The 55,785-nt window shown below is 65.8% G+C and carries 57 protein-coding genes (1 of these 57 only partly in view); 30 read left to right on the forward strand and 27 right to left on the reverse strand.

Translation table 11 applies throughout. From position 1 onward, the window contains the following. Positions 1–225, reverse strand: a 225-nt coding sequence (locus tag ACPGXI_RS05405; protein ID WP_526650752.1) for a DeoR family transcriptional regulator, incomplete at its 3' end; no start/stop codon positions are given. Positions 226–412: 187 nt separating this feature from the next. On the opposite strand from ACPGXI_RS05405, the gene ptsP reads away from it, so the two are divergent. Further along, on the forward strand, positions 413–2,125 hold the full coding sequence (gene ptsP, locus ACPGXI_RS05410; RefSeq protein ID WP_526650596.1) for a phosphoenolpyruvate--protein phosphotransferase: 1,713 nt from the start codon (positions 413–415) through the stop codon (positions 2,123–2,125). Between the two features lie 15 nt (positions 2,126–2,140). Here ptsP and ACPGXI_RS05415 read toward each other — a convergent pair whose 3' ends face one another. The 3 genes from ACPGXI_RS05415 to ACPGXI_RS05425 are packed head-to-tail and all read right to left on the reverse strand — an operon-like array spanning position 2,141 to position 5,392. Then, positions 2,141–4,291, reverse strand: coding sequence for an FUSC family protein (locus tag ACPGXI_RS05415; protein ID WP_526650598.1), 2,151 nt, complete (start codon positions 4,289–4,291; stop codon positions 2,141–2,143). Continuing rightward, complete coding sequence (locus ACPGXI_RS05420) at positions 4,291–4,836, reverse strand: hypothetical protein (protein WP_526650600.1); 546 nt, start codon at positions 4,834–4,836, stop codon at positions 4,291–4,293. Before ACPGXI_RS05420 ends, ACPGXI_RS05415 begins: the two co-directional genes overlap by 1 nt. Then, the gene (locus ACPGXI_RS05425) at positions 4,826–5,392 is read right to left on the reverse strand and encodes a TetR/AcrR family transcriptional regulator (RefSeq protein ID WP_526650602.1); all 567 of its coding nucleotides are present in this window, start codon (positions 5,390–5,392) and stop codon (positions 4,826–4,828) included. Before ACPGXI_RS05425 ends, ACPGXI_RS05420 begins: the two co-directional genes overlap by 11 nt. Before the next feature lie 361 nt (positions 5,393–5,753). On the opposite strand from ACPGXI_RS05425, the gene ACPGXI_RS05430 reads away from it, so the two are divergent. The 3 genes from ACPGXI_RS05430 (at position 5,754) to ACPGXI_RS05440 (ending at position 8,266) form a co-directional block, all read left to right on the forward strand. Beyond that, positions 5,754–6,683, forward strand: coding sequence for a class I SAM-dependent methyltransferase (locus tag ACPGXI_RS05430; protein WP_526650604.1), 930 nt, complete (start codon positions 5,754–5,756; stop codon positions 6,681–6,683). Between the two features lie 223 nt (positions 6,684–6,906). Beyond that, positions 6,907–7,770 (forward strand): SDR family NAD(P)-dependent oxidoreductase, encoded by an 864-nt coding sequence (locus ACPGXI_RS05435; RefSeq protein ID WP_526650606.1) that lies wholly within the window; start codon positions 6,907–6,909, stop codon positions 7,768–7,770. Between the two features lie 7 nt (positions 7,771–7,777). Then, complete coding sequence (locus tag ACPGXI_RS05440) at positions 7,778–8,266, forward strand: DUF456 family protein (RefSeq protein ID WP_526650608.1); 489 nt, start codon at positions 7,778–7,780, stop codon at positions 8,264–8,266. Here the strand turns inward: ACPGXI_RS05440 and ACPGXI_RS05445 are convergent. Then, positions 8,253–9,107, reverse strand: a complete 855-nt coding sequence (locus ACPGXI_RS05445; protein WP_526650610.1) for a type IV toxin-antitoxin system AbiEi family antitoxin — start codon at positions 9,105–9,107, stop codon at positions 8,253–8,255. The two genes, ACPGXI_RS05440 and ACPGXI_RS05445, sit on opposite strands and share 14 nt — an antisense overlap. Before the next feature lie 212 nt (positions 9,108–9,319). After that, positions 9,320–10,291 (reverse strand): NAD(P)-dependent alcohol dehydrogenase, encoded by a 972-nt coding sequence (locus tag ACPGXI_RS05450; protein ID WP_526650612.1) that lies wholly within the window; start codon positions 10,289–10,291, stop codon positions 9,320–9,322. Between the two features lie 130 nt (positions 10,292–10,421). On the opposite strand from ACPGXI_RS05450, the gene ACPGXI_RS05455 reads away from it, so the two are divergent. Then, complete coding sequence (locus tag ACPGXI_RS05455; protein WP_526650614.1) at positions 10,422–10,802, forward strand: hypothetical protein; 381 nt, start codon at positions 10,422–10,424, stop codon at positions 10,800–10,802. A 104-nt stretch (positions 10,803–10,906) separates the two neighbouring features. On the opposite strand, the gene ACPGXI_RS05460 is transcribed toward ACPGXI_RS05455, so the two are convergent. After that, positions 10,907–11,203 carry a hypothetical protein gene (locus ACPGXI_RS05460; protein ID WP_526650615.1) on the reverse strand — a complete coding sequence of 99 codons (297 nt, stop codon included), beginning with the start codon at positions 11,201–11,203 and terminating at the stop codon, positions 10,907–10,909. A 197-nt stretch (positions 11,204–11,400) separates the two neighbouring features. Here ACPGXI_RS05460 and ACPGXI_RS05465 point away from each other — a divergent pair, with 197 nt between their 5' ends. Both ACPGXI_RS05465 and ACPGXI_RS05470 read left to right on the forward strand, forming a co-directional pair. Next, positions 11,401–12,411 (forward strand): glycoside hydrolase family 6 protein, encoded by a 1,011-nt coding sequence (locus ACPGXI_RS05465; RefSeq protein WP_526650754.1) that lies wholly within the window; start codon positions 11,401–11,403, stop codon positions 12,409–12,411. A 57-nt stretch (positions 12,412–12,468) separates the two neighbouring features. Then, a complete protein-coding gene (locus tag ACPGXI_RS05470) occupies positions 12,469–13,410 on the forward strand; it encodes an extracellular catalytic domain type 1 short-chain-length polyhydroxyalkanoate depolymerase (RefSeq protein WP_526650617.1) in 942 nt (313 codons plus the stop codon). A gap of 196 nt (positions 13,411–13,606) precedes the next feature. Here ACPGXI_RS05470 and ACPGXI_RS05475 read toward each other — a convergent pair whose 3' ends face one another. Next, positions 13,607–15,022 carry a phenylacetate--CoA ligase family protein gene (locus ACPGXI_RS05475; protein WP_526650619.1) on the reverse strand — a complete coding sequence of 472 codons (1,416 nt, stop codon included), beginning with the start codon at positions 15,020–15,022 and terminating at the stop codon, positions 13,607–13,609. 145 nt (positions 15,023–15,167) lie between these two features. On the opposite strand from ACPGXI_RS05475, the gene ACPGXI_RS05480 reads away from it, so the two are divergent. Further along, positions 15,168–16,724: a succinic semialdehyde dehydrogenase gene (locus ACPGXI_RS05480; protein WP_526650621.1), complete on the forward strand. Its 1,557-nt coding sequence runs from the start codon at positions 15,168–15,170 to the stop codon at positions 16,722–16,724. 8 nt (positions 16,725–16,732) lie between these two features. On the opposite strand, the gene ACPGXI_RS05485 is transcribed toward ACPGXI_RS05480, so the two are convergent. Both ACPGXI_RS05485 and ACPGXI_RS05490 read right to left on the reverse strand, forming a co-directional pair. Then, positions 16,733–17,179: an SRPBCC family protein gene (locus ACPGXI_RS05485; RefSeq protein WP_526650623.1), complete on the reverse strand. Its 447-nt coding sequence runs from the start codon at positions 17,177–17,179 to the stop codon at positions 16,733–16,735. Next, positions 17,176–17,772, reverse strand: a complete 597-nt coding sequence (locus tag ACPGXI_RS05490; protein ID WP_526650625.1) for a TetR/AcrR family transcriptional regulator — start codon at positions 17,770–17,772, stop codon at positions 17,176–17,178. The genes ACPGXI_RS05485 and ACPGXI_RS05490 overlap by 4 nt, the downstream gene beginning before the upstream one ends. Before the next feature lie 210 nt (positions 17,773–17,982). On the opposite strand from ACPGXI_RS05490, the gene ACPGXI_RS05495 reads away from it, so the two are divergent. From ACPGXI_RS05495 to ACPGXI_RS05520, 6 genes are all read left to right on the forward strand, one after another. Next, complete coding sequence (locus tag ACPGXI_RS05495; protein ID WP_526650627.1) at positions 17,983–18,429, forward strand: MmpS family transport accessory protein; 447 nt, start codon at positions 17,983–17,985, stop codon at positions 18,427–18,429. Next, positions 18,426–21,308 carry an MMPL/RND family transporter gene (locus ACPGXI_RS05500; RefSeq protein WP_526650629.1) on the forward strand — a complete coding sequence of 961 codons (2,883 nt, stop codon included), beginning with the start codon at positions 18,426–18,428 and terminating at the stop codon, positions 21,306–21,308. Before ACPGXI_RS05495 ends, ACPGXI_RS05500 begins: the two co-directional genes overlap by 4 nt. Then, positions 21,301–21,921 carry a TetR/AcrR family transcriptional regulator gene (locus ACPGXI_RS05505; RefSeq protein WP_526650631.1) on the forward strand — a complete coding sequence of 207 codons (621 nt, stop codon included), beginning with the start codon at positions 21,301–21,303 and terminating at the stop codon, positions 21,919–21,921. The genes ACPGXI_RS05500 and ACPGXI_RS05505 overlap by 8 nt, the downstream gene beginning before the upstream one ends. Continuing rightward, positions 21,918–23,186 carry a sensor domain-containing phosphodiesterase gene (locus tag ACPGXI_RS05510; protein ID WP_526650633.1) on the forward strand — a complete coding sequence of 423 codons (1,269 nt, stop codon included), beginning with the start codon at positions 21,918–21,920 and terminating at the stop codon, positions 23,184–23,186. Before ACPGXI_RS05505 ends, ACPGXI_RS05510 begins: the two co-directional genes overlap by 4 nt. Positions 23,187–23,315: 129 nt before the next feature. After that, on the forward strand, positions 23,316–24,194 hold the full coding sequence (locus ACPGXI_RS05515) for an LLM class F420-dependent oxidoreductase (protein WP_526650635.1): 879 nt from the start codon (positions 23,316–23,318) through the stop codon (positions 24,192–24,194). A 93-nt stretch (positions 24,195–24,287) separates the two neighbouring features. Beyond that, on the forward strand, positions 24,288–25,175 hold the full coding sequence (locus tag ACPGXI_RS05520; RefSeq protein ID WP_526650637.1) for an NmrA family NAD(P)-binding protein: 888 nt from the start codon (positions 24,288–24,290) through the stop codon (positions 25,173–25,175). Between the two features lie 33 nt (positions 25,176–25,208). On the opposite strand, the gene ACPGXI_RS05525 is transcribed toward ACPGXI_RS05520, so the two are convergent. Then, the gene (locus tag ACPGXI_RS05525) at positions 25,209–25,685 is read right to left on the reverse strand and encodes an acyl-CoA thioesterase (RefSeq protein ID WP_526650639.1); all 477 of its coding nucleotides are present in this window, start codon (positions 25,683–25,685) and stop codon (positions 25,209–25,211) included. Beyond that, positions 25,682–26,533 (reverse strand): acyl-CoA thioesterase, encoded by an 852-nt coding sequence (locus ACPGXI_RS05530; RefSeq protein WP_526650641.1) that lies wholly within the window; start codon positions 26,531–26,533, stop codon positions 25,682–25,684. The genes ACPGXI_RS05525 and ACPGXI_RS05530 overlap by 4 nt, the downstream gene beginning before the upstream one ends. Before the next feature lie 142 nt (positions 26,534–26,675). Between ACPGXI_RS05530 and ACPGXI_RS05535 the strand changes: the two genes are divergently transcribed. The 5 genes from ACPGXI_RS05535 (at position 26,676) to ACPGXI_RS05555 (ending at position 31,569) form a co-directional block, all read left to right on the forward strand. Further along, positions 26,676–27,833 carry an Aq_097 family APC-type transporter gene (locus tag ACPGXI_RS05535; protein WP_526650643.1) on the forward strand — a complete coding sequence of 386 codons (1,158 nt, stop codon included), beginning with the start codon at positions 26,676–26,678 and terminating at the stop codon, positions 27,831–27,833. Positions 27,834–27,925: 92 nt separating this feature from the next. After that, positions 27,926–28,573, forward strand: a complete 648-nt coding sequence (locus tag ACPGXI_RS05540; RefSeq protein ID WP_526650645.1) for an ABC transporter permease — start codon at positions 27,926–27,928, stop codon at positions 28,571–28,573. Between the two features lies 1 nt (position 28,574). Further along, positions 28,575–29,765, forward strand: a complete 1,191-nt coding sequence (locus ACPGXI_RS05545) for an ABC transporter ATP-binding protein (protein WP_526650755.1) — start codon at positions 28,575–28,577, stop codon at positions 29,763–29,765. 101 nt (positions 29,766–29,866) lie between these two features. Then, entirely contained in the window at positions 29,867–30,568 is a 702-nt protein-coding gene (locus ACPGXI_RS05550) for an ABC transporter permease (protein ID WP_526650757.1), read from the forward strand. Between the two features lie 59 nt (positions 30,569–30,627). Beyond that, positions 30,628–31,569 (forward strand): glycine betaine ABC transporter substrate-binding protein, encoded by a 942-nt coding sequence (locus tag ACPGXI_RS05555; RefSeq protein ID WP_526650759.1) that lies wholly within the window; start codon positions 30,628–30,630, stop codon positions 31,567–31,569. Positions 31,570–31,575: 6 nt separating this feature from the next. Here ACPGXI_RS05555 and ACPGXI_RS05560 read toward each other — a convergent pair whose 3' ends face one another. From ACPGXI_RS05560 to ACPGXI_RS05570, 3 genes are all read right to left on the reverse strand, one after another. Next, complete coding sequence (locus ACPGXI_RS05560; protein ID WP_526650647.1) at positions 31,576–31,944, reverse strand: STAS/SEC14 domain-containing protein; 369 nt, start codon at positions 31,942–31,944, stop codon at positions 31,576–31,578. A 92-nt stretch (positions 31,945–32,036) separates the two neighbouring features. Next, positions 32,037–34,529 carry a plasma-membrane proton-efflux P-type ATPase gene (locus tag ACPGXI_RS05565; protein ID WP_526650649.1) on the reverse strand — a complete coding sequence of 831 codons (2,493 nt, stop codon included), beginning with the start codon at positions 34,527–34,529 and terminating at the stop codon, positions 32,037–32,039. A gap of 188 nt (positions 34,530–34,717) precedes the next feature. After that, complete coding sequence (locus ACPGXI_RS05570) at positions 34,718–36,919, reverse strand: hypothetical protein (protein ID WP_526650651.1); 2,202 nt, start codon at positions 36,917–36,919, stop codon at positions 34,718–34,720. Positions 36,920–37,069: 150 nt separating this feature from the next. On the opposite strand from ACPGXI_RS05570, the gene ACPGXI_RS05575 reads away from it, so the two are divergent. Continuing rightward, entirely contained in the window at positions 37,070–37,453 is a 384-nt protein-coding gene (locus tag ACPGXI_RS05575) for a DUF202 domain-containing protein (RefSeq protein WP_526650653.1), read from the forward strand. A gap of 1 nt (position 37,454) precedes the next feature. Further along, positions 37,455–37,793, forward strand: coding sequence for a DUF202 domain-containing protein (locus ACPGXI_RS05580; RefSeq protein WP_526650655.1), 339 nt, complete (start codon positions 37,455–37,457; stop codon positions 37,791–37,793). 20 nt (positions 37,794–37,813) lie between these two features. Here ACPGXI_RS05580 and ACPGXI_RS05585 read toward each other — a convergent pair whose 3' ends face one another. The 4 genes from ACPGXI_RS05585 to ACPGXI_RS05600 all read right to left on the reverse strand — a co-directional run bounded on the left by ACPGXI_RS05585 (position 37,814) and on the right by ACPGXI_RS05600 (position 40,080). Then, on the reverse strand, positions 37,814–38,218 hold the full coding sequence (locus ACPGXI_RS05585) for a DUF302 domain-containing protein (protein ID WP_526650657.1): 405 nt from the start codon (positions 38,216–38,218) through the stop codon (positions 37,814–37,816). Between the two features lie 26 nt (positions 38,219–38,244). After that, positions 38,245–38,514, reverse strand: coding sequence for a metal-sensitive transcriptional regulator (locus ACPGXI_RS05590; RefSeq protein ID WP_526650761.1), 270 nt, complete (start codon positions 38,512–38,514; stop codon positions 38,245–38,247). An 81-nt stretch (positions 38,515–38,595) separates the two neighbouring features. Beyond that, on the reverse strand, positions 38,596–39,480 hold the full coding sequence (locus ACPGXI_RS05595; protein ID WP_526650659.1) for a sulfite exporter TauE/SafE family protein: 885 nt from the start codon (positions 39,478–39,480) through the stop codon (positions 38,596–38,598). Between the two features lie 6 nt (positions 39,481–39,486). Beyond that, positions 39,487–40,080 carry a rhodanese-like domain-containing protein gene (locus ACPGXI_RS05600; RefSeq protein ID WP_526650661.1) on the reverse strand — a complete coding sequence of 198 codons (594 nt, stop codon included), beginning with the start codon at positions 40,078–40,080 and terminating at the stop codon, positions 39,487–39,489. Between the two features lie 226 nt (positions 40,081–40,306). Here ACPGXI_RS05600 and ACPGXI_RS05605 point away from each other — a divergent pair, with 226 nt between their 5' ends. The 4 genes from ACPGXI_RS05605 to ACPGXI_RS05620 all read left to right on the forward strand — a co-directional run bounded on the left by ACPGXI_RS05605 (position 40,307) and on the right by ACPGXI_RS05620 (position 43,952). Further along, positions 40,307–41,686, forward strand: coding sequence for an MBL fold metallo-hydrolase (locus tag ACPGXI_RS05605; RefSeq protein ID WP_526650663.1), 1,380 nt, complete (start codon positions 40,307–40,309; stop codon positions 41,684–41,686). Positions 41,687–41,710: 24 nt separating this feature from the next. After that, complete coding sequence (locus ACPGXI_RS05610) at positions 41,711–42,910, forward strand: NAD(P)/FAD-dependent oxidoreductase (RefSeq protein WP_526650763.1); 1,200 nt, start codon at positions 41,711–41,713, stop codon at positions 42,908–42,910. A gap of 92 nt (positions 42,911–43,002) precedes the next feature. Continuing rightward, a complete protein-coding gene (locus tag ACPGXI_RS05615; protein WP_526650765.1) occupies positions 43,003–43,578 on the forward strand; it encodes a protein disulfide oxidoreductase in 576 nt (191 codons plus the stop codon). 44 nt (positions 43,579–43,622) lie between these two features. After that, complete coding sequence (locus ACPGXI_RS05620; RefSeq protein ID WP_526650665.1) at positions 43,623–43,952, forward strand: glutaredoxin domain-containing protein; 330 nt, start codon at positions 43,623–43,625, stop codon at positions 43,950–43,952. Between the two features lie 56 nt (positions 43,953–44,008). On the opposite strand, the gene ACPGXI_RS05625 is transcribed toward ACPGXI_RS05620, so the two are convergent. After that, entirely contained in the window at positions 44,009–44,710 is a 702-nt protein-coding gene (locus ACPGXI_RS05625; RefSeq protein ID WP_526650667.1) for a class I SAM-dependent DNA methyltransferase, read from the reverse strand. Positions 44,711–44,852: 142 nt separating this feature from the next. On the opposite strand from ACPGXI_RS05625, the gene ACPGXI_RS05630 reads away from it, so the two are divergent. Together ACPGXI_RS05630 and ACPGXI_RS05635 are read left to right on the forward strand one after the other, a co-directional pair. Then, entirely contained in the window at positions 44,853–46,292 is a 1,440-nt protein-coding gene (locus ACPGXI_RS05630) for a dihydrolipoyl dehydrogenase family protein (protein WP_526650669.1), read from the forward strand. Positions 46,293–46,410: 118 nt separating this feature from the next. Continuing rightward, the gene (locus ACPGXI_RS05635; protein WP_526650671.1) at positions 46,411–46,686 is read left to right on the forward strand and encodes a hypothetical protein; all 276 of its coding nucleotides are present in this window, start codon (positions 46,411–46,413) and stop codon (positions 46,684–46,686) included. 80 nt (positions 46,687–46,766) lie between these two features. Here the strand turns inward: ACPGXI_RS05635 and ACPGXI_RS05640 are convergent, their stop codons facing one another. From ACPGXI_RS05640 to ACPGXI_RS05650, 3 genes are read right to left on the reverse strand one after another with little or no spacing between them, the layout of a single operon-like run. Continuing rightward, complete coding sequence (locus ACPGXI_RS05640; RefSeq protein WP_526650673.1) at positions 46,767–47,633, reverse strand: metal ABC transporter permease; 867 nt, start codon at positions 47,631–47,633, stop codon at positions 46,767–46,769. Continuing rightward, a complete protein-coding gene (locus tag ACPGXI_RS05645) occupies positions 47,630–48,391 on the reverse strand; it encodes a metal ABC transporter ATP-binding protein (RefSeq protein WP_526650675.1) in 762 nt (253 codons plus the stop codon). The genes ACPGXI_RS05640 and ACPGXI_RS05645 overlap by 4 nt, the downstream gene beginning before the upstream one ends. Then, positions 48,388–49,257: a metal ABC transporter substrate-binding protein gene (locus tag ACPGXI_RS05650; protein ID WP_526650767.1), complete on the reverse strand. Its 870-nt coding sequence runs from the start codon at positions 49,255–49,257 to the stop codon at positions 48,388–48,390. Before ACPGXI_RS05650 ends, ACPGXI_RS05645 begins: the two co-directional genes overlap by 4 nt. Before the next feature lie 396 nt (positions 49,258–49,653). Here ACPGXI_RS05650 and ACPGXI_RS05655 point away from each other — a divergent pair, with 396 nt between their 5' ends. Next, complete coding sequence (locus ACPGXI_RS05655; RefSeq protein ID WP_526650677.1) at positions 49,654–50,415, forward strand: hypothetical protein; 762 nt, start codon at positions 49,654–49,656, stop codon at positions 50,413–50,415. Here the strand turns inward: ACPGXI_RS05655 and ACPGXI_RS05660 are convergent. The 4 genes from ACPGXI_RS05660 to ACPGXI_RS05675 are packed head-to-tail and all read right to left on the reverse strand — an operon-like array spanning position 50,406 to position 54,394. Beyond that, on the reverse strand, positions 50,406–51,476 hold the full coding sequence (locus tag ACPGXI_RS05660; protein WP_526650679.1) for an ABC transporter ATP-binding protein: 1,071 nt from the start codon (positions 51,474–51,476) through the stop codon (positions 50,406–50,408). The two genes, ACPGXI_RS05655 and ACPGXI_RS05660, sit on opposite strands and share 10 nt — an antisense overlap. Further along, positions 51,473–52,267, reverse strand: coding sequence for an ABC transporter permease (locus ACPGXI_RS05665; protein ID WP_526650681.1), 795 nt, complete (start codon positions 52,265–52,267; stop codon positions 51,473–51,475). The genes ACPGXI_RS05660 and ACPGXI_RS05665 overlap by 4 nt, the downstream gene beginning before the upstream one ends. After that, entirely contained in the window at positions 52,264–53,175 is a 912-nt protein-coding gene (locus ACPGXI_RS05670; protein WP_526650683.1) for an ABC transporter permease subunit, read from the reverse strand. Before ACPGXI_RS05670 ends, ACPGXI_RS05665 begins: the two co-directional genes overlap by 4 nt. Further along, positions 53,156–54,394 (reverse strand): ABC transporter substrate-binding protein, encoded by a 1,239-nt coding sequence (locus ACPGXI_RS05675; RefSeq protein ID WP_526650685.1) that lies wholly within the window; start codon positions 54,392–54,394, stop codon positions 53,156–53,158. The genes ACPGXI_RS05670 and ACPGXI_RS05675 overlap by 20 nt, the downstream gene beginning before the upstream one ends. Positions 54,395–54,557: 163 nt before the next feature. On the opposite strand from ACPGXI_RS05675, the gene ACPGXI_RS05680 reads away from it, so the two are divergent. Further along, positions 54,558–55,319 carry a TVP38/TMEM64 family protein gene (locus ACPGXI_RS05680; RefSeq protein WP_526650687.1) on the forward strand — a complete coding sequence of 254 codons (762 nt, stop codon included), beginning with the start codon at positions 54,558–54,560 and terminating at the stop codon, positions 55,317–55,319. Then, positions 55,297–55,785 carry the 5' portion of a CDP-alcohol phosphatidyltransferase family protein gene (locus ACPGXI_RS05685; protein ID WP_526650689.1) on the forward strand. Its footprint extends 141 nt past the window's final position, so only the first 489 of its 630 coding nucleotides appear in the window; the start codon lies at positions 55,297–55,299; its stop codon lies off the right edge, out of view. The genes ACPGXI_RS05680 and ACPGXI_RS05685 overlap by 23 nt, the downstream gene beginning before the upstream one ends.

The raw sequence follows: 55,785 nt of genomic DNA on the forward strand, positions 1-55,785 counted from the left end.
GGCGACCTCTTCCTCGCCCACTTCGGGCTCGACGAGCTGCAGCGCCCGAACTGGAACGGCACCGCCATGAACCCGGCGCACCATGCCCCCTCTGTCCAGCGCTGCGAGGTCGCGCCGCACCGTCTCGGTGGTGACGTCGTACGCCTTCGCCAGCTCGGTGACCGACGCCCGGCCCCGCGTGATGACCAGGGAGGCGATGGCCTGCTGTCGCTCTTCGGGGTACATGGGGCTCCGTCCCATCGAGGCTGCGGGGTTGAGGCTGCGGGGTCGAGGCTGCGGGGTGCGATCAGGGATGTGCGCAGTCCGAGGGCCGGGTTTACCTGTGGATACCGGAGTCCAGCCTAATGTTGGTATCGTTGGTTTTACTTCTGATCATATTGTTTTGTCAACAGCGTCTTGTAATCTGGTTCGCATGGTTGCGCCGCCGTCGCCCACCCCGCCGGCCGCGGATTCGGGTTGGGGCCCGGGCCGGGTGTTGCAGGGCGTTCCCGTGGTCCCCGGAGCCCAGTACGGTCCGGTGATCAGGCCGGGCGAGCTGCCCGATGTCCACCGGGAGGCGACCCGGGATGTTGCCGAGGTGGACCGCCTCGCCGAACGGGAACGTCTCACCGCGGCAGCGGCGGTCGTCGCTGCCCGGTTGCGCGATCGGTCCGCGCACGCGACGGGCGCAGCGTCCGAGGTGCTCGCCGCGACCGCAACCCTGGCCCAGGATCGTGCCTGGCTCGGCGCCGCGGAGAAGCGCATCATGGAGGGCGCTCCCGCAGGCCGCGCGGTGGTCGCCGCGGTAGACCAGTTCGTCGACCTGTTCACTCAACTCGGTGGGCTGATGGCCGAACGTGTGACCGACCTTCGCGACATCGGGAACCGCGTCATCGCCGAGCTTGACGGGCTGGCCGAGCCGGGCATCCCGCCGCCCGAGCAGCCCTCCATCCTGTGCGCCGAGGACTTATCGCCCGCCGACACCGCAGGCCTGGACCCGACGCTCGTCGTCGGCCTGGCCACTACCCTGGGCGGCCCGACCAGCCACAGCGCGATCATCGCGCGCCAGCTCGGCATTCCGTGCGTCGTAGCCGTCAGCGGCCTCGGCGACGTCCCCGCCGGAGCGATGGTTCTCGTCGACGGCACCCGGGGAACCGTCACGGTCACTCCTGACCGGGCGGCCGCCTGCGAAGCCGTGGCCGAGGCCCGCGGCGCGGCAGGGCGAACCGAGAATTGGTCGGGCCCGGGTGCCACTGCCGATGGCCACGCCGTGGCCGTACTCGCCAACGTCCAGGACGGCGCGTCAGCCCGCTCGGCCCGGGAGACACCGGCCGAGGGCATAGGGCTGTTCCGCACCGAGCTGTGCTTCCTCAACAGTGATACCGAACCGAGCGTGGCCGAGCAGGCCGACATCTATACCGAGGTGCTAGCGGCATTCGCCGGGCGCACGGTGGTCGTCCGCACCCTCGACGCCGGTTCGGACAAGCCGCTGAAGTTCGCCGCGCATCCCGATGAGGCCAACCCCGCGCTCGGCGTCCGCGGCATCCGCATCGCCGAAGCTAACCCCGGGCTGCTGAGGCATCAGCTCGAGGCGATCGCCGCCGCCGCGGAGCGCACCGGAAACCAGCCGTGGGTGATGGCGCCGATGATCGCGACCGCCCAGGAGGCGGAAAGCTTTGCGGGCCAAGTACGTTCACACGGGCTCACGCCGGGAGTGATGATCGAGGTGCCCGCGGCGGCGCTGCTGGCCGAACGAATTCTCGAGCATGTCGACTTTCTATCGATCGGGACCAACGACCTGGCCCAGTACACGATGGCCGCTGACCGGATGTCAGCCGACCTCGCGACACTCACCGATCCGTGGCAGCCGGCGGTGCTGTCCCTGGTCGCCATGACGGCCCGCGCCGGCACCGCGGTGGGCAAGCCGGTCGGGGTCTGCGGCGAGGCCGCCGCCGATCCACTGCTGGCCTGCGTGCTGACCGGTCTCGGGGTGACGTCGCTGTCGGCGGCCGCGGCCGCTGTGCAGGGGGTGGGCGCGAAACTGGCGCAGGTCACGCTGCAACAGTGCCGTGAAGCAGCGCAGGCGGTGCGGTCCACGGCCAGCGCTGACGAAGCGCGCGCGGCCGCGTGGGAGGTGCTGGGCTGACCCGCTCGCGATGACTTACGGCACTTTCTGCATCGTGTATATCGTCTCCAGTTCGCCGAGCAACGCAGCGGCGGTCAGCAACGGCAGGGCTGCCGCCACGCCGAGGTCGTTGTCGGGCGCTTCGGAGCGCAGAGCCACCACGAACTCGTCGGCGATCGGCATCCAGGACTGCTCGGGGTGGGATTGCCCCGCCAGATGCTCGCAGATCGCGTCGACGTGGGACTCCACCACCGCGCGCACCGCCGGAAGTGCCGACAGGGGTGGCGGCGTGGGGATGTCGGCGATCAGGTCGGCGGCCGCGCGCAGTCTGATGGCCCGGTGGAACGAGCGCACGGTCGGGGCGCGAAAGTCCGTCTCGCCGCTGCTCTCCGAAAGATAATGGCGCACAGCATCATCGATCACTCGAGAGGCGGCCAGGGCGTCGTGGCTCAGCGTCACGAGTTCGTCGGCGCGCTCCTCGAACTCGCCCCGGGTGATGCGCAATACCGCGACCCGTAGGTACTGCGCGAAGATCGAGCGGGCCGAGTCGATCGCGGACGTCACCGATGCGGTGGCTCCGCGCGGCCACAACAACAGCGACACGACGACACCCACCAGGGCGCCGATTATGACGTCCTGCATGCGGATCAGCCCAACCTCCCAACCGGTTGGCACAACGAGGTTGAACGAAATCAGCACCATCATCGTGAACGCGGCCTGCGCCGCAGTGAACGATGCGATCTCGGGCACGTAGGCCGAACCGAAAACCACGAATGGCATGAGAATCCACAGCACCACGGGATCGACCCCGACCACGGAGATGACCACCACGCCAATCAGAAAACCGATACCCGTCCCGATCACCGCGCGCCACACCCGGGTGCCCGTGGTCAGTGCGCTGCTGCGCAGCACCGAGAGCGCGCCCAGGACGACCCAGAACCCGTTCTCGACCGGGAAGATGTGAGTGACGGCGACCGCAAGCGCGAGGCCGACTCCGGTGCGCAGGCTGTTGCGCAGCGCCACGGCGCGGTTGGCCAGGAAGCCCGAGGTGACCTGGGCGGCCATCGCGGTTGCCGGCAGCACCCGTTCCGAGGCGCCGGTCTCGGGGAGGCGCAGATCCAGTGCGCGGGCCCATACCTGACGTGCGTCGGCAGCCGCCGCGACAGCGATCATGCGACCCGTCGCTCCGATGGTGGCCGCGATCGTTCGCCGGCGCAGCAACTCCCGGCCCAACTCAACAGCCTGGTCGTCGTCGGCGGCGTCGAGGATGGCGGCGAGGTCCTCGCGGTACCTCCCGCGCGAGGCGGTCCTCAACCTACTGAGAGCCGCATCCAAGTCAGCGCGCGCTGCGTCCCGTCTGGCCACGCGCGTGATGCGCAGCACAGCGGCGGCATCGCGGAGCACTTGGACAGCGGGTTCCTTCATATCAGCCAGCGCCGCCCCGGCCTGCTCCCCGGTGTTTTCGGTGACCCACTCCAGATCGTCTACTACCCGTACCAGCGCACGGCTACCGGCCGTCAGCCCCACCGGCCGGAAGTCAGCACCGAGGAAGTTGGCGCGCAACGCGTCCATAGCCGCGGAGGCATCGGCGGCCGACGCGCGTCCGTCCAACCTGTCGGCCAGCACGCGACAGGCCCGCGCGGCGTGGCGTCGGAGTTCGCCGTGGTGGCGCGGCGGGAGCACGACCAGCGCGGCGGGCACGCACACCGCCAGCGCGATGGTCCAGCCCAACAGCCGGTCCTCGATCGGTGCCGGTGGCGTGCATGCCGGCAGCACGAACGTCAGCAACGTAGCGCGTTGGGCCGCGGCGATCGTCTCGCTGAACAAGCCCGAGAACGTCACCACCACCCCGACGACGAACATCGCCAACACGGCCAGCCACGCCTGCGGAGCTACCAGGGTGCCCAGGGTGATCATGATGAAGCCGCTGACACCCAGTCCGGCGTAGGCGACGGCGCGGTTCTGGCCATTGCCGGGGAAATCGGTGAACACCAGCAGCGCGACGGACCCCAAGATGGCGTACAGCGGCGTCTGCGGATTGTCACCGGCGACGGCGAAACATAGCCCCCCGGCAAGCGGCACTACCAGCGCCGCCCGAAGCGCGCGCCGCAGCGCGTCGTGCTCGGGGTCGCGCTGGTGTATGCGCCTTTCGATGCGGTATCGCATGCTGTTGGCGCCGACGCTCATCAGTGGGCGAGAACCTTGATGCCGATGACCAATAGACCGACGCCGGCCAGTGAGACAACCGTCACCAGTTGCTGCCACCAGGGCAGTCCGGTCCGACGAACAGCGGCGAACGCGATAAGGCCGAGTTCGGCGACAAGCACCCACTTCGCGATCCACATCGCTGTGTCGATCTCGAGAAGGCCGAGGCCCGCGGCGGCCAGCGACAGCATGGGCAGCAGGCTGGCCTGCAGGATTTGGCTGGATGCCTGCAACATTCGCCAGGTCTCCAGACTCCGCGGCGCCCGCTCGTGCACGCTCAGGTGAGCCACCCAGTCGGCGAGCAGGCTGGCCGCCCACAGGCCGCCCATTGCGACCGCAACGTCGATCATCCGGTACCACGCGCCGGTCTCCTCGCCGGTGTAATTGGTCAGCACCGCGAGCGTCGCCAGGCAGGAGATCGCGCCGTAGAGGCGCTCCCGCAGTGTGGCGACGACATGTGCGACCGGTGTCGCCGGCTCTGTGGCGTCAGACCGGCCGGCGCCGTTCTCGGGGACCTCACTGCCCATCGGGCACCGAACCGAACCGGCCCGAGTCGAGCGCCTCCAGCAGTTGGGCCACTATCCAGGCAAAACCGCCGGCGTCGGGTGGCATTGTCACCTGCTCATAACCCACCAGCAGGTACAACGCCCACCCGGCGAAGAGTTCCGCCTGCCGTTCGCTGTGCAGGATTTCCAGAGCGGCCTCGTACACCGTCGCGAACCGTTGACTGTCCACCGCGGCCTGCACGGCATGTACCCGGGGGTCGATCGAACTCCATACCCGGATCGCGGCCTCGGCGCCGTGGGGCAGCGCGAGCCCTGTCTGGATAAGGCTGTCGATGCGTTTCCGAGGGTCAGGTTCAGCTCCAACCGCCTCCACCACCTTCGTGGTCATATCCTCGCGCCAGTGCGCGACCAGCTGTTGGGTGTAGGCCGACCAGCTGCTGAAGTGGTGGTAGAAGGATCCGGTCGTGACCCCGAGCCGCTGACAGACCTCGGCCAGCTTCAGTCCGCCGTAGCCCCGGTCGGAAAGGATCTCGAGGCCGACTTCGAAGAACGACTCTTTCGAAGAGACATCTCCCATGCCTAGAACCGTAGTTCAGCCGACGCCCTGCCTGCGGACCGCCGATGAACGGATTGTGGCTGGGGGGGGTTCGAAGCGCCGAAGAGCTCACGGAATTGGTGACCTGGCGGGTCAGCTTTGTCATCGCGCTGGGCGAGCCGGGTGCGGACACCGAGGTGGAGTACCCGGACGTCCAGCACCTGGTGGAGGTTTCTGCGTCGGATCGAAGTGCGTGCGTGTGGCGTGTTTCACACCTGTGTCTGCGGCGGCCAACAATTAGATAGACTGGCGAAGTATTTCCGCTTCAGCGCCGGACTGACTTCAGCGCCAGCGAGAAATTTCAGCCCCAACGAGTTTCAGTGCCAACGAGAGGTAGCCGACCATGAGCTCACAGCGCACCGACAATGACACCTGGGATATCGCCTCCAGCGTCGGGGCCACTGCAGTCCTGGTCGCTGCCGCCCGCGCCGCCGAGACCGTCCGGCCCGAGCCGTTGATCAGCGATCCATACGCTCAGATTCTGGTGGCCGACGCGGGTACGGGAGTATGGGAATGCCTGCTCGACCCGGAGATGGTGTCCAGGATCGCCGAAGCGGACGCCGAGATCGGCGCATTGTTCGAGCACATGGGCAGCTACCAGGCTGTGCGCACGCACTTCTTCGACGAGTTCTTCGCCAGTGCAAGCGCGGCGGGCATCCGCCAGGTCGTCATCCTCGCCTCCGGTCTCGACTCGCGGGCGTTCCGCCTGGCGTGGCCGACGGGCACCACGGTGTTCGAGATCGACCAGCCAAAAGTGCTCGAATACAAAGCCGGCACGCTGGCACTGCACGACGTGAGCCCCGCCGCGGCGCGACGAGAGGTTCCTGTTGATCTCCGCCAAGATTGGCCGACAGCGCTGGTCAAGACGGGTTTCGATAGTGCGCAGCCGACGGCGTGGCTGGCCGAGGGCCTGCTGATGTATCTGCCGGCCGATGCGCAGGATCGGCTGTTCACCCAGATCGACGAACTTTCCGCGCCAGGCAGTCGGGTGGCCGCTGAGACCATGCGAGTCCAAGCCGAGGAGCGCCGCGAACGGATCCGGAAGCGATTCGTGGAGGTCGCCGCGCAGGTTGGTGTGGAGCCCATCGACATCACCGAGTTGACCTACGAGGACCCCGACCGGGCCGATGTCGCCGGGTGGCTGTCCGATCACGGCTGGCGGTCGGAAACCGTTGCCTCAAATGAAGAAATGCGACGCCTGGGCCGCATGGTCGAAATACCCGACTCCGGGGATGAGTCCTTCTCCACGTTCGTGACCGGCGAAAAGGTATAGCTCCCCGGGAGTTCAGGACGGAACAGCCTCGGGTTTCGAGTGGATGACGAAGCCAACCCGACCCGATGGCTCGGCCACGATGTGCCCGCCGTATACAGATAAGGCATGGAAGAGGGCGCGCAGGCTCTTCTGATGTGAAGAGCACGAGCGTTGCGCCCACGACCGGTGGGCAGAGGCCGACCCAGGACCCGTCGGCTCGGACAATTCGAGAGAGGAACAATCAGTGCCAGGAGTGCAGGATCGTGTCGTTGTTGTCACAGGTGCCGGCGGCGGACTCGGCCGCGAATACGCGCTGACGCTAGCCCGAGAAGGGGCCAGCGTCGTCGTCAATGACCTTGGCGGAGCGCGGGACGGCACCGGTGCCGGGTCGGCGATGGCCGACCAGGTGGTCAAGGAGATCCGCGACGCCGGCGGCCGCGCTGTGGCGAACTACGACTCCGTCGCCGAGCAAGAGGGCGCAGCCAACATCATCAAAACCGCGGTAGACGAGTTCGGCAAGGTCGACGGTGTGGTCAGCAACGCGGGCATCCTGCGCGACGGCACCTTCCACAAGATGGAGTTCGGCAGCTGGGACAGCGTGATCAAGGTGCACCTCTACGGCGGCTACAACGTCATCCGCGCCGCCTGGCCGCACTTCAGGGAGAACGGGTTCGGCCGCGTGGTCGTGGCCACCTCCACCAGCGGTCTGTTCGGGAACTTCGGTCAGGCCAACTACGGGGCGGCCAAGATGGGCCTGGTGGGGATGATCAACACCCTCGCTCAGGAAGGCGCCAAGTACGACATCAAGGCCAATGCCGTGGCCCCGATCGCGGCCACCCGGATGACGCAGGACATTCTGCCGCCCGAGGTATTCGAGAAGCTCACGCCCGAGTACGTGGCACCTGTGGTCGCCTACCTGTGCACCGAGGAAGTGCCCGATACCGCTTCGGTGTTCATCGTCGGCGGCGGCAAAGTGCAACGGGTCGCGCTGTTCCAGAATTCCGGTGTGACGTTCACCGAGGTGCCGTCGGTGGACGATGTCGCAGTTAGGTGGGGCGAGATCGCCGACCTGTCGGCGGCCGAGCGGGCCGCCTTCAGCCTCGGCTGACAGTTCGGTGAGCGCCGTCGGCATCATTCTCGTCGCGCTGGCGATTGCGGTCGGACTGGTGGGCATCGTGGTGCCGATCCTGCCGGGCGCGCTCCTGGTCATCGCGGCCATCGGCGTGTGGTCGTTCGTCGAGAGCACCGCGGTGTCCTGGGTGACTTTCGGAGTTGCGGCCGCGCTGATCGTCACCGCCGAGATCGTCAAATACACCTGGCCCGTCAAACGCATGCGCCAGGCGCAGGTGCGAACCTCGACGCTGGTAATCGGGGCGTTGGCAGGCTTCGTCGGCTTCTTCGTCGTCCCGGTGATCGGTTTGCTCATCGGTTTCGTAGCGGGTGTGTTCGCCGCCGAATTGGCGGTTCGTGGCAACCTCGCCCGGGCGTGGGCCTCCACCGTCCACGCGCTCAAGGGTGTCGCGCTGTCCGTGGGAGTTGAGTTGACCGGGGCGCTGCTGGCGGCGACGGCGTGGGTGGTCGGCGTCTGGGTCATCCACGGGTGACCTGGGTGCGCGACCCCCACGCCTGAGCCAGCCGGCGCCGGACGGTGGCGTCGGTGTCCATCGCGGTGATGCGAATGACGATCCACCCCAGCTCCAGCAGCTCGTCGATGCGGCGGATGTCCCGGTCGAACCGCTCCCTGCTCATGCGGTGGTGCTTGCCCTCGTACTCCACAGCGATTTTGAGGTCTCGCCAACCGAGGTCGACGACCCCGATCAGCGCGCCGTACTCGTTGTACACCGACAGCTGTGTCTCCGGCCGTGGATAGCCCGCTCGAACAACTATCAGCCGCAACCACGTCTCACGGGGCGATTCGGCTCCCGGGTCCACCAGCGAGAGTGTTTCCAAAGCTCGGTTCCGGCCCTGGCGGCCAGGGTGCCTGCGCACGGCAGATTCAATCTGGGTCACCTTGAGGCGAGTAGCTCGCGCGAGCGAGTCCACCGCAGCGACCGCGGCGTCGAGCGAGTAGCGACGCGCGAGATCCACAGCGGTGCGCACCGGCGTCGTCACCCGCATGCCATCGACGACGCAGACCTCGTCCTCGTTGATGGTCCCGGCCCACACGACGATCCCGGCTGTTCGGCGCCGGTTGGTATCGATCGCGGTGGCCGGAACTTTGGCGTCGATCCACTTGGCGCCGTGAAGTGCCGAGGCCGAGCTGCCCGCCAGAATGCCGTGGCCGCGAGTCCTCAGCCAGCATGCCTTCGCCCGTATGACTGCCGTCAATTCCGTGTGCTTCGGGACGTAGACATCGTGGTGGATAGCAACGAACCGGGTGCGAAGCTCGTGACGGGTGAGGCGGCCGGCGGCGAGTGCCACGCTGCCCAGAAACGGTTCGCCCATGCCGGCAGTGTTCTGCACGGCGCCGACAGGTTCCTTGACTCGACTTCTTTGACACGGCCTTGCGAACGTCTCCCGGGCGCCGATCTGGGACTCTGCGTAACGCAGTGGCGAATCCTGGCGCCTGGAGTCTCCCTGGCGTTACGCAGTTCGGCCGTGGGATGGGGCTCGGCCGTGGGATGGGGCTCGGCCGTGGGATGGGGCTCGGCCGTGGATCAGGGTTCGAGGATCAGCTTGCCGGTCATGCGGCTGGTCCGGCTGAGCTCGTGGGCTTCCTCAGCGCGCGTGAGGGGAAGCTTCTGGGCGATGGCCACATGCAGCTTGCCGGCAGCCGCGGCGGCTACCAATGGTTCGAGCCGCGCGCCCGTGGGCCTGCCCAAGATGGTCTTGGATTTGAAGGGTGGCATCAGCATCTGCACGACGGCGCTGGGTTCATCGCCGGCCACCATGATGTGGCGACCGCGGGGGGACAGCAGACCTCGGCACCCGGCGCCGGAGTAGCTGCCCACGCAGTCGACGACCACGTGGAAAGGGGCATGTGCCTTGGCCTGTGCGAGCACATCGCCCTCGTTGTAGTCGAGGACCAGGTCGGCCCCAAGGCCCTTGACCATCTCCACGTTCTTCGTCGAGCAGACGCCGGCCACGAAGGCGCCCTCCAGCTTGGCGATCTGGACAGCCAGCTGGCCTACGCCGCCGGAGGCGCCCAGCACCAGGACCCTCCGTTGGCCGGGCTGCACGCGGCGGATGCCGCCCAGGTCCACCACCGCCAGCTGAGCGGTGACTCCGCTCACGGGCAGGGCGGCTGCCACGGCGATGTCCACGGCGTCCGGGACAACGCAGAGCTGATCCTCGCGCACCACGACGGTATCGGCATACGAACCCCGCTGGCCGCGGGAGAAGTTGGTGCCGCCGACCACCCGCTCACCGGGGGCGGTACGTGTAACCCCGGGACCGACCGCCTCGACCACCCCGGCGAAGTCCACCCCCACCACCACCGGCGGCTTCGGCCCCAGCAGGCGTGCTGCCAACCGCAGTGGCCCGGAGGTGCGCATTTTCCAGTCGACGGGGTTAACCCCGATCGCCTGGACCTGCACCCGGACCTCGCCCTTCTTCGGTTCGGGCGTGGGTAGCTCAACGAGCTCCAGCTTCTCTGCCGGATTCCAGCTCCGCTGAGCCATGGCTTTCATGGCACCGAGGCTAGTGAACGGATCGGCACTGCCTTGCGAAGGGGCTTCACTGTGGGGAGTTCGGCCGGGGCGGCACGCAACAGACCACCCCACTCTCCGGTGACGCCCAACGATCTGGAACCATGCCCTCATGCGTCCACCTGCTGCGTTTCCGTACCGACTCGACCGCCGGTGGGCGCCGTTGTTCGCCGCAATAGGGGTCAGCGACCAGGACGGAGTCGACCTCACCGAAGACGGACTGCTTCGTGCCACCTATGGCCGCTTCAGCATCGAGACCCCGTTGGACAACATCGATCACACCGAGGTCAGTGGCCCCCATCGCTGGTACACCGCGGTGGGACTGCGGCTCAGCTTCACCGACGACGGCATCACCTTCGGAACCAACCACGAGGCGGGTCTGTGCATCGCCTTCAAGCAGAAGATTCCCAAGGTCATCGGGTTCAAGGATCACTCGGCGCTGTGGGTCAGCGTCGCCGATCCCGAGGCGCTGGCCGCCGCCATCGGCCGGTAGTCGATTCTTCCGCCCGTGACCAACGGCCCGATCGAGCATCGCGAGCCCGCGTGGAATCGGAGAACGCGTCGTCGTACCTAATGCCGGGTGCGCAGCGCTGACAGCTACTCGTCGGCGACATCGTCGAGACGCTCGCTCACCCGCGCCAGCGCCTCATCGAAGATCTCCACTTTTTCGTTGCTGCGTTCGTTGGCAGGTTGGGCGGCCCCGCGGGACCCCTTGGCCTCCACGCGGGCCGCACCCTGGCGCCGCAACAGGCTGAAGTGTTTGTCGCGGGCTCTCCTGAGCCGGCTCTGCAGTCCTTTCAGCGACTCCTCGTCCATGCGCGCAAGGGCGTGGACCTGAGACTCGTCGATCAACGAATTTTCCTGCTTGGTCAGATTCACCTGGTGGTTGCTCACCGTTGATTCATAGCTTGCGCCGGCGGCGCCGGTGCGCCGAATCGTCGGAACGGCACGCGTTCGAATTCATCCGTCCCCGGCGCCGGCCCGGGTTCTCGATCATGGGGCCCGGTGCTGTTGTCGGGGCGGTCGGATCCCCTAGCCGACCATTTGCCGATTGGCGCGAATCGACGTTATGGCACTATTTTCTTGCTGTGATGTTCTCAGCTGCCAGCACCGTCGCCCGGTGGATCTCCCCGTTCCTGGCGGTGGCGTCCGTCGCCGCTATTTGTTCAGTCGGCACGGTGCATGTCGATCCTGCCCCGTCAGTGCGCCTTGCCAGCGAGGCTAACCCGCTGGCCGGAAGGCCCTTCTACGTCGATCCCATCTCGAAGGCCATGGCTGCCGCCAATAGCGCCAGTCCGCCGAGTCCTGAGTTGACGGCCATCGCCAACACGCCACAGGCGTACTGGCTCGATCACGCATTCCCTGCGCCCACCGCCGCCAGCACGGTCCAGAGGATTGCCAGCTCGGCGCAGGCCGTCGGCGCCACGCCCGTTTTCTCCCTGTACGCCATCCCGCACCGCGACTGCTACAGCTACGCGGCGGGTGGGTTTGGCTCAGCGGCGGCCTACCGGGAGTGGATCGACGCCATCGCTTCCGGCCTGGGCTCGTTGCCGGCTGCGATCATCCTCGAGCCGGATGCCATCGCGATGGCCGATTGTCTTACCCCTGACCAGCGCCAGGAGCGCTTCGACTTGCTGCGCTACGCCGTCGACACGCTGACCCGCGATCCTGCCGCGGCCGTGTACATCGACGGCGGGCACTCGCGCTGGTTGAGTGTGGAGGAACTCGCCGCCGGACTCAACGAGGTCGGCGTCGACCGCGCCAGGGGTTTCAGCATCAACACGGCGAACTTCTACACCACCGATGAGGAAATCGGTTACGGCGAGGCGGTCTCGGCGCTGACCAACGGTGCGAACTACGTGATCGACACATCCCGCAACGGCGTCGGCCCGGCGCCGGAAACCGGGATGCAATGGTGCAATCCCGCTGGTCGTGCACTGGGTGTCCCGCCGACCACGGCTACCGCCGGCGCGCATGCCGATGCCTACTTGTGGATCAAACGTCCCGGTGAATCCGACGGATCCTGCGACCATGGGGAACCCAGCGCGGGCACTTTCGTGAATCAGTATGCGATCGATCTGGCCCGCACCGCGGGTCAGTAGGGACCCCATGTGGGCCCGTGCTCTCGGCCCGCTGGTGGCCGGGCCCGCCCGTGGAGAATGGGCCCGCTCGTGCAAACTGGAGCGGTGATTGCCCGCATCTCGGCGTTTGTCGGTGTCTTCCTTGTTCTGGGCGCCTTGAGCGGAGTACCAGCGTCGGCCAATCCTGGAGTCCCCCCCGGCGCGCTGGCGTTCGGCGGATTGCAGCGCACCTTCGTGCTGCACGTTCCCGCGGGTCTCGAGCATCCGGCCGGATTGGTGATCAATCTGCACGGTGCCGGTCAGACCGGTGGGGATCAGGCCGCACTGACCAATTACAACGCCGTCGCCGATCAGTATGGGTTCGTCGTGGCCTACCCGGACGGCATCGACTTCAGCTGGGCCGACGGTCGCGGCGCCTCAGTGCCCGACTGGGATGGCGTCGATGATGTGGGATTTCTGGCAACGCTGATCGAGCGACTCTCGAATGACCACGGCATTGCGCCCGGCCGGGTCTTCGTGACAGGTATGTCGGCCGGCGCGTTCATGGCCAACCGGCTGGCGTGCGAACGCGCCGACCTCGTCTCGGCCATCGCGCCAGTTGCCGGGACCTTGGGCGTGGCCACTGCATGCAATCCTTCGCGGCCGGTCTCGGTCTTACTGATTTACGGTACTGCTGATCCCGTTGTGCCCTATGACGGCGGTCCGATGGTCGGGCGCGGTGGGCCTAGTGACATCGTGTCCGCGCCGGCGATGGCGGAGCGGTGGCGCGCGCTGGATCGTTGCCCGGGGCCACCCGTCGAAACGGTCTCGGTCGGCCAGGGCGCCGCCGCCAAAGTGCACCGCTTCACCGCCGCTGGATGCGCAGATGCAACCGAGGTCGAATTCGTCCGCATCGACGGTGGCGGACATACCTGGCCGGGGGGCCAGTTCGCGCTGCCGGCTGCGATGGTCGGGCCGACAAGTCACGCGTTCGACGCCTCACAAGCAAGTGGCCGGTTCTTCGCCTCGCGGGCCGGGTAAAGCAGGCATGAATTTCGCCAAGCCCATCGATTCCGCCAACCCCATCGATTCTGGGTAACGCAGCGGCGGGAAATCGGGCCTGGAATCGCCGTGGCGTAACGCAATTCAGTCGTTGGGTGCGGCCAGCCCGCGCGTGAGGTCCTCACGGGTGCCCCGGGCGTGTCGGGCGGGGGTACGTCAGTGGGGCGGGGGTTCGTCAGCCGGGTGGGGGTTTGCCGGCATTCGGCTGGGCTCTCAGCGGGATGAACCGCCGCAGCTTGCCGCTTGTCTGCTGGCGCGTGAGGTGCTGCACCAACTGGACATCGACCTCCGGATCGCTCATACCGCGTTCGCGGAGTGCGTCGGCGATCAAAGAGATCAGCTGATCAACATCGGGATTTCCTACGGCAAGGATGTCGGCACCGCTGGCCGTCTGCTTGACCTGGTACTCCGACACGCGAGCGTCAGTGCCGAGAATGTGACGGAAGACGCCGGCGGGAATCGTGGCCGTCGGGTAACTGAAATCGTCGTCGCGGCGTCCGCCGATGTCGGCCACCCGGGCGAACGCGCTGCCACATGCGCAGTCGCCGTCCAGCGTGCGCACCTGGTCGCCCAAGTCGTACCGGATGAACGGAAACGTCCGGTTGGCCAGGCCGGTAGCCAGGGTGCGGGTCGCTGGGGCGTCGGAGGCGACCGGAGTCCCGTTCTCATCGACCCGCTCGAGGATGACCTCGTCCTCGCAGACGTGCAGTCCTTCGCCGAGTCCACATCCGACTGCCTGGACCCCGATCTCGGTCGATCCCCACAGGTTGTGCAGCTGTGCGTTCCACGCTTGTCCAATCGCCAGGCGGTCCTCGCCGACCAGCGGCTCGGAGTTCGTACTGACGCGGATGGGGTTGATCTCCAAGTCGCCTGCCAAAGTGGCGCGGGCGAGCTTGCCGATCACCGTCGCGTAACCGACCAGATGGCTGGGCCGGGCGGCTGCCACAGCTGCACGGACGTCCTCGAACGGATCGCCGGCCGGTATCACCAGCGTCGTCATCTGCGGCGCGGTCGGCACGTCGAACAATGGCGTGCTGGCGTGCGGGGGTCCGCCCGCTGCCAGAACAGCCAGCAGCGTCGGGTAATGCGACGAGGACCGGCGCTCCTGGGCCGCCTGCATCCGCCAGGCAAGACAGCTCGCCGATGCGGCGAAATCCCAATCCCAGACGTAGACACCGCGTACACCGCTGGATCCGCCCGAGCTGAAGATCTGCTGGCTGCCCGGCGTGTACGAAAACCATTGCTGCTCAGCAAGAATGTTCTCCGCGTGGTCGCGGTCGAGGTCGCCGGTAGTGACGATATCGTCCCAATTCTGTTGGGCATCCTGCTTTGTCATGACCGGTAACCGCTCCAGGTCGGCGACCGAAGCCGTGGAAGTATCGAGACCGTGCAGGCGCTGGGCGTGAAACGGTGACCGCTCGCGTGCGTATCCGAGCAGGGCGCGCAACCGCTGCTCTTGATAGCTTTCGATCTGCCGGCGCGACCAGCTCAAACGTGCGATGTGATCTTCAAGGGACGCCGCGACGGTGTTCAGGTGTGCCGCGCGCAGCCGGGAGTAGGTCTGTCGGGGACCGTCGATGGATTCCGCCATTCGCCCTCCTCCCTGCGACTTTTCTCAGGTGTCCATAGTGGCAGCTCCGCGTGCCGGCCGCGCTAGATCGTGAGCACGCCTGAGGAGCGGAACTCGGAAGGGATAGCCTGGTGGCCATCAATCTGAGTTCCCGAGAGGTGATGACATGCCCGCACCGCCAGCCGAGGTATTTGATCGCTTGCGCAATCTTGCCGCTATCGATGACCTCAGTGCTCGTCCGAGCCGGACGATAGACGAGGTATTCACCGGCAATCCGTTGACGACGATCCCGGTCGGCGTCGCGGCTGACGTCGAGGTGGCGTTCGCCAAAGCCCGGGCAGCACAGGTTGATTGGGCGAGCCGTCCGGTCAAGGAGCGGATCGAGGTCATCCGCGGCTATCGCGACCTGGTCATAAAGAACCGCGGCTTCCTGATGGATTTGCTACAGGCGGAGGCAGGAAAGGCCCGCTGGGCCGCCCAGGAAGAGGTCGTCGACCTGATCGCGAATGCGAACTACTACGCTCGCGTGTCCGAGGATCTGCTGAAGCCGCGCACTGTCCAGGCATTGCTGCCGGGGGTCGGCAAGACCACGGTCGGCTACCAGCCCAAAGGCGTGGTGGGTGTGATATCGCCGTGGAACTACCCGATGACGCTTACGGCGTCGGACTCGGTACCCGCTTTGATTGCGGGCAACGCGGTGGTCGTCAAGCCTGACAGCCAGACCCCGTACTGCGCGCTCGCGTGCGCCGAACTCCTGTACGAGGCGGGCCTGCCGCGGCCGCTGTACGCGATTGTGCCGGGCCCGGGCTCGGTAGTCGGAACTGCGATCGCGGACAACTGCGACTACCTCATGTTCACCGGCTCGTCCGAAACGGGCAGCAAGCTCGCCGAGCACGCCGGCCGCCGACTCATCGGGTTCTCGGCCGAACTCGGCGGGAAGAACGCGATGATCGTCGCGCGCGGCGCCAATTTGGCAAAGGCCGCGAAAGCAGCCACCCGAGCCTGCTTTTCGAATGCCGGCCAGCTGTGCATCTCCATCGAACGGATCTACATCGAAAAGGACATCGCCGACGAGTTCACCCAGAAGTTTGGCGAGGAAGTGCGGAAGATGACGCTCGGCACCGCCTACGACTTCTCGGTCGGTGTGGGCAGCCTGATCTCCGAAGGTCAGGTCAAGTCGGTGTCAAGTCACGTCGACGATGCGATAGCCAAGGGCGCCAAGGTGATTGCGGGCGGCAAGGCCCGCCCCGATATCGGGCCTCTGTTCTATGAGCCGACAGTGTTGACCGACGTCACACCCGAGATGGACTGTGCCGAGAACGAGACATTCGGGCCGCTCGTCTCCATCTATCCGGTCTCTGACGTCGACGAGGCGGTCGAGAAAGCCAACGACACCGAGTACGGACTCAACGCCAGCGTGTGGGCGGGTTCGACTGCGGAGGGCGAGGAGATCGCCGCGCGTTTGCGATCGGGCACCGTGAACGTCGATGAAGGCTACGCGTTCGCCTGGGGTAGCCTCAGCGCCCCGATGGGTGGGATGGGAATATCTGGCGTCGGCCGTCGGCACGGTCCCGAGGGGCTGCTGAAATACACTGAGGAGCAGACGATCGCGACGGCTCGAGTCCTGAATCTCGATGCGCCGTTCGGTATGCCGGACGCGTTGTGGCAGAAGTCGCTCCTGCCGATCGTACGACTGGTGATGAAACTGCCCGGGCGGAACTGAGACGATCGCTATTTGGCGGCGGCTTCGAGGTCGGCGAGGAATCCGGCGAATCCCTTGGCGAGTTGGCGGTCGAGGAGGGGTCCGACGAACCGGCCGAGGGGGCCTCCCTTGGGGGCATACCGATATTCCACGGTGGTCGGGGTCACCTTGTCACCCGAAGTATCCAGGAGAAAGGTGATTTCGCCTCGGGATATGGGCACCACGGTGGCCTTGTTGATAGCAATCGTGAGCCGGCGGCCCTCCTCCCAGCCGGTGATGGTCTCATCGAGGGTTCCGGCTGGGGTCAGGTCGCAATGTCGACTTGCGCCGACCCCCGCCGTCTGCGTTCCGGTGGATCGTGAGGTCCGGACGCCGGTATTCCAGTCGGCGATATTCGGAAAGTCTGCCAACACCTTCCATACCTCGGAAGGTGTTGCGGCGATGTCACGTTCGATGACAACAGTTCGCTCTGTCATGGCTGGCCTTTCGGTGTCAGTCGGTGATCAATTGCGGTGCGGGCGTATTCGATTGCAGCGTCCTCGCCGAGGATTCGCTTGGCCCAATTGGCCTCCTGCAGGTAGGCGTGTAGTTCGAACACCACCTGCTCGGCGGGGGTCTGGTCGGAGATCTCGCCAAGGCGCTGTGCGAGACGGGTCTGTTCGAGTATCAACTCCAGGCCAGCGCGAGCGGCGTCTGCGAGAACATCCCGCAGCCGACCGGGCCGCGCACCGTATTCGACCGTTGTGGTGCCGAAGAAGCAGCCACCATCAAAGGGTGGGTCGGCCAGGTAGTCCAGCCACGCATCCAGAATGACCCGCAGGCGGGGCAGACCCGGCTCGGCGCCGCGGGCGCGATCGGCGATAGCGGCGTGAACGATCGCCCCGGCCTCGTCGATGGTCCGCAGCTGGAGTTGCTCTGCGGTAGGGAAGTGGTTGGCCACCGCCCCCTTGGAGACCCCGATATCGTCCGCGACCCTGCCGAAGCTGATCGCGTCGAGCCCGTCCGATGACGCGATGTGGGTAGCGCTGCGAAGGATTCGTCGCTTGGTGTCGTGTCCGTCTCGAGGCACCCGACGACGATAACATACGCCCGTGTTCGTTAAAAAACACGAACCGTCTGGCTTTTAAATACGCGCGTTCTGAGCTCGGGTGCTGCCAGGAATGCTGGCACCGTCCGGTATCTGTTGCCGGGTCCGGTCCCGTACCGTACTGTCCTGAACAATGCAGCCCGCGCCAGTCGCGGGCCGCCGTTTTTTGAACCGCACTCGAAAGGCCCAGGGGTGAAGGGGATTTCGATAGGGAAGTTGGTAACCCGATGGTGGATGGTGCTGGTCACCGTGCTGGTTGTCGCGGCCGCAGGGTTCAGCGTCTATCGGCTGCACGGCATCTTCGGGTCCGATCCGAATGCATCCGCGGGCGGTGCCGTCATCGATGACATCGTCGCGTTCAACCCAAAGGAGGTCGTCCTCGAGGTGTTCGGCCCGCCCGGCACGGTGGCAACTGTCAACTACATGGACGTCAACGCCCAGCCGCAGTCGGTCGTCGGCACGACGCTGCCTTGGTCCCACACGATCACCACAACCGATCCGTCGGTCTTCGCCAATGTGAACGCCCAGGGTGACAGCAATTCCATCGGTTGCCGCATCGTTGTCGACGGTGTCGTCACCGATGAGCGGGTGTCCGACAACGTCAATGCGTTCACCTTCTGTCTCGACAAGTCCTCGTGAGCCGCAACCGCATAGGGCAGCGCACCCGGGTGGCGGGGATCGTTCGCCGGCTTTCGGCGCTCATCATCCTGGTGTGGATCGGCCTGGCCGCGATGACCAATATCGGGGTACCGCAGCTGGAGGTGGTCGGCAAGGAACAGAACGTCGCGCAGAGCCCAACCGACGCGCCTTCGATGAAGGCGATGAAACGGATCGGCGAAGTCTTCGAGGAATTCGATTCCGACAGCGGCGCGATGATCGTCCTGGAGGGGGACGAGCCCCTGGGCGACGAAGCGCACAGGTACTACGACACCCTCGTTCAGCGCCTGGTCGAGGACACCAAGCACGTCGAACACGTTCAGGACTTCTGGGGAGATCCGCTGACGGCAGCGGGCTCGCAGAGTTCCGACGGTAAGGCTGCCTACACCCAGATCTACCTGCGGGGAAACCAAGGGGAGGCGCTGTCGATCGAGTCGGTCGACGCGGTTCGCGAGATCGTGGCCGGATTGCCGCCGCCAGAGGGTGTCTCCACCTATGTAACCGGTGCGACGCCGCTGGTTGCCGACCAATTCGAGGTCGGCAGCGAGAGTACTGACCGGGTCACGGCGATCACCATGCTGGTCATCGCCGCGATGTTGTTCCTGATCTATCGCTCGGTTGGTACGACGATCCTGGTACTACTCACGGTGGTTGTGCAGCTGAGCGCGGCCCGGGGCATCGTCGCGGCGCTGGCGCACTTCGGGTTCATCGGGCTCTCGACGTACTCGACCAACCTGCTCACCCTGCTGGTCATCGCCGCCGGCACTGATTACGCGATCTTCTTTCTCGGCAGATACCACGAGGCTCGACAGTCCGGCCAGGATCGGGAGACTGCGTACTACACGATGTACTCGGGAACCGCGCACGTGGTGATGGGATCGGGCCTGACCATCGCCGGCGCCGTCTTCTGCTTGAGCTTCACCCGCCTGCCCTACTTTCAGACTCTCGGGGTGCCGGCGGCACTGGGTGTATTGGTCGCATTGACCGCGGCAGTCACCCTGACGCCCGCCGTGATCACCGCCGGTAGTCACTTCGGCTTCCTCGAGCCCAAACGCCAACTGCGAAGTTTCCGATGGCGCCGGATCGGAACCGCCATCGTGCGCTGGCCCGGGCCGATTCTGGTCGCGACGGTCGTGGTCACCTCGCTCGGTCTGCTGGCGCTGCCCGGCTATAAGACAAGCTACGACGTGCGCCCTTATCTACCGGCAGATTCGCCGGCGAATATCGGCTACGCGGCGGCTGAACGCCACTTCTCTTCGGCGCTCCTCAGTCCCGAACTGCTGATGATCGAGTCCGATCGAGACATGCGCAACCCTGCCGACTTCATCATCCTGGAGAAGGTGGCCAAGAGCGTCCTGCATACTCCTGGGATCGCGAAGGTGCAGTCGATCACCCGTCCGTTGGGAACGCCGATCAAGCACAGCTCGATCCCGTTTCAGATCAGCGCCCAAAGCGCGGGCCAGATAATGAATCTGAATCACCAGAAAGACCGGACCGACGAACTGCTCACCCAGGCCGGCGAAATATCGAAGTCGATCGCCTTGCTGCAGCAGCAGTACGCGCTACAGGAACAGGCCGCCGCTGCTACCGACGAACAAGCAGCGGCGTTCCACGTGACGGTGGCAACTGTCGAAGATCTCCGGGACAAGATCGCCAACTTTGACGACTTCCTTCGGCCGCTGCGCAACTACTTTTACTGGGAGCCGCACTGTTTCAACATCCCGGTCTGCTGGGCTCTCAGGTCGATCTTCGACGCAATCGACGGAATCAACTCCCTGACCGAACAGTTCGGCGAGATCACCGCCAGCCTGGACAAATTGACCGAGCTGCAGCCAAAACTCCTGGCACTCATACCTGACCAGATCGCCAGTCAAGAAGTCAACCGAGAGTTGGTGCTGTCGAACTACGCCACCCAATCCGGGATCCTGGCTCAGACCGAAGCTTTGACCGATAACGCCACCGCTCTGGGGCAGGCCTTCGACGACGCCAAGGACGACGGCTCCTTCTACCTCCCCCCTGAGGCATTCGACAATCCGGACTTCAAGCGCGGCCTGAAATTGTTCATGTCGCCGGATGGCCGGGCGGCGCGGATGATCGTCTCCCACGAGGGAGAACCTGCTACCCCTGAGGGGATCTCGCACATCGACGCGATCAGACAGGCCGCTACGCAGGCGCTGAAGGCCACCCCGCTGGCCGGCTCCGATGTCTACATCGCCGGAACAGCGGCAACCTTCAAGGATATTCAGGATGGCGCGCGCTACGACATGTTGATCGCCGCGATCGCCGCGTTGAGCCTGGTCCTGCTCATCATGATGTTCATCACGAGAAGCCTCGTTGCGGCTCTGGTGATCGTGGGCACGGTGGCAGTCTCCCTCGGGTCCGCATTCGGCTTGTCGGTCCTGGTGTGGCAGTACCTGTTCGGCATCCAGTTGTATTGGGTCATATTGCCGTTGGCCATCATCCTGCTGCTCGCAGTGGGATCCGACTACAACCTGCTGCTGGTGTCACGCTTCAAGGAGGAACTTGATGCGGGCCTCAAGACGGGCATCATTCGCGCGATGGGCAATACCGGTCGTGTGGTGACCTCCGCGGGCGTGGTGTTCGCCGTCACCATGGCAGCGTTCCTGCTCAGCGACCTGCGTGTGCTCGGCCAACTGGGGACCACAATCGCCATTGGTTTGCTGTTGGACACGCTGATCATTCGGGCCTTCATGACGCCGTCGATCGCTACCCTGCTGGGTCGCTGGTTCTGGTGGCCGCTGCGCGTGCGTCCGCGCCCGGCCAGCAGCATGCTGCGACCGTACGGGCCGCGTCCCCTGGTTCGCGCCTTACTTCAAAAGGAGTCGAAGGGCCATGGGTGAGGGCGCACACACACCGTGCGGTCGCGGCGCCGCCAGTCCGTCCAACCCGTTGTCCGCGCGGGAGAGTGAACTCTTGGAGATCACCCTGAACCTGTTGCAAGAGCACGGCTATGACCGGCTCACTGTGGACGCGGTCGCCGCCGGCGCCAGGGCCAGCAAGGCCACCGTCTACCGGCGCTGGCCCTCCAAAGCCGAACTGGTCTTGGCCGCGTTCACCGAAGGAGTACGACAGGTTGTCGTCGCACCGGACACCGGATCGCTGCGGGAGGATCTGTTGGTCCTGGGAACGCTGGTTCGAGCGCAGGCCGAGTTGCACGCGAGTACGATCAGCGCAGTGCTTTCCGAGCTGCCACGCAACCCCGCCCTGAGCGAGGTTCTGCAGCGGGAGTTCATCGAGCAACGCCGCGAGGTCGTCAATCGCGTGTTCGACCAGGCCGTCGATCGCGGTGAAATCGACTCGGCCGCGATCAGCGACGACATCTGGGATGTGTTGCCCGGCTACCTCGTTTTTCGTTTCCTCATGCCGGGCCGCCCACCCACCGACGGGACGGTGCGGGAACTCGTTGACGACGTCATCATTCCCGGTTTGACCCGACCACTCGGTCCATCGTGACGGGGCAGGTCCCGCAGGAGTTCGATGCGGTAACGGACGATGCGGCAGATGATTTGTCCGCCGCCAGCGCGGGGCGAGGCCTGCGCTCGGTGTTCCAGCCGATCGTTTCCCTGCCCGACGAGCGCATCGTGGGATACGAAGCGCTCTCGCGCTGGCCCGGCATGAACGTCGGCACCCCGACCGCCGTTTTCGAGCACGCGTCGCGGACCGGTACCGCAGACAGGCTCGACCAGCTGTGCATCGATTCGGCGATCGACACTGCCCTGCGGGGCTCCCTGGGACGCGGAGCGGTGCTCTGCATCAACTGCGAAGCATCGACCAGCTACCGAGGCCCGGTGGCCGGTGAGGTTCTCGACCGTCGCGCCGAGGAGCTGCAGGTGGTCTTCGAGCTGACTGAGCGGGGCCTGCTGACGCATCCTCATGCGCTGCTGCGAAAAGTCGCCGCGCTGCGCAAACACGGTTTCCGGATCGCGCTCGACGATATTGGCGCGCACCCTGATTCGCTGGCGCTGCTCTGTGTCATCTGCCCCGATGTGATCAAGCTCGACATGGAGCTGGTGCAAGCCCAGCCCCAGTACGGACAAGCCCGTACGTTGGCGGCCGTGCTGGCGTATCAAGAACGAACCAACGCCGTCATCATCGCCGAAGGCATAGAGAACGACGAGCATCTGGAGCAGGCCTTGGCGTTGGGCGCAACCCTGGGGCAGGGCTACAAATTCGGTCGCCCCGCAGCCTTGAACAGCGCGGTGAGTTCGGCCCGGTCGTCGCCACTGCTGAAGCAGGCTGCCCCGGTGGTTGCGGGCTCGCCGTTCGACCTCGTCTCGGCCGAAATGCCGGTCCGCACTGCACGAAAGGCGACCTTGATGGCGTTCTCACGCCAGATCGAGAGCCAAGCGGAGTACGGGGCGGAGACATCGATTGTGTTGACGGCGCTTCAGCACGACAAGTACTTCACCGGCGAAACGCTGCGGAGCTATCAGGTGTTGGCCGACCGATGTCCACTCATCGCCGTCTTCGGCAAGAACCTCCCCAACGATTTGGGTCGCGGTGTCCGCGGCGTCGCTCTGGGCCCTGACGATCCCCTGTGTAGGGAATGGACGGTCATCGCACTGGGTGCGAATACCGCTGCCGCGCTCATCGCGCGAGAGCAGGAGCCCCGTACGGTGATCGGGGCGGACTGCGATCGGCGATTCGAATTCGTGATGTCCTACGACCGGGGTCTGGTGACCGCTGCCGCACGCAATCTCTTGGACCGAATACCGTAGCGACCCTCGGCCTTCGCGTCTTCGGAGCGACCCGCGGCACCTTCCGGTCAGCGCGCGTTCCTTGAGGGAGAAACACGGGCGGGGGACGCCCGTCGACTCCCGGCGATGCGGTTAGCGGATCATGCAGGTATGACCAACGCAGCGGATGTGAAACTGTCGGTGGCGACTCCAGTGGTCACGATGACGGCAGGCGCCGGCCGTTGGGAACGGGACGGCTCGATCGAGGACCTCGCCCGAATTGCCGAGTCGGCCGATCGGTTGGGCTACCACCACCTCACCTGCAGCGAACACGTCGCGCTGCCAGTTGCCGAGGTAAAGCGCCGAGGCGCCCGATACTGGGATCCGCTGGCCACCTTCGGGTACCTCGCGGCGCGCACCCAGCGGATCCGCTTCGCGACCAACGTGCTGGTGCTCGCGTACCACCATCCGCTCGAGATCGCCAAGCGGTACGGCACATTGGACAAGGTCAGCGGCGGACGGGTGATCCTCGGTGTCGGCGTCGGGACACTCAGGGAGGAGTTCGATCTCATCGGGGCGCCGTTCGACGACCGCGGCCCGCGGGCAGAGGATGCGTTGAAGGCGTTGCGGGCCGCACTGTCGAAATCGGAGCCCGAGTATCACGGCGCGCTGTATTCGTTCGGGGGGTTCGTCGTTGACCCGTGCGCAGTGCAGGAGCGGGTACCGATCTGGGTCGGTGGTCGCACCCTTCGCTCCTTGCGGCGCGCGGCCGCCTTCGGCGACGGCTGGTGCCCGTTCAACGTGGCACCGGCGCAGGCCCAGGAGTGGCTGCAACGAGTGGATCTGCCAAAGGGTTTCGAAGTCGTCTTGCCCCCAGCTCGAAGACTCGACCCGATCAACGAGCCTGGCCGGACTCAAGACTCCATCCACCAGACCGCCGACCTCGGTGCCACGATCGTCTCGAGTTCCTTCGCCCACTCCTCTGTCGAGGAGTATCTCGACAACCTGCTGGCACTCGCCGAACTGCACCCCGCAATGGGCGAACAGTGAGCTAACGCCGTTCCCGGCATGGGCGCCGATCGATTCGCGGCTTCGGCCACCGCCTGTGGACGGGGCCCGGCGGCCATGTGGTAATCACACGTAGTGCTGTTGATTACCGGACCAACGGGAAACGTGGGTGATGAACTGGTCGACCTCCTGAGTCGCGAGTCGGCCGGGCTGCAGTGGCGGATCGCCAGCCGTAACCCCGACACGTTGAGGGCCCGCAGACCCGGCGTGGCGGCCGAAGTGGTTCGGTTGGACTTCTTTGATCGATCGACCTGGGGCGCCGCCTTGGCCGGTGTGCGGGCGCTTTTCCTGTTGTTTCCGTTACCCGGCAACCGGGCGGCAAGGGAGGCGATCGTTCCGTTTGTGCAGCGGGCTCAGGAATCCGGATGCCGCCACGTGGTGTACGTGTCGGTGTTCGGGGCCGACCGGGTCCGGTTCATCCCGCACTACACGGTCGAGGCCGCGCTGCGGGACAGCGCGATGACCTGGACGGCGCTGCGGTGCAGTTTCTTCATGCAGAACCTGCACCGGCATATCTCGACGCACGGCGAGGACATCGCCGAGCGTGGGGAATTGTTCATTCCGGCGGGCCGCGGCCGTACGACCTTCCTGGACGCGCGGGACGCCGCGGCGGTGGCGGCGCTGGCGCTGCTGCATCCCGAGGAGCATCGCAACGTCGTGCATCACCTGACCGGCCCGGCCGCGCTCAGCATGACCGAGGTGGCCGCAGCGTTGACCGCCGAGCTGGGCTACCCGGTGACGTACACGAGCCCCGGCCTCATTCGGTTCGCCCGTCGGCTGCGGCGGCGCGGTGTCGGTTGGGACAGCATCGGATTCATGTCCGCGGTCTACACGCTGACCCGGCTGAGACAGAACCAGCCGATCACCGATGAGCTGGAGCGCCTCCTGCATCGGCCGCCGCGGACGTTGGCAGAGTTCCTCCATGACAGCGCGTGGCGCTGGCGTGACCGGGCCTGGACCTGACAGCCTGTCGGGTTCAACACCGAGTCTTGCGGGTCACGCGGTTTCTTGCGGGGCCGTTCGGGCGCTTTCCAGCAGCGGGCGGATCTCGTTCGGTATGGGCACGGGTCGGCGTCGGTTGCGGTCGACGTATACGTGCACCCAATGCCCGACCGCGGCGACCGGCTGATCAGCGGCATCACCGGCGTTGTGGGTTGTCTGGAACACCCCGAGCCGGTACGTGACGCTGGTACGTCCCAGGCGTTCGACGGCCAACCCCACCGCCAGCGGATCGGGGAAGGTCAGCTCGGAGAAGTACCGGCAGCCCGACTCCGCCACCACCGCGAGCCACGCCGCAGTCAGCGGGTCGGTGCCCGTGGTGGTGTTGATCCACGCGTTGATCGCCGTGTCGAACAGCGCGTAATACACCGCGTTGTTGAGGTGGCCGAACATATCGTTGTCGGTCCACCGAGTCAGTACCGGCCAGTGCACCGGAAAGTCACCGCTGCGCGGCGGGTGCTCCGCACTCGTCATGGCCGTATTGTCGCAGTCGGGACCGAGGCAGTCGGACGGAAGTACATCTCCTGCCGCACGGTGCACACCAAACCGCCGTCTCGGTTGAACATCGTCCCGGTTGCCAGCGCGAGCGAGCCGGCACTGCTTGGTGAAGACTGCTCGTAGAGAAGCCAATCCGGCAGTACTGCCGGTGCGTGAAACCACACCGAGTGGTCGCGCTGGGCCGATCCGCGGGCGCTTCCGCGAGCGGCGTAGACCGGCTCGGTCAGGGTCACCGCAGACAGGTAGGCCACCAGTGTCGCCGTCAATGCAGGGTCGTCGGGAACGTCACCATCGGGTCTCCACCAGATCCGCGACTGCGCGGGCGGTGCCTGCTCAGCGTCGACGATCCGTCGCTCGAACCAGCGCAGGCTCGCCCAATGCTCCGCGGTAGCCTCCCCGGACTCCGCGAAATGAGATGGAACCCTGGGCAATGACTCCGGTGGGGGCACTTCCGGGAACGGTGGTTGGTACCCGATCTGAGCGGGTCCGGCGTCGGCGATCTTGAACGAAGACATTGCCTCGAGCAACAGCTGGCCGTTCTGGCGGGCACTGACCCGGCGCGCCGAGAACGCCCGGCCCTCTTGGAGTTCGGTCACCTCGAACTCGACCGGCAGGCGGGAATCGCCGGGCTTGAGGAAGTACGTGTGGGCGCTGTGCGGTGCGCGGCCCGGTGTGGTTTGGCTGGCCGCCAGCAAGGCCTGAGCGCAGATGTGACCGCCCAGGATGTGGTTGGCCGGCGCAGGCAGTTGCCGGCCGACGAACAGCGCCGGGGCTACCCGTTGGAGCTGCAGGGTGGCGAGCACGTCGCTGAGCGAGGATGGCATTGGCAGGTATCTTGCCCGACGGCGCCGGGTCGGGGGTCGGGCCTGCGCCGAGCCGGGCCGCGGAGCACCACTCAACGGACCGCCGTAGCAGAATGACCCCGCAGAACTCCAGGCACCACCCCCGCACAGACAGGTAACCCGCTTGCGAAAGCCAGGTACGGCGGCGGTCAGTCCTCGCGGCGTGCTGGCCGCAACCGTGACTCCGTTGGCGTCCATCCTGGGGTCGGGGCTGCTGATCGTCGTCCCGGTGCTGGAGCGGACCCTCGGTGCGTTGGCAGTGTTCGGAGCCATCGCCGTGTCGGCCGTGGCCTGGTGGGTCGGCACCGCGATCCGGCATGGCGTCCGGGTGGTGGAACCGCTCGAAGACGCTGGCGAACTGGATCACGTCACGGCCCGTCTCGGGTGGCTCGCCGACGGAGTCATCGCCGTCGCCTACGTGATCTCGGTGGCGCTGTACCTGCGCATCATGGCTGTGTATCTGATCAGCTACCTGGTGGACGGTGGTTCGGTGGTCGCCGAACGCGTCGTCGCGTGCGGGGCGGTGGTGTTGATCGTCGCCATCGGGATTGTGCGGGGATTCTCCGGGCTCGACAAGCTCGATCGGGTCACCCTGGTCGCCGTGCTCGGTTTGACCACGGTGCTGGGCGCGACGCTGTTGCTCCACAACAGACACGTGCTGCTCGGGGATGCCGAGTTGACGCTCCCGCCGATTCCCGACCAGGGCATTGTGGCGACGTTGCTGGTGCTCGGGGGAATCGTCATCACCGTGCAGGGTTTCGAAACCGTGCGCTACCTCGCCGACGAGTACAACGCCGAAACCCGCGTCTGGGCCTCGAGGTTGGCGCAGGGCATCGCCGCGTCGATCTACGTGGGCTTCGTTTTGGTGGCGACGCCCGTGATGGGTTTGGGCACTGATGCCGGCGCCGACGAAACCCTGCTGGACATCACGGCTCGCGTCGCACCGTTCCTCGCGTTTCCGCTCGTCGCATCTGCGGTCCTGAGCCAGTTCAGCGCCGCCGTCGCCGACACCGCCGCAGTCGACGGGGACCTGCGTCGACTGTCCCCTTGGATGAGTGGACCCAGGCCGTTCCTCGTCGGCGGGTTCGCCGCGATCGCGCTGGCCGCGACCGTGGACACCTACCTGATCGTGGCTCTCGCCTCCCGCGCCTTCGCCGCTTACTACGCGATCCAGGCGGTCGTTGCGCTGCGTACCACCGAATCGCTGCCGAAGAAGATCGGTTTCGGCGTGCTCGCCGCTCTCATGTGTTCCGTCACCCTGTTCGCACAGCCAGTCGGCTGAAGGCCGGCCTGACCATCCGTGGAGTACACGAGACAGGCAGGCGGAAATGTGACAGGTTGGTGCAAACGACACTGTGAGGCATCAGTAATTTCATGAGCTTGGCCGAATTCGTCCAAGACCGCTGGACGGTCTTGTCGTTCCTGGCCTACCAGCATATGAGCCTCGTCGTTCAGACTCTGGCCATCGCCACGGTGATCGCGGTCATCATCGGTGTGCTCATCTACCGCTCTCCCTGGGGCGTGGCCGCGGGCAATACCGTTACCGCCGTCGCTCTGACAATCCCGTCGTATGCCCTGATGGGAGTGCTTGTCGGCGTCGTCGGCCTGGGCGTGCTGCCGTCGGTGATCATGCTGTCGTTCTTCGGGGTGTTCCCGATTCTGCGCAACGTCGTCGTCGGGCTCTCCGGTGTGGACCAGACGCTGGTGGAATCGGCGCGCGGGATGGGGATGAGCAGGATGAGCACCCTGCTGCGACTGGAGCTGCCGCTGGCTTGGCCGGTGATCATGACCGGTGTGCGGGTGTCGGCCCAGATGCTGATGGGCATCGCGGCGATTGCGGCGTTCGCGCTCGGGCCGGGGCTCGGCGGTTACATTTTCTCCGGAATCTCCAGGATGGGTGGCGCCAACGCGACCAACTCCATCGTGGCGGCCACCGTCGGCATCCTCATCTTGGCCGTCATCCTCGACACCGTGCTCAACATCCTCACCCGACTCACCACTGCAAGGGGAATCCGTGTCTGACCTGGCGACATCCGATCGAGTCGAGCTCGACGAGTCGGCGCCGGCCGGCGCCGCTCGCATCCTGCTCGATGGTGTGACCAAACGCTACGGCGATACCTCGAGCCCCGCGGTGGACAACGTCACCATCGAAATCCCGGCCGGGGAGATCGTGATGTTCGTCGGGCCTTCCGGCTGCGGAAAGACCACGACCATGAAGATGATCAACCGCCTGATCGAGCCGACGAGCGGTCGGATTCTGATCGGCGACGACGACGTGACCCAGCGAAACCCCGACGAACTGCGTCGCCATATCGGCTATGTCATCCAGGGAGCCGGGCTGTTTCCGCACTTCACCGTGGGGGACAACATCGCGATCGTTCCCCGCCTGCTCAAATGGGACAAGAAGCGCATCGCCGACCGGGTCGACGAGTTGCTCGATCTGGTCAGCCTCGATCCCGCGCAATACCGGGACCGCTATCCCCGGGAGCTGTCGGGCGGGCAGCAGCAGCGGGTGGGCGTGGCTCGGGCGCTGGCCGCCGACCCTCCGGTTCTGCTGATGGACGAGCCTTTCGGCGCAGTGGACCCGATCACCCGTCAACGACTGCAGGACGAACTACTGCGCCTGCAGGACGAACTTCGCAAGACCATCGTCTTCGTCACCCACGACTTCGACGAGGCGGTCAAGCTGGGTGACCGAATCGCGATCCTGCAGGCCGGCTCCAAGATCGTCCAATACGACACCCCGGAAGCAATCCTCACCAATCCCGCCAACGACTTCGTCCGCGATTTCGTGGGCGCCGGGGCGGCCCTCAAGCAGCTGACCCTCAGCCGGATCCGCGATGTCGAACTACACGAGGCGGCCGTGGCTCACATCGGCGACGATCCGGCCTCAGCGGCGCGTTCCGCGCGAGCGATCGATCGGGAGCACGTGGTCGTGTTGGATGCGCAGGAGCGTCCCCAACGATGGGTGTCGCTGGACGAGCTTGCCAATCCCCGATCGCTGACGAAGGTGTCGCGTGATGAGGACCTCGCGTGCGTCAATCTCGCTTCGACGCTCAACGATGCGCTCGACGAGATGCTGACGTCATCGCACGGCGTCGTGGTGGTCACCGGTCGGCGCAACGCCTACCAGGGCGTGATTCGGGTGGAGACCATCATGGATGCGATCTCCGGCGGGCGCAGCGCCGTGCGTGCGGGGGAGCCGACCCGGTGAGCACAGCGGTGACCGACCGCGACGGCGCTGACCTCGACGGCGCTGACCTCGACCGCGCCGCGGCCGACGGTGGAGCCCGACGGCTCGGCCTCGGCCGCTGGATCCTGCAGCCGCTGGCGTGCGTTGCGGCGGTGGCCGGTTGCCTCATCTACGTTCAGCTCGCCGACGTGTCCGCATCAGAACAGCGGTCGCTCGGGGTGCCGAACCTGTTGACGCTGCTGCAGGAGCACCTGACTGTCAGCCTGGCGGCCACTGTGCTGACGTGTGTGATCGCGATACCGCTGGGGATAGCCTTGACGCGCGGTGGCATGCGGCGTTATTCCAAGCCGATCATCACCGTCGCCGGCTTCGGACAGGCCGCGCCGGCGATCGGCCTGATCGCACTCGGCGCCGTGATCTTCGGCATCGGTCCGCTGGGCGCGGTCGTCGCCCTCGTCGTTTACGGCGCCCTTCCGATTGTGGCCAACACGGTGACCGGTCTCGACGGTGTCGATCCGCGACTGGTGGAGGCCGGACGTGGAATGGGAATGTCGAGCGCAGCAACGCTGCTGCGAGTGGAACTACCGTTGTCGATGCCGGTAATCATCGCCGGGGTCCGCACTGCGCTGGTGCTGATCGTCGGTACCGCCGCGCTGGCGTCGTTCACCGGATCCGGCGGATTGGGTCAGCTGATCACCACCGGCATCAAGTTGCAACAGACCGTCACGCTGATCGTCGGCGCCGTTCTTGTTGCCGCGCTTGCGCTTTTCATCGACTGGCTGGCTCGCGTCGTCGAAATGCTCGCCGCGCCGAAAGGACTGTGATCAGCATGCAGACCTCCGTCGCGCGATGGCCCCGCCGTCGGCACCGGCGTGGCCTGAGGATGCTCATCGGGAGCGTCGCCGCGGCTATGGCGCTGGTCGGCTGTGGGCTGGAGTCCGCGAGCGGGACGGTGCTCCAGGCGGAGCCGGGGTCGATCCAGCACTATGACTCACTCGACGGCGTCAAAATCACAGTAGCGGCAAAGGATTTCACCGAGCAGTTGATCCTCGGCAATATGCTTTCGATCATCCTCAACGCGGCCGGCGCGGATGTCACCAACATGACCAACACCCCGGGCAGCTTCGGCGTCCGACAAGCCCTGATCAGTGGCGACGCCGACGTGGCGCCGGAGTACACCGGCACCGGGTGGATCAACTACCTCGGTCACGAAGACCCCATCAAGGGCTCGGAAGCGCAGTGGCGCGCGGTCAATGAGGAGGACCGGGCCAACGGGCTGACCTGGCTTCCACCCGCGCCGATGAACAACACCTACGCATTCGCAATTCGGGAGTCAGCCGCTGAGCGACTCGGGGTCACCAAGCTTTCAGATCTCGCCAAGCTACCCCGGTCGGAGCTGACCTTCTGCGTGGAGAGCGAGTTCGCAAGCCGCAACGATGGATTCGTGCCGATGCTGGAGACCTACGGTCTGTCCAAAGCCGACCTGGGTGATGTGATAACGCTGGACACCGGTGTCATCTATACGGCAACTGCTCAGGGCGAATGCAACTTTGGTGAGGTGTTCACCACCGACGGTCGAATTCCGGCGTTGGACCTGCGGGTGCTCGAAGACGACAAACAGTTCTTCCCGCTCTACAACCTCACCGAAGTGGTCAATTCCGACCTGCTTGCCAAGCACCCGGAACTGGCAGAGATCTTCGGGCAGCTGAACCCGAAACTCACCAACGAGGTGATGCTGGCCCTCAACGCCAGGGTCGACAACGACGGCGAAGATCCCGCGCTGGTAGCGCGGTCCTGGCTGGTCAAAGAGGGATTGCTGTCCTAGGGTGACCTACGCCGCACCGATGATCCACTGCCTGGCCTGCTCCATCTGATCCGCGGGGAACGCGCGAATCTCCGCAGTGATGAAATGAGACGCTAGGTGCTCGGCGAAATCGCCGAGGTGCGAGTCGGTGACGACGGCAACCTTCTTGACATGCTTTTGGTGATCGCGCACAAATCGTATGTGAGTCACCAGGGCCCCGAAACTGTCCCAGCCGGGAAAGTGGGGCGCGTCGATGATGAGGCCGGCGAGATCGCCGCCGGCTTCGATTTGGGGGTCAACGACTTTGGCCAGTTCGGCAAAGTCGTTCTTGTCCAGCGATGACTGCGGCCTCACCCTCAGGACCGAGTGGGTGGTGTCCAGTTCATAATCGATCATCTCTGCTCCTCGCTCGTGGACGTCTCTTCAATCGTCGGCCTTGCGTGAGCCGGACAGCAGCAGAACAAAGACACCTTGCGGAGGGCCTTTGGTCAGTTCTCGCCGGCGGGTACCGCGCTGCGGCCCCTTTGTTCTCCCGTCCGGTCGAGGACTCGGTAGGCCAGAAGTTTCACCCGGTCGGTGACCAGCGCCCATACCAGGGCGTACCCCCAGACGAATAGGGCCCAACCCCAGCCCAGGGGGGTCATGAACAGTCCGTAGACGGCGATGACAGTGGCGATGCACTGAGTCCCCAGCACGGCGATCCACAGGACGGGAGCCGGCCGGATCGACCAGAACGGGCCTCGGGTACGGGTCAGGAAAATCGTCAGGTGCCCGGCCACCGACAACATGAGATACATCATCGTCTGCAGCTGCGGACGGTCCAGTTCGAAGACCCGATCGCCCAGATAGAACAACCCGAAGGAGGCCACCGGCCCGACCACACCCAGGACGGTGGCGATCCCGAGCACAGTCCGCATGTCCCAGACTTCGGGCCGGTTGCGGTACCGGACACGGTCGTAGGCGATGGACAGGATCGCACCGTCGTTGAGCAGCGCGAGAATCACGATCATGACTGCAGTCAAGGGATAAAAGTTGAACACCAGGATGGTCAGCGTGATGAACAGCAGCACGCGCAGCGTTTCGGCGATGCGGTAGATCGCGTAGCTGTTCATTCGTTGGAAGATCCGTCGGCTCTCGCGGATCGCGTCGATGATCACCGACAGACCGGGGGTCAGCAGCACGATGTCGGCGGCAGCCCGGGCCGCATCATTGGCGCCGGACACCGCGATACCGCAGTCGGCTTGCTTCAACGCGGGCGCGTCGTTGACACCGTCGCCGGTCATCCCGACGATATGGCCCCGATGCTGCAGGACATCCACGATGTGGAACTTGTGTTCGGGGTACACCTGCGCGAAACCGCCGGCGCTCTCGACGGATTCGATCAACGCGATCGACTCGTCCCCCTGCGCGTCGCCCAACTCTGTTGCGCCGCGGATGTCACCGGCGAGCCCGACCTTCGTGGCGGTCTCCTTCGCGATCGCCAACGCGTCGCCGGTGACCATCTTGATGCCCACGCCCATCTGGCGGGCCGCGGTGATGGTGGACGCGGCGTCGGGGCGGGGCGGGTCGAACAGGGGGAGCACTCCCAGGAAGCGCCACGGACCGTCGGCCTCCGCGCGGGCCACGCCCAGTGCGCGGAAGCCGCGGGCCGCGAATCCGTCGACTACGCGGGTGATCTCGTCAGTAACGTGTGTATCGGGGCACATCGCCAGGATCACCTGCGGCGCGCCCTTGCTGACCCGGAACGTTGCCCCCGGGGCGGCCTCGACCGCGGCTTCGGTGCGCTTGTGGACCGGATCGAACGGCTGGAAGTGGGCCACCTGGTAGGCGTCGAGGGCGGTGGCGTCGGGCAGGGCGCCGAGGATCGCCAGGTCGATCGGGTCGTTGTTGTCGGCCCGGGAGGCCAACGCGGCGTTGAGAACCACCTCGCCGGCATCGACACCGCCGACGCTGAATGGTTCGCCGAGGGTAAGCGCGTTCTGGGTCAGGGTGCCGGTCTTGTCGGCGCACAGCACATCAACCCCGGCAAGCTCCTCGATGGCGACAAGCCGGCTGACCACCGCCTGCTTCTTGGCCAGCAGTCGCGCCCCGACCGCCATCGTCACCGATAGCACCGTCGGCATCGCCACCGGGATGGCCGCGACGGTCAGGACCAGTGCGAATTGCAGCGTGGTGAGCACCGCGTTCCCGCGCATCAGGGATGCGGCCACGATCACCGCGACCAGCACTACCGCAAGAAGAATCAGGTAGTTGCCGATCTTGAGGACCGCGCGCTGGAAATGGCTGACAGTGTGGGCGTCTTGGACCAGTTCGGCGGTCTGCCCGAAGTAGGTGCCCGCGCCTGTGGCGTAGACCAGCGCGCCGATCTCCCCGCGGCGGATGATGGATCCGGAGAACACGGCCTCCCCGTGGCCGACACTGACCGGAAGGGACTCGCCCGTCAGCGCAGACTGATCCACCTCTATCGGGTCACCGGCGAGCAGTCGGGCGTCAGCGGGCACGATGTCGCCCAGGCGCAGTCGAATTGCATCGCCAGGAACCAGATCCCGTGCCGGGAGCGTGCGCCAACGGTGGTCGCGCTGGACCCGGGCGTCGATCGCCAGTTTGGCTTTCAGCGCATCGATGGCGTTGCCCGCCTGATACTCCTCCCAGGAGCCAACCACCGCGTTGGCGATCAGCAGCACCAGGATGATGAAGAAGTCGGGCCAGTGGCCGACCACCCCGGACAGGATGACAGCGACCTCGATCATCCAGGGGATGGGGCCCCAGAAGTAGGAGAGGAACTTCAGCACCGGGTTGGTCTTGTGATCGGCGATCTCATTGGGACCGTACTGGGCCAACCGGGCACTCGCCTCGGCCTCGCTCAAGCCGTCCGCCGAGCTGTTGAGCATCTTCTCAACCTCGGCGAGGGGAAGTGTCTTCAAACTCTCGCGGCCTTCGGATGTCGGCACAGTCGGTAGTGTCCTTGCCTCGATGGTCATGTCGGATAAGGCCTCTGGTCGTCCTCGTCGGGCCGGGCGGAGCTCTGCACCAGCGCACGACGCGTTCGCCTGCAAGTTTGGTGACCAGCGGCGATCGCAGCACTGACGTTAGGACCCGGCCGGCTTGGGAGACAGGGCCATTGGTAACCAACCGGTGCGGCCGTGCTGCTCGTGGGACTCGCGGAACCTCAGGCTTGTGGGTAAGGCGCCCAACGCTTGTCGAAGCCGGCCCTGCGCGCTGCCAGCTGCGCCGCCCGCTCCTCGGGTGTCACGAAAACCGTGCCCGCCGGCAGGTGGTCCTCGAGATCCTCAAGCTTGGCCAAGACCGATTGGACTCCCGGTTCGGCCATCGAGTTGGGGTCGAGGTTCTGGAAGCGCATCGAGATGATTCCCTGGTTCAACCCGCCGGTGGAAATCCAGTTGGCCACGGCGGGATCAGCGATCGAGACCACCATGGTGTATGTCCCATCCGGGTTGGCGACGGCCTGGTCGTTGTTCAGGCTCGTCTGCTCGTTCCAGTAGTCGTCGGTGATCGTCCAGACGTTGTAGGCCGGAACTGTGACGAATCCGGCGTTTCCTGGGTCGATGGTCAGCACAAGGGCCTCGTCATCGGCCAGTTGGAAATAGCCGTTACTTTGCAATTGGTTGGCCAGGAACTCTGCGTTGCTCGCCGGTTGCGTCATCACATTTGGCGGACGGAGCTCACCAGTGTCGGTGTCGGTGGTCGCCAGCGCCATGTACTCGGCTTCCTGGTTGGTTCCCCTGACCAGCATGATCGTGGCGGCCAGCGGACCGGTCACAAATGGTGTCTCGGCGATGCCCAGCGGGGGGATGAGTGACACCAGCGACGTCAAGAACGGGCTGTCGTTGACCAGCGCGCCGAGGAACACGAACCCGCCCAGTTGGGCGAACAGACTATTGGGTGGCCCCTCGACCCGGTGTACGGCGAGCTCCATCGGCTCCTCGATATCCCAGTCGCCCAACGTGTTTCGGGCCGCGATCAGGGTAGAGCTGGAGGTCAGCTGCAGATGGTTCTTCTGCCCGGGTGCCGCGGGTTCACCACTGACGGTGATGACGAACGTGCCGTCCGCACTGACGTCGATATCCTGCAAACTCAGGATCGTCGATGTCGTGCCCGCGAGTCCTTCGAGCACACTGAAGGTGGTGTCGGCGGGGATACCTTCGTACATCCGTCCGGTCAGAACGTACTCCGAGGTCTTGTTGACCGGAATGAAGCGGTAGATGGTGTCCGGGTTGTCGTAGAGCAGGCGCGAGCCGTCGACGTCGAGGCCGTACCAGTTGTGTGGCGGCGCGACCTGGGTGACCACCGCTGGATTCATGGGGTTGAGGATCTGCTGTTGGAACGCCGCTGCGAGCGCGTACTCGTCGACCGCGTCGTCCAGTGCAGCCCGGTTAGCCTCGTCGGGGCCACCGACGAGTGCGAACTGCTCCTTGGCCGCCGCGAGGAAGCCCCAACGCAGAAGCACTTTCATGACGGCCACCGGTAGGGACTTGGCGGTCTCCATGGCCATCCGTTCGCGGGCGATCTGCTCCGGGGTGCCCAGCGGACTGACCTGGTTGCTCAACTCGATGTCGGCGCTGTTCTGCTGCGCGGTGGCCTGACCGGCGGCTGTTGGATCGTCTGCTGTTGGATCGTGTGCGGTTGGATCGACCTCGGTGCCGACCTGGCGTCGCGGGTAGGCCACCACCGCTGCTTGGGCCAGGGCGGCCACCGGGGCATTGGGATCCTCGACGTCCGACTGGGCGAACGAGGCGTGCTGCGGCGCCCCGACGGTCAAGGTCTCGGTGGCGGCCGCGGCCCGGTCTTCGTCGACGGCCATCTCCTGGGGCGCGCTCTGGCTGCCGCCGGGAGACTGCAGGGCGGAGTAGCCGGTCGAGGCGCCAGTGTCGTCCGACTCGTCATCGACGTAGGCCAGGTCTTCTGTCTCTGCCCCCGCGGCGGTCTCAGTCTCGGTTTCTGCCCCCGCGGCGGTCTCAGTCTCGGTTTCTGCCCCCGCGGCGGTCTCGGTCTCGGCGTCGGCGAATGCGTTGTCGGAGTCGTCGCCGTCCGAATCACGTTGGTCGCTGGGCGCGGTGTCGTTCTCCGGGCTTGTCGTAGTGCGCTCGTTCGACGCACCCGATTCACTCGACGCACCCGATTCACTCGACGCACCCGATTCACTCGAGTCACTGGACGAACCAGACGACGATGAGCCGTCGCTGTCTGCGTGTGCGTCCGGCATGGCGAGCGCCGCTCCGACTCCGAGAAATACCGCGAGTGCGCCGACCCGGCCGATGAACCTGGCGTACCCCGTTGCAGGCCGGGGTTCTGTTGCAGGCCGGGGTTCTTTGGTGAGCCCTTCGGCCGGGTGAGTCGGTGGACGACGCATGTCGCCTCCTCAGAGCGTGGCGCGGGTCACTAGGTCTTATCAGGTGTAGCAGGAGTAACAGGCAAGAGCAACGCTGCGTACTTCGGCACCTGCCGCCCGGTGTGGACGTACGCTGCTACCAATGATGAGCGCCCCAGAAAATGCGGTTTCATGAGTTCTGCCGATCGCGAACGATCCTCCGAAGTCATCGACCAACAGGAACCCGACTATCGGTTCACACTGGCGAACGAGCGGACCTTCCTGGCCTGGATACGCACCTCGCTGGCCTTGATCGCCGGCGGTATCGCGGTCGTGCAGTTCGTGCCGGAATTCGGCATTCCCGGCGTGCGGCATGGCCTGAGCTTGGTACTGACCGCCGGGGGTGGCTTGCTGGCGGCGCAAGCGGTACGGCGCTGGCAACTCGTGCAGGCCGCGATGCGCCGCGACCAGGATCTGCCACGCACCCACGTGCCGCTGATGCTCGGCGGCGCGATCTTCGCGGTGACCGTGGTGGTACTGGTGGTGGTGGTCGTCGGGCCGCCGACCGGGCCTTGAGATGCCCGGTTGGGAACTCACCAAGCCGGGCCTGCCGGCGGAACGCACTCTGTTGTCCTGGGAGAGAAGCGCATTCGGCTTCTTGGTAGGCGGCGCGCTGGTTTTGCTTCGTCAGCACGGCCCGCTCGGTCCGGCGCGGACCGCGCTGGCGCTCGGCGCGGCGGTGCTCGCGCTGATTGTCCTGGGGCTCGGGTACCGGCGATCGCATCAGATCAGAACCAGCCCGGTGGTCTCGGACCGAGTTGTGATGATGGCCCCGCGCAATGAGGTTTTCGTGCTCGGGGGCGCCACGGTCAGCTTCGCGACGGCAATCCTGGTGGCGCTGCTGTTCCTACCGTGAACGGCCGTCGGGGAGAACCATCAGTGCGCCCCGAGGGAGTCGATCGCGGTTTGCAGCTTGGCGGCGGCTTCGTCGGCGACCGCGCGCAGTCCCGGCCCGTCTGAAAGCTGCACCATCACCTGAGGGTTCATTGCGTCGACGATCACCGTGTCGCCGCCGGCGGATGTATCGCTGCGCACGACAACATTGCAGGGCAACAGCAACCCGATCTGGCGATCAGCATCGACCGCACGGTGGGCCAGCGGCGGATTGCAGGCCCCGAGGATGAGGTAGTCCTCCATGTCCTCGTCCAGTTTCGCCTTCAGGGTGGCTTTCATGTCGATCTCGGTCAGCACTCCGAAACCCTGCTCGGCCAGTGCGTTACGGGTACGTGCCACCGCATCCTCAAACGTTGTGTTCAGCGTCGTTGACAGTGCGTAGCTCACAATTTCTCCAATTCTCGTTGTGCTCGTCAGGCCAGGGCCAAGAACAGCTTCTCCAGCTCGACTTCAGTCATCGGTTGCTGTCCGTCAACCGCTTCTCCGGTAAGGCATTCCCGCAATCCGGTCGCGACAATCTTGAATCCCGCCTTGTCCAGAGCGCGCGACACCGCAGCCAGCTGCGTCACGACGTCCTTGCAGTCGCGACCCTGTTCGATCATCGAGATAACCCCGGATAGCTGTCCCTGGGCCCGGCGCAACCGATTGAGCACCGCGACGACTGCATCCTCGTCACCAACCATGGTGTAGCTCCCTTCTTCTGACACGGAATGTTCGGTAGCCACTGAGGCCATGGTACCCGCGGGGGTATTGCACCGGGGGCGTCATGCGGCAGTCCGGCCGGCGACCAGTGATCTGATGCGACGTAGAGGGCAGCGATCGTAGCGAGTACACGCGATCGCCATGGCCCCGGCGATCGCCGTGAGCACCACGGCCGCGATGCCGACGCTCAAGTGAATCTCTTGGGCCAGGATGACCGCGGCCATCGTGAGTACGAACCAGCCGAAGCCCTTTCGTAGTGCATCGGGGTTGATAATCGCCGTCAGGCGGGCACCGACGAGAGCGCCCAGCACAGCAGCGGCGGTGACGGCCAGGGCCAGTGCCCAGTCGATCTGAACGCTGGCCAGGTATCCGCCGAGTCCGGCGAACGACTTCATCGCGATGACGACCAGCGAGGTGCCGACTGCGACGGGCATCGGCAGCCCGCCCAGCAGCGCGAGCGCCGGCACCACCAGGAATCCGCCACCAGCGCCGACCAGTCCGGTTACCAGACCGACGACCAGACCCTCGGCGATGATCTTCGGTACGGGAAGTTGATGATGCCCGCTCTCGTCGACCGCCGGGGTGGTGGGATCTTTGCGTCCGCGCAGCATCGCGATGGCGGTGGCGACCATCACGACGGCGAAGCCGATGAGAAGGAAGGATCCGGGGATGAAGCGCGCCAGGAGACCCCCGCCGTAGGCACCGGCCATTCCCGCCGCGCCGAAGACCAGACCAGTGCGCCATTGCACATGACCGGCCCGGGCGTGCGAGATCGCCCCGATCGCGCTGGTGACGCCGACGACCAGCAACGAGGTTGCGATGGCCTGTTTGGCGTCCATGCCCGCGACGTAGGCGAGAAGCGGCACGGTCAGGATCGAACCTCCGCCGCCCAACAGCCCCAGCGCAATGCCGACGAAGACGGCCAGGCCGATGGTGAGCGCGATCATGTCCGGCTAGTCCTTTATCGGGACGGTGTTGTCGATGCCGACGAGTTGGGACACGATGCTCTGGGCATCGCAGGTAGCGCCCCGGTTGTAGGGCAGCTTGGACAGTGCCACGCCCATCGCGCAGGTGTTGGTCAGCGACGCGAATGTCAGTCCGCCGCCGATCCCGGCCGCCACCCACTTGAGCTTGGGAACGGCGATGCTGGCCAGGATGCTGGAGAGCACCACCGAGCCGGCGACGAGGCGGACTTGACGCTCGAGGTCCCAGCGTTGGGCCCCGCGGTTGACCGCGAAGCCGTTGGCCTCCCAGGCGCTGATGCCGCCGGCAAGGATGTGCACGTTGGGCAAACCGACATCGCGCAGCGTCTCCTCGGCTTGGGCGGCACGCTGGCCCGAGCGGCAGACCAGGACGACGTCCTCGTCGAGATGCTGGGTGATCTCATTGCGGTGCTCACGCAGGAGGTCCAGCGGCACGTTGTAGGACCCGGCGATGTGGGCGGTCTCGAACTCGCCTGGGGTCCGGACGTCGAGCACTCGGGGTGGCGTGGCCGATGTGAGCAGTTCGCCGAGGTTCTGCGAATCGATGATGGCGGGCGCGGTCATGGATAGGTCCTTTCTGTACAGCGGGCCGGGGTAGCTTCCTGATACCGCCTGGGGTATGTTCTGCCCTATGGTACACATACCCCGGGGGGTACATGCAAGCGGGAATTTCCAGCCGTGCGTCAGCATTTGATATACCCATAGGGGTATATACACTCCGCACCGAGAAAGCAAGAACACCGCCATTCAAGAGCACACAGAGCACCCGCCCAACGAAAGGACCGCCGACATGAAGTTCATCCAGTACTACCTGGACTGCTTGTCCCATGCGTCGTATTTGATTGCCGACGAGACGACCGGGCGTGCAGTCGTTGTCGACCCGCAGCGCGATGTGTCCGAGTATCTGTCCGACGCCAAGGAGTTGGGCTTCACGATCGAACTCGTCATCGAAACCCACTTCCACGCCGACTTCCTGTCGGGCCACTTGGAGTTGGCAGAGGCCACCGGAGCGAAGATCGTGTACTCCTCGGTCGCCGAGACCGAGTTCGAGTCGATGGGCGTTGCCGACGGAGAGCGCTATTCGCTGGGTGAGGTGACGCTGGAATTCCGCCACACGCCGGGACACACCCCCGAGTCGGTGAGCATCGTGGTCTACGAGCACCCCGGCGACGCGGTTCCCTACGGCGTGCTGACCGGCGATGCGCTGTTCATCGGTGACGTCGGCCGGCCCGACCTTCTGGCCTCGATCGGCTTCACCCGGGAGGAGTTGGCCGACAAGCTCTACGACTCGCTGCACAACAAGCTGATGACGCTGCCCGATGCCACCAAGGTGTATCCGGCCCACGGTGCGGGTTCGGCGTGCGGCAAGAACCTGTCCACCGAACTGTGGTCGACCATGGGGGAGCAGAAGGAGACCAACTACGCCCTGCGCGCCCCCGACAAGGCCACCTTCATGGAGCTGGTCACCGAAGGGCAGCCGCCCGCGCCGAATTACTTCGTCTACAACGCGGTCCTCAACCGGCAGGACCGTGAACTGCTAGACGAGGCCGAGATGCCGGCGGCGCTGTCCTATGAGCAGGTCCTGGAAGCGATCGCGGGAGGCGCTGTTCTGGTGGACGGGCGTGGCCCCGAGGAGTTCGCGACCGGCCATCTGCGTCAGGCCATCAATATCGGGCTGGAGGGCCGCTACGCCGAGTTCGCCGGATCAGTCCTGCCTTCTGACGTGGACATCGTGCTCTTCACCGACCCAGGCCATGAGCTCGTGGCCAAGAATCGGCTGGCCCGGATCGGCTTCGATCGGGTGATCGGGTACTTGGACCGGCCGTTTGAGACGATGTTCAACCATCCTGACGACGTGCAGGCTGGATCGAGGTTGACCGCGAAGGCATTCGACGACCGGGCCTCGGAGTTGACCGAACTGCAGATCGTCGATGTGCGCAACCCGGGTGAACTCGCCGTGGGCATCATCCCGAACGCGATCGCCATTCCAGTGGGTCAACTGCCGGACCGGCTGAGCGAACTGAACGCCACCAAGCCGACTGTCGTCTACTGCGCCGGCGGTTATCGTTCCTCGGTGGCCGCGAGTCTGCTGCGGCAGCGAGGGTTCGCCGACGTCAGCGATATCGTGGGTGGCTTCGGCGCCTGGGAAGACAGGCACCAGCATGCGTGAGCTGGTAGACGAAGGGAAAAGGTCATAGCTGCCGCAAAACACCGGGCACTCATCATCGGCGGCGGAACCGCCGGCATATCGGTCGCCGCCCGACTGCTCCGCAAGGGCCACTCCGATGTCGCGGTTATCGAGCCGTCCGACCTGCACTACTACCAGCCGATGTGGACCCTTGTCGGTGGCGGCCAGGCGAAGGCAGCGACGAGTGCCCGGTCGGAGGGCTCGGTCATGCCCAAGGCTGCGGCATGGATCAAGAATGCCGCCGCAACTATTGACCCCGACGGCAGGACGGTCACCTGCACCGATGGTGCGGTCTACGAGTACGACGTGCTCGTGGTCTGTCCGGGTATCCAGCTGGACTGGAATCGGACCGACGGATTGCCGGAGGCGCTCGGCAAGGGCGGTGTGTCGTCGAATTACCTGTTCGACCTGGCTCCGCGCACGTGGGACTTCATCCGCGAGTTACGTTCGGGCAGTGCGGTGTTCGCGATGCCGTCGGGGCCGATCAAGTGCGCCGGGGCGCCGCAGAAGATCGCCTACCTCGCCAGCGACTACTGGCGATCTCAGGGTGTCCTCGACGACATCGACGTGCACCTCGTGGTGCCGACGCCGCGGCTGTTCGGCATCCCGGCGATTGCCGACAGCCTCGAGGCGATCGCCGCTGACTACGGCATCACCGTGCACACCAATGCCGAGGTGACCTCCATCGACGCGGCGGCGCACAAGGTCGGGGTGACAGGTGTCGGGGAAGCTGGATCCGACACCATGCTGGCCTACGACGTGCTTCATGCCGTGCCACGCCAATCCGCGCCGGATTGGATCAAATCCAGCGCGCTGTCGACCGGTGACGCCAACGGATATGTCGACATCGACAAGCACACGATGCAGCATGTGCGTTATCCCAACATCTTCAGCCTCGGCGATGCCGGATCGTCACCGAACTCCAAGACCGGGGCCGCGATTCGCAAGCAGGCTCCCGTCGTGGTCGCCAACGTCGATTCATTGCTGCGGGGCCGACCATTGGCCGCGCGATACGACGGGTACGCGTCATGCCCCTTCGTTACGTCCTCGCACGCGATGCTGCTGGCGGAGTTCGACTACGACATGAAAATTACGCCGTCGTTCCCGGTGATCGACCCGACCAAGCCGCACCGTAGCTACTGGTACCTCAAGAAGTACGGTCTGCCGTTCATGTACTGGAACCTGATGCTCAAGGGGCTGGCTTAAGAAGAACTGGCTTGGGAATAATCAGTGACACTGCTCGGGTTCCGACAGCCATCCGAGGCCGGAAAGGGCGGGCTATGAGAATTACCTACACACTGGCGTTGCTGGCCACCACGGCCGGTGTGGTCGCCGGATGTGGTGGTCCCAGCGGCGAGGGTGCGACGGCGACCTCCAGCGCGCCAGCCCAAGTGGCTTCCAGCGCGGTACCCAGTAATGCGGCTCCCAGTGATGAACTGTCGGCGCCGGCCCCCGCGGCAGTCCCGGCGGAACTGAACTTCACCGCCAAGACCGTCGGCGGTCAGGAGTTTTCGGGACGAACGCTTGCCGGGAAACCCGTCGTGTTCTGGTTCTGGGCGCCATGGTGTGCCACCTGCCAGCGCGAAGCCCCTGAGGTGGCGAAGGCCGCTCGCGGCAATCCCGAAGCAACGTTCGTCGGCGTGGCAGCGCTGGACCAGGAATCGGCGATGCAGGAGTTCGTCGACAAGTACGACCTGGGTCTCTTCACCAACATCGCCGACATCGATGGCGCCGTGTGGCAGCGCTTCGGCGTGACGGCGCAGCCGGCGTTCGCGTTCGTCGGCGCCGATGGGTCCGTCGACGTGGTTCGCGGAACCCTGGGCGAGCCTGCGCTCAACACTCGGATCTCCACCCTGGTCGGGTCCGATGAATAGCGAAACCCTGAGCTGATGGAGTGTCGGGGAAGGAGGACGGCGCCATGAGAACGGCGGATCATGTCGATGGCATCGAGGTGTTGTGGCGCCCGGGTTGTCCGTACTGCAGCAGTCTGCGCAGAGGTTTGCGGCGACGGGCGATCGTGACGACCGAGATCAACATCTGGGACGATCGTGGCGCGGCGGAACGCGTGCGCGCAGTCACCGGCGGCGACGAAACGGTGCCCACGGTGTTCGTGGGAACCGTGGCGCTGGTCAATCCCAGCGTGAAAGAAGTCGTCAACGCTGTCGAGACCGAGTTCCCCGAGCGCGTGCAGGAGATGCTCCCCGGCCCGGGAGCGGCTCGACGACGTTGGTGGTCCAGAATCTTCTGAACCGCACGACATCTTCTGAACCGCACGACGCTGAGCCGGGATGACTGCGGTGTCGCTCACTCGCGGACCGAACCCACCCGAACCTGGATGTGGCCGCCTTTCAGGGACATCGCGCGTACGTCGGTGAGTGTTGACTCGATCGCGGTCCATGGGTGCGCTTCGATATCCGACCCACCCAGCCGGCAGGCCAGCTGCGCGAGCGGCGTCCACGGTCGGGCCGGCCCGACCGGTTTCTGCATGTCCACCACACCCACCCGGCCAGCGGGTCGGGCCGCCGCCACCATCAGCGCCACCGCCAGGTGCCAGTTCGCCATGAGAGACAGCGCATAGGTGCTGATGACGGCGTCGAAACCGGCGCCTGGTTCCGGTGCGGTGACGCTCGCCGCCGTGCCGTTCTCTGCCGTGGCGTTCAGAGCCGCGTTCAGTGCGGTGGCGTTCAGTTGGGTGGCGTTCAGTTGGGTGGCGTCAGCTTGGATCAGTCGCACGTTGTTCCACCCCGCCGAGTCAGCCTTGCGTCGCGCCTGTCGGAGCATCTGCGCGCTGGAGTCGACGGCGGTGATCGATCCGGTCGGGCCGATCCGGCGCTGCAGATGAGGGAAGTTCAATCCGGTGCCGCAGCCGATGTCCAGGACATGGTGGCCCGGTCCCGGCGCCAGCAACCCGATCGCTGCTACCCGCCCTGCCCGATAGACGGGCCATTCCGCGGAGATGAGGTCGTAAAACCGGGCCGAGGATTGGTAGCGGGCCGGGCGTCGCATCGGCAGTCCATTCGTCGGAATCTCTGGCAAGTTGTCCCCTACGGGAACACCATCACCGCCCGCCGAGTTCCCTCACAGTGGACGCGCCGTGGCCGCCGTCATCTGCGATCCGAATTCGAAGCGGCACCGGAGGGAGCAAGCGATGAATACGGGCATCACCGCCGACCTGGTGGTCATCGGCGGCGGCACCGCCGGCATCGTCGCCGCGAAGACGGCCGCAAGCTTCGGCTCGAAGGTCGTCCTGGTAGAACGCGATCGCACCGGTGGGGACTGCCTGTGGACCGGATGCGTGCCGTCGAAGGCGTTGATCGCCGCGGCAGCCGCGGCCACCGCGGTCCGTCGTGGATCGGCATTCGGGATCTCCGCCGCCGACGTGACCGTCGACTTCTCCCAGGTGATGCAGCACGTGCGGGGTGCCATCACCACCATCGCCCCGGTCGACTCCCCGGAAGCGCTCACCGCAGCCGGTGTGTCGGTCATCGAGGGGGCGGCGCGTTTCACCGGTCCCCGCGGCGTCACGATCGGCGAGCACCGCATCTCGTTCGCCCAGGCGGTGCTGGCGACCGGCGCGGCTCCGACGGTTCCCCCGCTTCCTGGCTTGGCAGCCGTGGATTATCTGACGAGCGAAACGATCTGGGATCTCACCGAGCTTCCGCGCCGGCTCTTGGTGCTGGGCGGCGGCAGTGTCGGCTGCGAGCTTGCCCAGGCGTTCGCCCGGTTGGGCTCTCAGGTCACCATCGTCGAATCAGCCCAGACCCTGGTCCCGCGCGAGGATCCGGCCGCGGCCGCGGCACTCACCGCTGCGATGATCAGCGACGGAGTCGACGTTCGTACCGCAGCTACCGGAGCATCCATCACCGAGGGCACCCTCACCCTCGTCGACGGTCGCGACATTCGTTTCGACCGGGTGTTGATCGCCGTCGGCCGTACCCCCAGGACCAACTCGATCGGACTCGATGCCGCCGGAGTCGCCGTCGATGAGCGCGGGTATGTCGACGTCGACGCGCAACTGCGCACGTCGAACCCGAGGATCTGGGCGGCCGGCGACCTCACCGGGCATCCCCAATTCACCCACACCGCCGGAATGCACGGCAGCCTCGCCGCGACCAACGCGATCCTGGGTTTGCGCCGCACGGTCGCCCAGACCGGAGAACCCCGCGTCACGTTCACCGATCCCGAGATCGCCGTCGTCGGAATCGACCCCCGAACCGCCCGGCGCATCCCCGGACTGTCCGTGCAGACCCTCGCCCACACCCATCTCGACAGGGCCATCGCCGAGGCCGACACCGGCGGCCTCACCCAACTCGTCCTCGACCGAAAGCACCGCATCGTCGGGGCGAGCATCGTCGGCCCCCGGGCCGGCGAAACTATCGGCGAAATGGTTCTGGCGGTCAACCAGGGCCTCCGTACCCGCACCCTGGCCGGCGCCACCCACCCCTACCCGACCTACAACGATGGGCCGTGGAACGCCTCGATCGCCGACGTCCGGAGTCAGCTTGCGCGCCCGGTGGTTTCACGCTCCATCGCCTGGCTGGCCCGCCTCCGCAGGTACTGGCTTCGATCGCGGAGTCGCCGATCCTGAACTGGCTGCGGCATTCGTTCCGGTCAAAGACGAGCAGTAGTGACTGAATGCCCATCTCCGCTATCGGCGGTAGTTGCGCTGGGGCCATTGGTTCATTGGGGCGCGCACGTGCGGTTGCGTGCGCAGGCTCGCGCTCCCATTGGTCTGGGTCATCGTCAAGTCCGGTGAGAGGTTGGAAACGTTCGGGCCGCTCTGGGTTGCTGCCGCGATCGGCGCGGCAGCAATCGGCAGTGCAAAGATGCTCGCCATCACCAGTGCTGCGGTGCAGTTTCGGATTGTCATTATTGGCTCACTCCTTAGGTTTTGGAACGCCGTAGATCAGGTGCAAGAGACCTTCTCCCGGCGAACTCGTTCGGGTTTTTCCTACGATCCCCAACCTGGCGCAGTTAACTGAAGCGGACCTGAAGCGCGGCCTCTGGAGCGCGTTTCTTTCAGGTTCGCTTCAGGATGGCGGTCGCGAGGCGAGTCCTCCGGCTACGGGGTTTGAGCAGTTCGCCGGGATTTGCGTTGCCGGGTAGCGACCAGTCCCTGCTCGGGGCTGAAGAGGTAAGCAAGGGTGAAGGCCGCGCCGTTGGCCAGGACGACCATAGGACCTGATGCGGTGTCGAGGTAGTAGCTGGCGTACAGGCCGATCAGAGCGCAGGCGGTGGCAAGGGTGGGGGCGATGATCAGCATGCGGCTGAATCGGTCGGTGAGTAGGTAGGCGGTGGCGCCCGGCGTGATCAGCAGGGCGACGACGAGGACGATACCGACGGCTTGCAGTGCCACGACGGCGGTCAGGGCCAGCAGTCCGAGCAGGGCGGCACTGAGTAGCCGGGGGTTGAGGCCAATGGCGTGGGCGTGGCTGGGGTCGAAGGCGTAGAGGGTGAAGTCTCGGCGTTTGTAGATCAGAACGGCTAGGACGATGGCGCCGAGGATGACGACTTGGATGAGATCGGCGCGGGAGACGCCGAGCAGGTTGCCGAAGATGATGTGGTTGAGGTCGACTTGGCTGGGTGTGACGGAGATGAGGACCAGTCCGAGGGCGAACAGCGTGGTGAAGACCACGCCGATGGCGGCATCTTCTTTGGTACGGCTGGTATCTCGGACGATGCCGATCAGGGCGACGGCAGTGAATCCGAAGATGATGGCGCCCAACGCAAATGGTGCGCCGGCGATGTAGGCGAGAACGACGCCGGGCAGCACGGCGTGCGAGACCGCGTCACCCATGAGCGACCAGCCGATCAGAACCAGCCAACACGACAGGGTGGCGCACACGACGGAAGCGATCAGGGTGGTGGCGGTGGCGCGGACCATGAAGTCCAGGCGCATGGGCTCGACGACGAATTCGAGGATGCTCACCGAGGCCCTGGGGTGTCTTCGAGGTCGGTGGCATTGAGAATGTCGAGGCCAAACGCGCGGGCCAGGTTTTGCGGTTGCAACGTGATGTCGGGGTGGTCATGCAGCAGCACGGTGCGCATCAGCAGGATCGCCTCATCGGCCAGGTCGGGCAGGGCGTGCAGGTCATGGGTGGAGACCAGGATGGTGGCGCCGGCTCCGGCGAGGTCCCGGAGCAAGCCGCTGATGGTGGCTTCGCTGCGTTTGTCGACGCCGGCGAAGGGTTCATCGAGTAGCAACAAGTCGGCTCCCTGGGCAATGCAGCGGGCCAGGAAGGCACGTTTGCGTTGTCCGCCGGAGAGTTGCCCGATCTGACGGTGCTGGTAGTCGGCGAGTTCGACGCGTTCGAGCGCGTTGTCGACGGCGCATTGGTCGGCGGTGCGGGCCCGCCGGGTGGGCCCCATGTGCCCGTAACGGCCGGTCAGTACGACGTCGCGTACCGAGAGCGGGAACGCCCAGTCGATAGCCTCGCTCTGCGGCATGTAGCCGACGAGCCCTTTCTTGCGGGCCTGGGCGGAGCTGGATCGGTAAATGTGCACCGTCCCCGTGTCGGGGCGTACCAGCCCCATGATCGCCTTGAACAGGGTGGACTTGCCGGAGCCGTTCATGCCAACAAGCCCACAGACCCGGCCTTGTTGGATCGTCAAGGTGACGTCGTGGAGGGCGAGTACGTGCCCGTAGTGCACCGTGACCGAATCAACTTCCAGGGCTGGTGCTCTCACGAGGCTCGGTCTGCGGTCAGCGCAGTGGCGATGGTCGCGGCGTCGTGGCGGATCAGGTCGAGGTAAGTCGGCACCGGCCCGTCGGCTTCGGAGAGCGAGTCGACGAACAACACGCCACCGAACCGGGCGCCGGTGGCTTCCGCGACGCGTTGCATCGGCGCGTCGGAGACGGTGGATTCGCAGAACACTGCCGGCACGTTATGGGTGTTGACGAACTCGATGGCCGAGGCCATCTGCCGTGGGGTGGCTTGCTGTTCGGCGTTGACCGCCCAGATGTACTTCTCGGTCAGCCCCGCGTCGCGGGCAAGATAGGAGAACGCTCCCTCGCAGGTCACCAACGCCCGCTGGGTAGCCGGCAGGGTGTCCAGCCGGTCGACGAGTTCGTCATGAACCTCTTGGAGTTGGGTGCGATAGGCCGCAGCATTGTCGCGGTAGTCCTGCGCGTGATCGGGGTCGAGATCGGCGAACGCCGCAGCCATGTTGTCGGCATAGATCTGCACGTTGAGTGGTGACATCCACGCGTGTGGGTTCGGTATGCCTGCGTAGGCGTCCTCGGTGATGTCCAGGGGTTGCACGCCGTCGCTGACCACAACATGGGGAACGTCGAGGTGGTCGACGAACTGGGCGAACCACGCTTCCAGATTCAGCCCATTGTCAATGATCAGGTCAGCGTTGGCGGCCTTCTTGATATCACCGGGAGTGGGCTCATAGCCGTGAATCTCCGCCCCCGGCTTGGTGATCGACTCCACCGTCAGATGCTCGCCGGCGACGTTCGACGCGATATCGGCCAGTACTGTGAACGTCGTCAGCACCGTCGTTCGCTCGGCATCGCCCGCGTCGCTGTCGGACGAGCAGCCAGCCACCATCGTGGCAACGCCGACGAGCGCCATCACTGTGGTCGCCGACCACCGGCCGACTCTTCGCACGGCACCTCCCGGGGGGCAATTTTTCGTCATTGCGAGTAAATGGTTTCGGCTACCCTAAATATTAGGGTGCGGGGGGTGTCAGCAGCAAGGCGTTCGGCCTTTGTCTGCTACCTCGCCCTTCTCCCTGCCCGATATTTCGACGTCCGCTCCCTGTTCTTGGCCCCGTTTCGGTCGGGCGGTGGGGCCGATCGGGCCCCATTGACCGCATACGCCTGGTGGGCACACCATGGGTGCATATGGGTACGAAGACCGAGCGTTTGGCGGTGCGTCTGCTGAACCGACCCGTGTCGGATAAGCCGCACGGACGGAGACCTGCGCGTTGTATCAAGGTTCTCGATGACCAACCCCGATGAATCCGCGCAGAGCGCACGCGGGCCAACACACCAACCGATTCCCGCCAGCGGGATCGGGGAGGTCTTGCTCAGTTCGCGCAGCCTCGATGAGTACCGCGCCATGTTCGCCCTCACCGACACCGATCTCAGCCGGTGCATCTTGGATTGCCCAGGTGGGGCGTCCAGTGCCACCGCCGAGATCAACGCCGGCGGCGGTGACGCCACCGCCGTCGATCCGGTGTATCGGCGCAGCCTGACCGCTGCCGAGTTGAGCACGCTGGCCCGGGCCGAAACCGACCGCGGAAACGCCTATGTGCGTGAGCATCCCGAGCAGTACCGGTGGGCATTCTTCGACAACGCAGAACACCACCACCGGTCGCGCAGCCGGGCAGGTCAGTTGTTCGCCCGCGACTTCCATGATCATCCCGACCGTTACGTACCCGGCGAGCTACCGCGGCTACCGTTTCCCGACGGCAGGTTCGACCTCGTTCTGAGCTCGCACCTGCTGTTCAGCTACGCCGATCGACTGACCCCCACGTTTCATCACCACGCCATAGTCGAACTCGTGCGCCTGGCCTGTACCGAGGTCCGCATCTTTCCCCTCGTCGCCATGGGGTCCATCCCCTACCAACTCGATGATCTCCTTGCCACCTTGCGAGCCCAAGGCATCGACAGCCGAATTGTTCCGGTCGACTACGAGTTTCAAGCCGGCGGCAACCAAATGCTCGTCTGCCGTCGACCGCCTGGCGTCGCGTCTCACTCCTGAAACACTCGAGACGCATTGCTATCGGTGCTGATGGCATGGAGTGCACCGGTGGGTAAGTCCAGTCCCACCCGCGTGCCGACTGCGAAGCTGATCTGTGGAGGAAGCTCGGCGAACACCGACGACGAACCGACCTGTATGTGCGCACGCTGCCGGATACCGGCCGACTGCAGCGACTCAATGGTCCCGGTGATCGAGGACGCGCTGGGTTCTACGAGCCGAACCACTTCCTGCCGAATCACCAACGTGGCCGGTCCATCCCGGGCGCAGACGTCGGCAGGCAGGACCTGGGCGCCCAATTCCGAATGGTGCACCCCGGCCGCAATGCGGCCGGGAATCTCGTTGAGTCCGCCCATCAACCTGTGCACCGCAAGAGTCGACGGCCGGACGTAGGCGGTACGCACATCGGAATGGTGCTCCAGAACGCCGTCGATCAGTACTGCGATTTGCTCGGCGACCGCCGCAGCTTCGGACTGATCGTGGGTCACCAGCACGATGGTCGGATTGAGGGCGTCCCGGATCGCCCGCAGCAGGGCGTACATGTCGGCGCGCAGTGCGCTGTCGAGCGCGCTGAACGGTTCATCGAGGAGCAGCACTTTCGGCTCGGCGGCCAGCGATCTCGCCAGCGCCACCCGCTGCGCCTGCCCGCCGGAGATATCGGCGACGGAGCGATCCGCATAATCCCCCAACTGGACCAGCTCGAGGTATCGCTGGGAGGCCGCCCGGGAATCTCGGCGAGACATTCCCGCGGCTCGCGCGGCGAACGCCACATTGTCGATGACCGACAGATGCGGAAAGAGCAGCGGTCGCTGGAAGACCATCCCGATGCCGCGTTGCTCGGCCGGGGCGTTCGTCACGTCGTCGCCGTCGAGAAGCACCGTCCCGCGGGTGGGTGCGTCCAGTCCGGCGATCAGCCGCAGAGTCGTGCTCTTCCCGGATCCCGAAGGGCCCAGCAGTGCCAGGCACCTGCCCGCTTTGACGTCGAGATCGAGCCGGCTCAGTGCCGGGATGTGTTGATCCCGGTGATGTCGGGTGAGGCCCCGCAACTCCAGGCGGGTGCTCACGTCGTCCTCCCCGTTCGGGGGCCCGTGCGGGCCAGCACGGTGAGCAGGATCAACGGCGGAATCACCGCGGCCATCGACAGAGCTGCGACGACGGAGCTGTTTCCGGTGCCTGCGGCGAACGACGCCACCAGGATCGGGACGCTGACCACCCGCCCGCCACCGATGAGCAGGGTCACCACGTAGTCAGTCCACCCGACGAGGAACGCCAAGAACGCCGCGCCGGAGAGGGCGGGAGCCAACAGCGGAATCTGCACTCGGACCAAGACCGTGGCGCGGGACGCACCCAGGGTTCGGGCTTCCTCCTCGAACCCCTTGTCGTAGGCGCCGAACGCGACCCGCATCAGGTAGGTCGTGTAGGGAATCGCGGCCACCGAGAGCACGGCGACGACAGCGAGCGGGCTCGGGACGCCGGTACGCAGCACCAGCACGTCCAGTCCGAGGGCCACCGCGAATGCGGGCAGGATCAGCGGCGCGAAGAGGACAGCTTCGATCACTCGCGGCAGGGGGAGGCGGCCGGAGGCCAACGCCCGCGCCGCCAGCGCCCCCGCCGGGGTAGCGATCGCCGCCACCGTCAGTCCGAGTGTCGCCGAGACGACGAACGCGTTCGGCGCGCCCGCGGCAAGGCCGCTGCGGACCCCGTCGAGTCCCCATTGCTGCGGTAGAAGATCCGGGAAGGGCCACCGATTCGCAAACGCCCACAACAGAATAGGGACCAGCGGCAGCAGAAACCACAGCACCAGCACGGCGCGCACCGCGCGCCCCATCGCGGTCCGGGCCAGAGCCCCGGTCATCGCCACACCGCCGAGCGCCGCAACATCATCAGGGCGCCGGCCACCGCGAGTAGCGCCAGTACCGCCGTGACGACGGCCGCCGCGGCGGCCTGCGGCCGGGTGGCAAGTTCGACCGAGGTGAACAGCCGAATCGCCAGCACCGGTAGCGGCTCCGGATACACCCGCCCAAGCAGTAGCGCCACCTCGTAGGAGCCAAGGGTGTAGGTGAAGCTGATGGTCGCCGCGGCCACCACCGCCGGACGGATCAGCGGAAAGGTCACGAGCCGCAACCGGGCACGCCGTGAAGCCCCCAGCACGGCAGCGGTGTCGTCGTAGGCGGCGACCCGGGTAGCCAGCACCGCCGCCACCACCAGTGCGATGAACGCGGATTCCTTCCAGGCGTATTCGAGCACCACCGCGATCCACCAGCGGCCCCCGACGAGGGCCGGCCAACCCCCCTCCGACAACCCGAACAGCCTGGCCAACAGGCCGGAGTCGGCGAGAAGCAGGCCCATGGTCGCGGCGCCGATGAGATGCGGGACCGGGACGGTCAACGTGCCGGCCCACAGTGCGAACCGACGGCCGGTCACCGCAGTCAGAGCGGTGGTCACCCCGACCACCACCCCGATCAATGTTGCCGCGGTGGCGATCGCCAAAGACAGCGCCGCGGACGTCGCAAGGTCGCCGGTGTTCATCCGGTACGCCTCGATCGTCAGCTCCGGAGCCCCGACCAGCGGCATCAGCCCCAGGCTCTGCAGCAGCGCCGAACCGAGGCCGGCCACCAGGATCGTGGCCACTGGCACCAACGCCGGAAGCACCCACAGCGCCGCGCGCCAGGACACGGCAGGCTCGATGTCCGCGGCCGGTTCCCCAGCCTCCGTCCGCCGCATGTCCGGCTGCGGGTTCGGATCAGCCGCCGGCGAGGACATTGCGGCGCCATCCCTGGTCGAGCGGGGCCACCCACTGGGCGGCGAGTTCCGGGTGCGCATTTCGCGCGAGTACGTCGAAAGCGGGAACGACGGGCGAGACCGGCAGCGCCTCGAACCCGGCCCGGTCCGGGGCGGTGAGGCGGCTCAGGTCCAGGACGGTGAACTGGCCCCACACCGAGGGCCTGGCCTTCTCGATCTGCTGCTGGGGAGACAGCGCCAGGTTCGCGACGACCCGGGCGCCGGCGGTATTGCCCGACGTCGACGGGATAGCCAGGAAACTGGCATTTCCGACCGTCCCGTCCGTCAAGGTCAGCACCTTGGTTTCGGGGGGATAGGTGCCGTTGGCGACCAGTTCGGTCAGGGTCGCCGGACCGTAGGTCATCGTCATGTCGACCTGGCCCCCGGCGTAGAGATCATTGAGCTCCGAGGAGGTCTGCGGATAGGTGGTTCCGCGACGCCAGAGCGCCGGCTTGAGCGCATTGAGTCGCTCGAACAACGCCGGCGTGAGCCGATCGTATGCCTCTGGAGAGAACTGCAACGGAACGTTCTGGGGGCCGCCGGAGACGGCGATCAGCGCCTCCCGGAGGAACACCGACCCGGTGAAGTCCGGGGGTGCGGGATAGGTGAACCGCCCGGGGTGGGCCTGTGCCCAGTCGAGGAGTCCCAGAAAGTCAGTCGGTGGGTCGGCGATCTTGGCGGCGTCGTACACCAGCGTGAACTGCGCCTTGTGCCACGGCGCCTCGCAGCCGTCAACCGGAGTCCCGAAGTCGGTGCTGAGCAGCGGGTCGGCCGGATCGGTCAGCGCCATGTTCGGCAGTGAATCGGTCCATCCGCACAGCCAGGCGCCGGCCTGTTTGCCGGTCCCGAAGTTGTCACCGTTGACCCACACCAGGTCCACATCACCGTCGGTGAGGCCGGCCTGCCGTTCGGCAAGAATGCGGTTCACGGCGTCGCCGGTATCGGCGATGGGCACCCGGCGCAACGACACCCCGGCCTGCTGGGCGGCAGGCACGAGAACGTCGTCGACGTATCTGTTGCCCTGCTCGTCACCTCCATACATCCACAGTGACACCGTCTGGCCGCGCGCCTCGTCCTCGATATCGGCCCATGACGCGGGCTCGGCCAGCACTGGCTCGGGATTTGGGGCTGCGCAGGCCGCCAGCGTGCACAGCGCGGTCAGCAGCGCCGCCGCCGAGAACAAACCCCGCAGGCTGGTCATCGTCTGCGCGCCGACCGATCGATCAAAGCGGACCTCCTATAGCCAGGGATGGTCAGAATCCGAAACAATCTTCCCCTACGGGAACAGGGTGAGACTGTCGAAGCTTTAACGTCGTGAAGGTAGACCACAAGTTAGACCAGAAGGTGGACGACGAAGGAGCGCGATGCAGACGCCGGACGCAGCCACACCGAGGGCGCGGATCGACTACCGGCTGAAGGCTGCCGTGCTCGCCCTTGTCATCGGGGGCGGCATCACGTTGGCGCTGACCACTGATCTGCCCGACCCCGCTGCGCTGCGCGACCGGGTGGCGGCGGCTGGAGCGTGGGGAGTGGTGGCCTTCGTCGGTGTCTATGCCGCCTTGACGCTGACACCGTTTCCGGCGAGTGCGCTAACCATCGCCAGCGGGCTCCTCTTCGGTCTGGCCGTCGGCGCCGCAGTGGTGGTGTTCGCGGCAACCTTGGGGGCGTGGGTGGCGTTCTTGCTGGCCCGAGGATTGGGCCGGGACGGTGTGTCCCGTATCCGGTGGGCGCGGATCGCGACGATCGACGCCATGCTCGAACGCAGAGGCCTGATTTCGGTGCTACTGGTGCGCCTCGTGCCGCTGTTCCCGTTCATGGCGGTGAACTATGCGGCGGGCCTGAGCGCGGTCCGGCAGCGCGACTACGTTCTCGGCACCGCGGTGGGGATCGTCCCGGCGACGGTCGGCTACACCGCATTGGGTGCTTACGGTACGTCGCCACTGTCGTGGCCCTTTGCCGCAGCTGTGCTTGCCGTCGTGGCCGTGAGCCTGGGCGCCGGATATGCGGCCCGACTGCTCAAGAACAGGATGGCCAGCGGCGAAGATCCGCTGGCGGCCGCCGACGGCCCCGATGCAGGAAACGAAGCAGAAGGTGGCCCCGTCGATGTTCGACGACTATCTCCGTAGGCACCTCGAGCGTCCGCTAGCTCGGGTCGCGAAGGTGATTGACCGGATCGGGGTCAGCGCGGATCAGATCACCGCCGCCGGCTTGATCCTGGGTCTGGGCAGCGCCGCGGCGGCCGCGGCCACCTGGTGGGGCCTTTCGCTGACGCTGTGGCTGGTTTCCCGACTCGCCGACGGACTCGATGGGCCGGTGGCTCGGGTGCGCAGGTCCCGTGATCCCAGTCGATCCGATGCGGGGGCAGGGGGTTTCTTCGACATCACGGCCGACTTCATCGTTTACGGCAGCACCGTGGTGGGGGTGGCCGTGGGCGTGGCCGCGGCTTATGGGGCGCCGTGGTGGCCCTTTCTGCTCGTGCTGCTGGCCTACTACATCAATGGAGCAGCGTTCCTGGCATTTTCTTCCATCGCCGAGCGGTCCCGCAGGACTCTGGATGACGGGCGTTCACTGTCGTTTCTCGGCGGTCTCGCC

It is taken from the genome of Mycobacterium sp. (assembly GCF_049608025.1).
In the GTDB taxonomy this organism is placed as follows: Bacteria; Actinomycetota; Actinomycetes; order Mycobacteriales; family Mycobacteriaceae; genus Mycobacterium.

Bases quoted from the DNA above. Each gene is read 5' to 3' on its own strand.
- ACPGXI_RS05540 (WP_526650645.1), top strand. From the start codon at position 27,926: ATGAGCTTGGCCGAATTCGTCCAAGACCGCTGGACGGTCTTGTCGTTC.
- ACPGXI_RS05470 (WP_526650617.1), top strand. From the start codon at position 12,469: ATGGGCCCGCTCGTGCAAACTGGAGCGGTGATTGCCCGCATCTCGGCG.
- ACPGXI_RS05605 (WP_526650663.1), top strand. From the start codon at position 40,307: ATGAAGTTCATCCAGTACTACCTGGACTGCTTGTCCCATGCGTCGTAT.
- ACPGXI_RS05415 (WP_526650598.1), bottom strand. From the start codon at position 4,291: ATGAGCGTCGGCGCCAACAGCATGCGATACCGCATCGAAAGGCGCATA.
- ACPGXI_RS05445 (WP_526650610.1), bottom strand. From the start codon at position 9,107: ATGGGCGAACCGTTTCTGGGCAGCGTGGCACTCGCCGCCGGCCGCCTC.
- ACPGXI_RS05575 (WP_526650653.1), top strand. From the start codon at position 37,070: ATGAGTTCTGCCGATCGCGAACGATCCTCCGAAGTCATCGACCAACAG.
- ACPGXI_RS05525 (WP_526650639.1), bottom strand. From the start codon at position 25,685: ATGACGAGTGCGGAGCACCCGCCGCGCAGCGGTGACTTTCCGGTGCAC.
- ACPGXI_RS05600 (WP_526650661.1), bottom strand. From the start codon at position 40,080: ATGACCGCGCCCGCCATCATCGATTCGCAGAACCTCGGCGAACTGCTC.
- ACPGXI_RS05515 (WP_526650635.1), top strand. From the start codon at position 23,316: ATGACCAACGCAGCGGATGTGAAACTGTCGGTGGCGACTCCAGTGGTC.
- ACPGXI_RS05655 (WP_526650677.1), top strand. From the start codon at position 49,654: ATGACCAACCCCGATGAATCCGCGCAGAGCGCACGCGGGCCAACACAC.
- ACPGXI_RS05665 (WP_526650681.1), bottom strand. From the start codon at position 52,267: ATGACCGGGGCTCTGGCCCGGACCGCGATGGGGCGCGCGGTGCGCGCC.
- ACPGXI_RS05595 (WP_526650659.1), bottom strand. From the start codon at position 39,480: ATGATCGCGCTCACCATCGGCCTGGCCGTCTTCGTCGGCATTGCGCTG.
- ACPGXI_RS05555 (WP_526650759.1), top strand. From the start codon at position 30,628: ATGCTCATCGGGAGCGTCGCCGCGGCTATGGCGCTGGTCGGCTGTGGG.
- ACPGXI_RS05670 (WP_526650683.1), bottom strand. From the start codon at position 53,175: ATGTCCTCGCCGGCGGCTGATCCGAACCCGCAGCCGGACATGCGGCGG.
- ACPGXI_RS05625 (WP_526650667.1), bottom strand. From the start codon at position 44,710: ATGCGACGCCCGGCCCGCTACCAATCCTCGGCCCGGTTTTACGACCTC.
- ACPGXI_RS05680 (WP_526650687.1), top strand. From the start codon at position 54,558: ATGCAGACGCCGGACGCAGCCACACCGAGGGCGCGGATCGACTACCGG.
- ACPGXI_RS05475 (WP_526650619.1), bottom strand. From the start codon at position 15,022: ATGGCGGAATCCATCGACGGTCCCCGACAGACCTACTCCCGGCTGCGC.
- ACPGXI_RS05560 (WP_526650647.1), bottom strand. From the start codon at position 31,944: ATGATCGATTATGAACTGGACACCACCCACTCGGTCCTGAGGGTGAGG.
- ACPGXI_RS05530 (WP_526650641.1), bottom strand. From the start codon at position 26,533: ATGCCATCCTCGCTCAGCGACGTGCTCGCCACCCTGCAGCTCCAACGG.
- ACPGXI_RS05630 (WP_526650669.1), top strand. From the start codon at position 44,853: ATGAATACGGGCATCACCGCCGACCTGGTGGTCATCGGCGGCGGCACC.
- ACPGXI_RS05620 (WP_526650665.1), top strand. From the start codon at position 43,623: ATGAGAACGGCGGATCATGTCGATGGCATCGAGGTGTTGTGGCGCCCG.
- ACPGXI_RS05565 (WP_526650649.1), bottom strand. From the start codon at position 34,529: ATGACCATCGAGGCAAGGACACTACCGACTGTGCCGACATCCGAAGGC.
- ACPGXI_RS05455 (WP_526650614.1), top strand. From the start codon at position 10,422: ATGCGTCCACCTGCTGCGTTTCCGTACCGACTCGACCGCCGGTGGGCG.
- ACPGXI_RS05675 (WP_526650685.1), bottom strand. From the start codon at position 54,394: ATGACCAGCCTGCGGGGTTTGTTCTCGGCGGCGGCGCTGCTGACCGCG.
- ACPGXI_RS05425 (WP_526650602.1), bottom strand. From the start codon at position 5,392: ATGGGAGATGTCTCTTCGAAAGAGTCGTTCTTCGAAGTCGGCCTCGAG.
- ACPGXI_RS05505 (WP_526650631.1), top strand. From the start codon at position 21,301: ATGGGTGAGGGCGCACACACACCGTGCGGTCGCGGCGCCGCCAGTCCG.
- ACPGXI_RS05590 (WP_526650761.1), bottom strand. From the start codon at position 38,514: ATGGTTGGTGACGAGGATGCAGTCGTCGCGGTGCTCAATCGGTTGCGC.
- ACPGXI_RS05450 (WP_526650612.1), bottom strand. From the start codon at position 10,291: ATGAAAGCCATGGCTCAGCGGAGCTGGAATCCGGCAGAGAAGCTGGAG.
- ACPGXI_RS05570 (WP_526650651.1), bottom strand. From the start codon at position 36,919: ATGCGTCGTCCACCGACTCACCCGGCCGAAGGGCTCACCAAAGAACCC.
- ACPGXI_RS05480 (WP_526650621.1), top strand. From the start codon at position 15,168: ATGCCCGCACCGCCAGCCGAGGTATTTGATCGCTTGCGCAATCTTGCC.
- ACPGXI_RS05430 (WP_526650604.1), top strand. From the start codon at position 5,754: ATGAGCTCACAGCGCACCGACAATGACACCTGGGATATCGCCTCCAGC.
- ACPGXI_RS05485 (WP_526650623.1), bottom strand. From the start codon at position 17,179: ATGACAGAGCGAACTGTTGTCATCGAACGTGACATCGCCGCAACACCT.
- ACPGXI_RS05465 (WP_526650754.1), top strand. From the start codon at position 11,401: ATGTTCTCAGCTGCCAGCACCGTCGCCCGGTGGATCTCCCCGTTCCTG.
- ACPGXI_RS05650 (WP_526650767.1), bottom strand. From the start codon at position 49,257: ATGGTGGCTGGCTGCTCGTCCGACAGCGACGCGGGCGATGCCGAGCGA.
- ACPGXI_RS05580 (WP_526650655.1), top strand. From the start codon at position 37,455: ATGCCCGGTTGGGAACTCACCAAGCCGGGCCTGCCGGCGGAACGCACT.
- ptsP (WP_526650596.1), top strand. From the start codon at position 413: ATGGTTGCGCCGCCGTCGCCCACCCCGCCGGCCGCGGATTCGGGTTGG.
- ACPGXI_RS05420 (WP_526650600.1), bottom strand. From the start codon at position 4,836: ATGGGCAGTGAGGTCCCCGAGAACGGCGCCGGCCGGTCTGACGCCACA.